Here is a 57,671-nt window from a genome sequence, read left to right as displayed (position 1 = left end):
AGAAAATCCTCGATCGCCTTGATGAGCGTGAAGGCCATGCCGTACTGCATCGAGACGAGGTAGCGAAACAGGTCGGTGCTCAGCTGGCGCGCCAACTGTCTACCGTCGAGGCCGCCGTGCAGTGCAGCGGTGATCATTCCGTTGCGGAGATTGAAGTAGCGATGCCACTCGTCCCAGTCCTTCCACGCGAAATCGGCGTGCCAGACCGCCGCGCCGGGAAGCGTCACCGTCGCGAAGCCGTTCGCGCGCGCACGGTAGCCGTACTCGATGTCGTCCCACTGGAAGAACAGCGGAAGCGGGTAACCGATCTGCGAGACGATCTCCGACGGGATCAGGCACGACCACCAGCCGTTGTATCCAGCGTCGACGCGGATGTCCTGCTTCTTCTTCAGTGCGCTCTTGTCCGAGATCGCGTTCTTGACGTGCAAGCCTGCTTCGAGCTTCTGCAGGTTGGCGACCTCGGCGCCGACGTGGACGCGGTCCGGATGCAGCAGGTAGAGCATCTGGGCGCCGATGATGGCCGGCTCGACGGTCTTGTTGGCGAATGCGTTCATCCGGACGATCGCCTCGGGCTCGCAGAGGACGTCGTCGTCCATGAACACGACGTTGGCTGGATCGCCGCCCTCGCCCTGAACCTCGTACAGGCCACGCGTGAAACCACCTGCGCCGCCGAGATTGGGCTGGGTGATGTAGACGAGCTTGTCACCGAGCTCGGCCGCGACACGCTGGAACAGCGGCCGCGTCTGCACCTGGTCGGTGCCCTGGTCGACGACATAGACGTTGTCGACACCGAGCAGAGCGATCGGATCGTCGGCCATGGCAGCGACGGTGTTGGCGCAGTCGTCGGCCCGATTGAACGTGCAGATGACGACCGAGGTGGGGCGTAGCTTCTCCGGAGCGTCGACCGACCAGTCGGCGTCCTCCACGGTCAGCTCACCGGACGAGGTGGTGAAGCGGACGAACAACGCGCCGCCGTCGAGGAACTGGGAGACCTTCGCCGAGATCACCAGGCGACTGCTCGCGCTTTCGGTCGCGACGGTCGTGCTCGCAACGGTTCGCTTACGGCCCTTGAAGTCGGTGGCGACGACGTCGACGCGTCCCGAACCGGTGACGGTCGCTGCGAATCGGACCTCGGTGACGTCGGTCCAGCGCTGCCAGTAACTGGCCGGAAAACGCCCGAAATAACTGTTGGTCTCGACGACGGAACGCTTGGCGAGCTTCGCCGAGTACCGTGAGCGCTCGGCGTTTCCCTTCGAAACCGAGGTATACATATCCGCGCTGACCAGCGGAGATGGGCCGTCGAAGAGGAGACGCTGTGCAACTACGGTCTTGTTGACGACCGACGTAGTCGATTCGGGCTTCTCCATACCAGCGATTACCTTTCCAAGCTGTCGTGGACCGGTCCTAGGACCGTTCACGCGGACGGTGTCCAGGCTATCAACGGGACAATGGCGTCCCTCACCGCGTAGCGAGGCTCACAGACCAGCGAGCGCTGCAGCTTTCAGTTCGTCCTTACGCCGGCGGAGGACAAGCAGTCCCCTGGCCATCGCCAGGACGTCCGCGACAGCCACGCGACTGGGTTGTTCTCGATGAGACTCGGACAACTTGACCGGCAGCTCCAGGGGTCGAATGCCTGCAAGTTCCGCCGCGTAGTCGAGCTCTGTGGTGAAGAGAAAACCGGGCTCGACGAGGCTCGCGCACAAGGACCGCAGAAAGCTGCCCTCGACCAGGAACGTCCCCTGTGGATCTCTGGTTCTCGTTCCGAGTACGAGCCCGCGGAGAGTAGTGAAACCGAACGTCATCACGCCGCGCAGGATTCCCCTGTCCACTTCCGACTGGGCGTGAGCCTTGGAACCGATCAACAAAACCGGCATCGAACCCGTTCGGTCCAATACCGCGTCGGCTCCGTCCAGATCGTCGAAGCCGAACGGCAGATCATCGGCTGTCAGCAACACGTATTCTCCGCGTGACTGCGCAACTCCTGCTTTGAGCGCGTTGCCCATTCCTTTACCGCTGGTGAGAACACGAAGCTCGACGGACGGGTCGTCCCAGTCTCGCTCGAGTCGCTTGCCGATCACCGCGGTGTCGTCGGTGGACCCGTTTTCCACGACGATGATCTCGGCGGCCCGACCGGCCAATCGTGTGGCGAAGGCGGCCACCGTGGTTTCGAGAACAAGACCCGAGTTGTGGGCCGGGATGACAACCGACAGTTCCACGGTGTCTCGACCCGACGACGGATGCGGCGACACCACGTATGGCACCCTTTCGGTCGTCTTACTCGATCACCTTTACGAGCGGATACTACGCTGCACTCGGTGACCCGATCGGCACCGACCGACTTCGACAAGGGCGTTTCGTGAAATCCTTTCAGCCCACGCTGACCCGTGTGCTTCCTGCACTCGTCCTCGCAGTAACCGTGGCAGTCACCGCTTCGATCCCTCTCGGAACGAATCGCTGGTTCTACTACTGGGACGACAGTGCGGCTGCGTTCGCACCCGCCTGGCGCGTCATCGGCGAGCGCATCCTCGCTGGGTCGTGGCCGACGATGATTCCCCAGATGTGGGCGGGCGGAAATATCACCGCGGAGGCTCTGTACGGCACCTACAACCCCCTGCTTCTCGCCAATTCGGTTCTCATGGCATCGGTTCCGAATCTGGCCATCGGGATCACCCTTGTCAAGGTCCAGTTCCTGGCGATCCTCGCTGTCGGCACGTATGTACTGGCCAGACAGTTCGGCGCCACCAAGCCGATGGCCTTCGTCGCCGGCTACGCCATGCCATTCGCCTCGTACACACTCTATTTCGACGCGTCGAGCTGGGCGTCCGGCTTGTTCGCATTCGCGTTCATTCCACACGTCTGGTGGTCGACGAGGGCAGCCTCGGCGGGCCGTGTGAACCCGCTGGTGTCGATCGTGTTCGCCGCGCTGACACTGACGACGGGAAATCCCTATGGAGCCGTCGCAGTCGGCGTCGTCTACCTGGCGGTACTCGCAGAGTGCTGTGCGCGAAAAGACTTCCGACGAATATCCGGGCTCGTGTGGAGTGGCAGTGCGGCACTTCTTCTTTCGCTGATCGTCTACCTTCCGCTGGCCTTCACCACAGGAGTGTCGGTACGCACGCAGTCCGGAGTATCCAACGACGGAACACTGAGACCGGGGCTCTCCGATATCCTCGACGTCAGCGGCCCGACTCGACTACCCATGATCGACTCGTTCGGCGCCGAGTTCATGACGGTGCCACTGGGTTATTTGGCATGGTTCATCGTTCCGCTGATTCCGTGGATCAAGTGGAGGTCCCTGAAGACGCTGGCGACCTCTTCTGTGTCACTTCTCGTCTTCGGCGGCATCTACCTCGTCCTCGTGCTCGGCCCGTCGAATCTCTGGCTGTTCCGTTGGCCGGTGCGGCTTCTCGAATACGCCCAGTTACCCGTCATCGTTGCGGTGGCCGTAGCGATGAGCGCCGGGATGTACCGAGATCGAATACGGTTGCGCGTCGGCATCACCGCGGCTCTCCTGGCGGTTCAGTTCTATTCCGCATGGTCGAGCGTACCCGAGGACGTAGGATTCCACGCTGCGGCGCTTGCGGTCTGCTCGATTCTCGCTGCTGTCTCGTTGACACTGTGGCACAGAAACTCTCGTGCCTTCGTTGTGTCGCTGTCGATCGGCGTCGCCGCAATCCTTGCGCTTCAGACCAACGTGTGGTTTCTCGGAAACTACAACGTCACTCCGTGGCAATTTCCGAGGCAGCACGCGTTCATGGAGGATCGTTTCGACGACAGGTACGTAGGCAACACGTTCGCCATCGCCCACCCGGGCAATGTCTCTCCGGATGATCAGACGTCCCAGTGGGGTGACGTCGTATTCGGAAACATGTGGCAAGCAACAGGTGTCGATGCCGTGAACAGCTACGCCGGGATCAGTTACGCCGACTTCGTCGAAGCACTGTGCCTCAACTACTACGGCGGTGTCACGTGCCCCGACGCCGTGTCCCGGCTCGAGTCGACTGCGCCCGGCACCGACGTCCCCTGGATGGACGCACTACGACTGGAGACGATCATCGTCCAGAACAGCGGCCCGTACGGGGGTCGCGGCGCATTCGACACTCTCCCCCGAGCGGAGTGGGACGTCACGACGTCCAAGTTGACCACTGTGGCCAGAAGGGTGTCGCCGCTTCCCTGGCCCGAGGGTCGTCTGTCGGCTGCTGGTCCTGGCCTCACGATCACCGGTGACGTGGCCGAGACCGACACCCGCGAGACGGTCACCTACGACGGATCCGGGACCGCGACGTTCGCGTTGCTCGCCTGGCCGGGTTGGACGGCTACCGTCGACGGTGAGCCGATTCCTGTCGATGCCACGAGCGGCGGACTCCTCCAGGTCTCGCTCCCCGCAGGCAGCACGTCGGTCACGATCGAATACTCGCCACCGGGTAGCAAGATCGGCTACGGGCTCGCCGCCCTCGGACTCGCTCTTGCGTTGGCGCAGGGATCGATCGTCGCTATCGGTAAGCGGCGCTCCTCAAGGAAGACCGACGCCCACTGACTCCGCAGCTTGGCTGGCCTCGTGGACCACACGGTGCGCGGGCAGAATCGATCGGCGTTCGGCATCGAGATCCGCAGTGCCAGCCAACAGATCGAGGTACCGATCGAGTTGAGCTGCGAGCGGCTCTTCGCTGTAGCGGATCGTCGGAATCTCGATGATCGTCTGCTGCTGGTAACCATCTCGGTCGTTGGGGACCGAATCGGCGATATGTCGGTAGACAGTGATGTCACGACGAAGGAGATCGATCTCGATCAATCTCTCCGCCTCGAGCAAAGACAGCTGCCGAATCTTGCGTTGACTGACCCTGCTGGCGGAGATGTTCGCTACCGCCCCCGAATCGAATCGGAGCACCGCATCCGCCGAATCCTCGGCCGAATTGGATCGTGAACTGTCGTGAAAATAGCCGAATTGCCCAGTCACACTGGACAATTCCTGCCCCACGAAACCGATCGCCAAGTCCACGTCATGGATGAGGAGATCGGTTGCGACGCCGGTCGCAATTCTGGACACGAAAGGCGAGTGCCGTATTCCGGTCACCTGCCACACGTCACCGATGAACTCCCGCGCGGTCCTGACCGCGGGATTGAAACGCTCCAGCAATCCACACATCAACGGAATTCCCGATGCCTCGGCCGTTCGGACGAGATCGACGCTCTGCTCATAGGTTGCAGCCAATGGCTTTTCGACCAGAACGGCCTTACCGAGCGCCAATACGCGTGAGGCGATGGCGTAGTGCACTTGAGTAGCGGCCGCGATCACGACCGCATCGATGCCGGACAAGTCGTCGAAATCGGCGGCCCACTCACAGCCGAAGCGCTCCGCCACGGCTCTGCCCTGCTCTTCGCGAGGCTCGATCAGCAATGCCAACTCACACCGGGCGGACTGCGAGATCACACGCGCATGAATCGAACCCATCTGACCCGAACCGATAAGAGCGACTCTGGGAACTGCACTGTTCACTGCCCCATCACCTTTCGGACCGAGGAGACAATGGTATCGACGTCTTCGACCGAAAGACGCGCGTGCACAGGGATACTGAGGCATCGACTCGCGACGGACGTGGCCACCGGGGTCTCCTCGACGACCACCCGCGGATGATCCCTGTAGCAGTCGTAGTCGTACGCCGTTCGGGGGTAGTAGATTCCCGATCCGACCCCTTCCGCGGTCAACCTCGATGCCAACTCGTCGCGGCCGAACGGCGCATCCTCGTCCAGGAGAACCGTGAACTGATGCCACACGTGGCCGCGACCGGACAACTGCTGAGGCAACACAAGACCCGTCACGTCCTTCAGACCGGTGAGCAGCATGTCGGCGTTGCGCCGTCGCTGCTCGACCTGCTGCAGATAAGTATTCAGCTGAGGAAGACCCAGGCTCGCTTGAAGATCGGTCATTCGGTAATTGCGGCCCACCATCTCGTACTCGTACCGCGCGCGCATTCCCTGGTTGCGCAGAACTCGTAACTTGTCGGCCTTGTTCGCGTCAGATGTGGTGATCATGCCGCCTTCGGCGGTGGTCAGGTTCTTCGTCGCATAGAACGAGAAGCATCCCGTACCGAAAGTTCCCGCGCCCCTGCCGTCGAACGTCGCCCCGTGAGCCTGTGCAGCATCCTCGACGACCGCAAGGTCGTGTCGTTGGGCAATGGGAACGAGAGCGCCCATGTCTGCCGTCTGACCGTAGAGGTGGACGGGCAGAAGCACCCTCGTCCGGGAACCGATCCGCGACTCGACCGAGTTCGGGTCGAGATTGAAGTCGCTCTCGGAGATGTCACCGAAACGGACAGTTGCACCGGCGTCGAGAATGGCGTTGAGTGTGGCGACAAACGTGAAAGGACTGGTCAGAACCTCGTCGCCCGGCTCGAGGTCCTGGATCTCCAATGCGGCGACCAACGCCGTGGTCCCGTTGTTCACCGCTACCGCATGGGAAGCACCGACGAGCTCGGCGAACCGTTCCTCGAAGCGTTTCACCTTGGGACCCTGCGCGACTATCCCCGAACGAAGAGTATCGAGCACCTCTCGTTCTACGTCCGCACCGAACTCGACGCTGGATATAGCTATCACTGCAGATCCCCTCGGCCAACCTGTTCACGACACGACACAATCCCGGCGTCGTAGTTCAATGAACGACCATATCGCCCCGAACCGGGCCGCCTGCGCAAACCGGGCCGCCGGTACCGTAGTTTTTCACACCCCACAGTCGCCTGACTATCCCAGGAGCCATGATCGCGTGCCTGACACCTACTCGTCCGGACAGCACTGCACCGTGCACCCCAGCGCCGTCATCGGCCCACACGTCACCCTCGGTGACAACGTGACCGTAGGGCCCTTCGCCGTGATAACGGGATCCACAGAGGTCGGCGACGACTGCTGGATCGGCCCTCACACCGTCATCGGAACTCCACCGGAAATTCTCGGGGTAGAGCACTTTCGCGAGTACGACACCCCTGGCGGCGAGTTCGGCGTATCCATCGGCAGAGGCACGACCCTGCGGGAGTACACCACGGTGCATGCGGGCAGCGAGCGGACCACGACCATCGGTGCCGACTGCTTCATCATGAACAGGACATCCGTAGAGCACGACTGCCAACTGGGTGACGGGACGATCACCGCTGCGGGGACAGTCCTCGCGGGTCACGTATCCGTCGGCCCAGGATGCAATTTCGGCGTCGGGAGCGCTGTCCATCAACGACGGGTCGTCGGGGCCGGTGCGATGGTCGGCATGGGCGCCGTCGTGACGAAGGATGTGCCGCCGTTTTCCACAGTCGTGGGCAATCCTGCACATCTACATGGTGCCAACTCGGTGGGAATGGGACGAAAGGGATACTCGGAATTCGACATCCAGTACGTTTCCGCAGCGTACGCAGCTCACGAACTACCTGCCGCCGACGGTGTGAGTGTCGATGCATCGGCGGCGTTCGACTGGTGGAAAACCCTGGCGCAGAAACCATTGCTTCGATGAAACGCGTGCTGATGGCGGGTGAGGGCCTCACAAGTTGATACCGTCGACATGCCATGTCTGACCTCGAGAACCCCTCCGAAGAGATCGCCGATCGCCCGTCGACCGGTCGCCGAGTCCTCGGTTCGGTCGTACGAGTCGGCGTCGCTGTCGCCATCGGAGTTGCGATCGTGGTCGCCGTCAGATCCCAATGGTCCGAGGTCTCTGGGACCCTGAGCAGCCTCAGCGTGTGGTCGCTCGTTCTCTCCGGAGTATTCGTTTTCCTCGGTATGGGTGCTGCAGTGCGAGCATGGCAGCATGCGCTCGGTTCGCTGCACTATCCGATTCCGGCGTTCGACGCAGCCCGCGCATACCTCGTTGGACAACTGGGAAAATATCTCCCGGGAAGCGTGTGGGCCTTCATTCTCCAAGCGGAATTGGTCCGACGCGCGGGCGTCTCCCGGGCTGCGGCATTCACAGCCGTCCTCGTGACGGTCGGGCTGAGCACGACGTCTGCTCTGGTGGTCGGCCTGCTGGGGCTGCCGGCTTTGTTCGACATCAGCACGGCAGCGGCAGTGATCGTCATTGCACTGGTACCGATTGCACTCGTGTGCGCCTACCCGCCGGTGCTGACAAAACTGGTGAACATCGCCTTGAAGGTGTTGCGGAGAGCCCCACTGAAGGTTCCACTGACGTCACGCAAGATCGGGCTCGCCCTGTGCTGGTGCGGTCTCAGTTGGGTGCTGTACGGCATCCACCTGTGGATTCTCGCCTCGAGTTCGATCGGTTTTCACATCGGCGGCCTGGCGCAGTACATCGGCGCCATGGCTCTCGGGATGTTCGCGAGCGTCCTCGTTGTCGTCGCCCCGTCCGGTATCGGAGTCAGGGAAGCAGTGGTCGTTGCGGCACTGTCGCCGTTCATGGATACCGGCGTCGCACTCGGTCTCGCACTCGCATCCCGCCTGATATTCACCCTGTGCGAAGTATTCGCCGGCATCGTCGCGGCGGCTGCCGGATCACGAGTACTGCGAAACACATTGGTCCACGAACACTCCCGCGTCGACGCACGGACCTGACTGCACCAGGCAGTTGCCACACGACCTCACCGGCCCAACCAGTTCTGTCCCGGTGACGTGCTAGCGTTCCGTCGACTTCGGGGGGAGCATCGATGGAAATGCGTACACGGCTCATGGTGCTGGCAGCCAGTCTCGTGGCCTTCAACGCGGCGCTGTGGTCGATACCCAAAATCGCGCCCGAGGCGCCCGGCAGGTGGGAGGGCGTGCAGCCGGCGGCGCCACCCACCGCGTCGGCGTCCACCACGCCACCACCGCCCCTGCCCGCGGACTTCCCGTCGATGGAACGGCCGCCGCCCACAATCGCCGTTCCCGAAGGGCAGCCTCAACCGATCGCGACGAAATTCGGCCTGACGTACGACATACCGGCAGACTGGGAGAATTGGTACGACGGCGTAGCAGGGTGGAATTTGACCGACGGTTCATCGGTCACCTACGGAGCTATCGGGTACTACGACCGCACCGAGTGCCACGACGGCGAGTACTCGGCACTCGCCATGACGGGAATGAGCGGGCGCCGAACCGGTGATCTCGACGTGATTGCCCGAGCGGAAGTCGAGAAGACCGCGTCGATCTATTCGCACGACACAGGATCGGAAAGGCCTTCTGTGACCATCGATGGGCCGATCGCATTCTCGATCGAGGGCCGTCCGGCCGTCCGCTATCGCGCGATCATCGAAGACATTCCATTGGACGAAGAGTCGTGCACCCCGCCGGAGGCGACGTTCGATGTCGTGACCACTCCGGGATACGCAACGGCAGAGGTCGCGCTCTTTGCAATTCGCGCTGATCGTGGTGTGGACAACGCACTGCCCGACGCCGAAATCGATGGCGTCATCTCGTCGATCAGAAGGAGTTGACGTGCAAGAACAATTCTGTGGTCGACCCTCTGAAATTGTCGGACTGGATGTACTCGCCGATCGAATCGATCAGGCCACGGTCTCGCGCTCGCATCCCGCCTGATATTCACCCTGTGCGAAGTATTCGCCGGCATCGTCGCGGCGGCTGCCGGATCACGAGTACTGCGAAACACATTGGTCCACGAACACTCCCGCGTCGACGCACGGACCTGACTGCACCAGGCAGTTGCCACACGACCTCACCGGCCCAACCAGTTCTGTCCCGGTGACGTGCTAGCGTTCCGTCGACTTCGGGGGGAGCATCGATGGAAATGCGTACACGGCTCATGGTGCTGGCAGCCAGTCTCGTGGCCTTCAACGCGGCACTGTGGTCGATACCCAAAATCGCGCCCGAGGCGCCCGGCAGGTGGGAGGGCGTGCAGCCGGCGGCGCCACCCACAGCCTCAGCGTCCACCACGCCTCCACCGCCCCTGCCCGCGGACTTCCCGTCGATGGAACGGCCGCCCAAGATCTCGGTCGCGGATGGCGAGCCACAGCCGATCGCGACCAAGTACGGATTGACGTACGAGATCCCTCCCGGGTGGCAGAATCGAGATTCTGCAGTGGCGGGCTGGGATAGCAACGGCGAAACACTGGCGATCTACGGTTCGCTGGGCTACTACGGCAGAACCGATTGCGCCGAAAACGGTGAGCACACCGAGCTTGCATGGACGGGCGTGACCGGCCGCCGAGACACAGACCTCGATGCCTCCGCGCTCGAAGAAATCGAGAAAGCTCGCCGAATCTATTCGAACGCCGATGAGTCGGCCAGCCCGACGGTGACCATCAGCGGCCCCAAGCAGATCACCATCGACGACCGCCCGGCAGTTCGGTACACAGCCGTTGTGGAGCAAATACCTGACGCCGAGAAGGAGTGCGTTTCCAGCACTGCAACCATGGATGTCGTCACCACCCCTGGTTACGCGTCGGCAGAAACTGCATTGTTCGTCGTATTCGCCGACCGCGGCAAGGAGAATGCGCTGACCGACTCGGACATCGACCAAATCCTCTCCACGATCCGAAAGAGCTGACGCGATCGAAGGATTCCCTCTCCAAGCGGAACCTGTTCCGACGCACGGGTGTCTCCCGGGCCGCGGAATTCACAGATGTTCTCGCCGGCATCGTCGCGGCGACTACCGGATCACGGGTGCTGCTAAACACAGTGGTCCACGAACATTCGCGTATCGAAGCCGGGCGTGACTGCAGTACGTCAAGCGACGACGGATTCCGTACGCGCATAGGTGCTTTCAGTGGCATCCTTCTGCGGACGCCACCACTGCTCGTTCTCGCGGTACCAATCCACGGTGGCTTTCAGTCCGCTACCGAAGTCCTGGTAGGTCGGTGCCCAGCCGAGTTCGGTGCGAAGTTTGGTGGAGTCGATTGCGTAGCGCAGGTCGTGGCCGGGGCGGTCGGTGACGAAGTCGAAGGCGTCGGGCGCCTGGCCGGTCTCCTGCAGGATCGTCTCGAGGACCTCGCGGTTGTTCTTCTCACCGTCGGCACCGATGAGGTAGGTCTCGCCGAGTGCGCCCTTGTCGATGATGGTCCAGACCGCGCTGTTGTGGTCATCGACGTGAATCCAGTCGCGGACGTTCTGGCCCGCTCCGTAGAGCTTCGGGCGCAGCCCGCTCAGAACGTTGGTGATCTGCCGCGGAATGAACTTCTCCACGTGTTGGTACGGACCGTAGTTGTTGGAGCAGTTCGAGATCGTGGCGCGGACGCCGAAGCTGCGTGCCCATGCGCGAACCAACAGATCGCTCGACGCCTTGGTCGAGGAATACGGGCTCGACGGATTGTAGGGGGTGTTCTCGGTGAACCTGGCCGGGTCGTCGAGTTCGAGATCGCCGTAAACCTCGTCGGTGGAGATGTGGTGATAGCGCACGTCGTGCTCGCGGACCGCCTGGAGCAGTGTGGTGGTGCCGATGACATTGGTGTGCACGAACGGCCAGGGGTCGGCGAGGCTGTTGTCGTTGTGCGACTCGGCGGCGAAATGGACGACGAGATCCGACTGTGCGACGAGTGAATCGACGAGGTCCTTGTCGGCGACGTCGCCTTCGACGAAGTCGATCTTGTCCGCTACCGGACCGAGGGACGCCTTGTTGCCCGCGTAGGTCAACTTGTCCAGGACAGTGACCTCCACGTCGGGCCGCTGCGCCACGGTCAAATGGACGAAATTCGCACCGATGAATCCGGCGCCCCCGGTCACGAGCAGTTTCATGGGAACGACCTTACCGGCCCGACCAGTTCTGTCCGGGTGACGTGTTAGCGTTCCGTCGACTTCGGGGGGAGTGTCGATGGAAATGCGTAAACGGCTCTTGGTGCTGGCAGCCAGCCTTGTGGCCTTCAACGCGGCGCTGTGGTTGATACCCAAGATCGCGCCCGAGGCGCCCGGCAGGTGGGAGGGTGTGCAGCCGGCGGCGCCCCCCACTGCCTCGGCGTCCACCACGCCTCCCCCGCCCTTGCCCGCGGACTTTCCGTCGATGGAACGGCCTCCGCCCACAATCGACGTTCCAGAGGGGCAGCCTCAGCCGATTGCAACCAAATTCGGCCTGACCTACGACATACCGGCGGACTGGGTAAACGCGTCCACCGGGTTCGGCGGCTGGGAGGACGAAAGCGGGTGGTCCGTCGTCTACGGGGCAATCGGTCGATATGGATACGAAGTATGCAGCGCGAAGGACGGGTCCACACTCGGCCTCAGCGGCGCGACCGGGTCCGCGGATCTCGACCTGGCGCACGTGGCGACAGAACATGCGCAGAATGCGCCGCGAATCTTCGGAGCGCCCGTCGACGACCCAGGGCCTACTGTCACCTACTCCGAGCCCCAAAAGATATCTGCGGCGGGGTCGCCCGCAGTACGCGTCACCGCAACGGTCCGAGACATCACTCGTGAATCACCCTGCGATCCCCCCTCTGCAACATTCGACATACTGACCACGACCAGTCACGCGACCGCACCGACCGCCGTATTCATGGTTCAACTGGATGCCGGAGTCGATGGAGCGGCTGATCATTCGATAGCCGATGAGATCTTCTCGACGATCAGGAGAAGTGAGTGACGAGCGAAGACCTGTTCACCGACAGCGCCGAAATAGCCGGACTGGGTGTACTCGCCGATCGAATCGGCCAGGCCACACTCACGAGCCATCGGTACATCAACGACCACGCTGGTTTCAGCGACGCCATCGCTGGCCAAATCTTGCAGCGCCTCGCGCCTTTCATCGCCCGCTACCAGGAATACACCCGTGCCCGCCACGTCCATCTGTCCGCGAACTGCATTCACATCGGTGAAGAACTGAACAAGGCTGCGTGGTTGTACGAGGAGCAGGAGAAGAAGAACTACGAGGTGCTCAACGCGCACACCGACCTACTCCCGATTCCACTCATCCAACCCGGAACTCCCGAGACCGCGGCGGTGGGCAACGTCGACCAGTACGATTCCGCAGCCGACTACGGTTCACCCATCGGAATCGACTATCCTGCACCGAATCCCGCAATCGATGACATACGAGAAGCCGTCGACGAAGCAGCCGGATGGCTCGGCGAAGTCGATCGGACGATCTTCGAACTGACCGAATGGAGTCCGCTGAACGAAGTAGTCGCTCCACTGAGCGGCAACTGGAACGAAGTCCGGCGCCTCGGCGAGGCCTTCGACATCGCGGGCACCGCAATGGAAGCTGCCGCCGAATCTCTCGAGCAAGGTGTTCGGCGCGTCGACGACTACTGGAATGGCCTGGCCGCACAATCATTCTCGGAATACTCCGCACGGCAGATCGCCGCAATGTACTGGGAAGGACCATGCGGACGGACCGTTCACACGGTATCCGAGATAATCGCGGACAAGATTCGCGAGGGTGTGCGGATGGCAGTTCGCACATTCGTCGAGATGCTCGAGGCCGAGGTCGACCTCAGCACCGGAACGAGCGCAATGAAAGTAGCGCTGAAGAAGATCCCAGGCCTCGGGACAGCCTGGCAGATCGAACGCATCGTAGAAATTCTCTGGGAAACGATGAAAGTCACCATGGATCTGGTGCACAAGATCGAAGAGGTCGTCGACGCTTTCGGACAGTTCCTCGACGCGATCACCGATCCAGAGGGCCAGATCAACCGCACGATCGACCGATATCTCGCACCGTTCAACGACTACGTCGACAAAGGAAAGACAATCGCAGACACCGCCAAGACTGCAGACATCACACCCGTCATCTTCACACCAGACGAAAAATTCTCCGTCGGCGAAGGTACCGCTCCCTGGCAGGACGCATGACCGACAGCAACGCCTACAACAAAGTTCTCGACGCAATCGGACGACTCGAAGACGCGTGCCGCCGAGCCGAGAACGTCGTCATCGGTGGACCACGCGAAAGAACGGCCGTCACCGAAGCACTCCTGGCGCGCCTGGCCCGCTCACGCGTCGCATCGCAGGAGCTACAGGCCTACGCGGCGTCGGTGGCGTCGGGCATCACGACGTGGGATCGGATCGAAGCGGACGCGAGACCGGTGCCACCGGAAATCGTCGAGCTTCGCTCCGACCCGTCGGTGGACTGGCCCCTGAATTGGCCGACCGAACCAGACGACCAGCCGTACCGCATCCCCTGGCAGTGAATGCGGTACGGCTCGCGAGTTGGGACCTCAGGCTCCGAAGTTTCCGTCCGAGATCGTGTCCCCGTAGCTCCCGGCTTCGGCGAGTGAGCCTCCGGCCAGCAGCATGCCCTCGGCCGTGAGCATCCCCAGACCGACGGTGTTGAGATCCTGCTGTACGTACTGGTTCAGCCACTTCTTCGACATCTTCAAGGCGAACGTGTCGTACGACTCGAGCTTCTCGACGAGAGCATCGACCTCGGCGTCGAGCTGATCGACAGGAACGAACGCAGGACAGTGACAGCGAGCGCGCGCCTGCCAGCGTGATCTGGGAGGATGCAGGGCATGCGGGGAATCATCTTGGCGGGCGGCACAGGTTCGCGTCTACATCCGATCACGATGGGCGTCAGCAAGCAGCTGGTGCCTGTCTACGACAAGCCGATGATCTACTACCCGCTCTCGACGCTGATCCTGGCGAACATCCGCGACATCTTGATCATCACCACACCCCAGGATTCGGAGCAGTTCCAGCGGCTGCTCGGCGACGGCTCCCAGTTCGGGATCAACCTGACCTACAAGGTTCAGCACGAGCCGAACGGGCTTGCGCAGGCGTTCGTCCTGGGCGCGGACCACATCGGTGACGACAGCGCCGCGCTGGTGCTCGGTGACAACATCTTCTACGGCCCCGGCCTCGGCTCACAGCTGGGACGGTTCGATCACATAGACGGCGGCGCGGTGTTCGCCTACGAGGTCAAAGATCCCACCGCGTACGGCGTCATCGAATTCGACGCCGCCGGCAAAGCCATCTCGTTGGAGGAGAAGCCGAAGGTCCCCAAGTCGAACTTCTCGGTTCCCGGCCTGTACTTCTACGACAACGACGTCATCGCCATCTCCCGCGACCTGGCGCCCTCCGAGCGCGGCGAATACGAGATCACCGACGTCAACCGGCACTACCTCGACGCCGGGAAACTCGCCGTCGAGGTACTGCCCCGCGGCACCGCCTGGCTCGACACCGGCACTTTCGATTCACTGCTCGATGCCTCGAACTACGTCCGCACCATCGAACAGCGTCAAGGACTCAAGATCGGGGCGCCGGAAGAGGTGTCCTGGCGTCGCGGGTTCATCACCGACGACGAACTGCGTGAACGCGCCGAGAAGCTCGTCAAATCCGGATACGGGCAATACCTGCTCGATCTACTCGATCGAAGTAAGTGAGCTATGACATTTCGTGAATTGAAGATCGCCGGGGCCTACGAGTTCACCCCGCGCCAGTTCGGTGACGATCGTGGTGTGTTCTTCGAATGGTTCAAATCGTCCGCGTTCGAGGCGGAGGTAGGTCGGCCGCTGGAATTGGCGCAGGCGAACTGTTCGGTCTCCGCCGCCGGGGTGTTGCGCGGGATCCACTTCACCGACACCCCGCCCGGGCAGGCGAAGTACGTCACGTGCGTCAAGGGTGCATTCTTGGATGTGATCGTCGACCTGCGGGTCGGGTCGCCGACGTTCGGGCAGTGGGACAGTGTGCTGATCGACGACGTCGACCGGCGGGCGGTGTATCTGTCCGAGGGGCTCGGACATGCGATCTTGTCCCTCGAAGACGGCTCGACAGTGATGTACCTGTGTTCGCTCGAGTACACCCCGTCACTGGACCGCGACCTGAACCCGTTGGATGCGGACCTGGGGATCGAGTGGCCCACCCTCGCTCGCGACGGGTCACCACTCGAGTACCAACTCTCCGACAAGGATCGCGCTGCGCCGTCCCTCGCCGAATCCATCCAGGCCGGGTATCTCCCCAAATACGACGGCTGATCGCTGCCCCTTTCACGCAAACGCACACGCATTTGCGTGAAAGACGGGGCACCACCAGCAAGTCCACCCCCACCCCACGCAAACGCACACGCATTTGCGGGACGACGGGGCACCACCAGCAAGTCCACCCCCCACCCACCCCCTTCCTACGCAAACGCACGTGCATTTGCGTAGGAAGAGTCGGGGCAGGGGTGGGGGCGCTGGGGTGGGTGGGAGGGAGGGTCAGCGGATCTTGAAGATCACGGCCCGCTGGACGACGAAGTTGATGACTGTCGCGGTGCCCTGGGCGACGACGAAGGCAAGGTTTGCGTACCAGAAACCGTCGGGAAAGACCTGGTAGAGCCACGTGTAGATGCCGACCTGAACGGCGAAGGTCACGGCGTAGAGCGCAACCACAGCGATGAACCGGGCGCGTGACGGCGCGGCGTTGAAGGTCCAGCGCCGATTGATCAGATACGCCGTCGTGGTGCCGAGCACGAAGCCGATTGCCTTGGCCAGCGTCACGCCGACACCGAAGACGAAATGCAGGAGCAGGTTGACGCCCTGGTCGACGATGGCCGACAGCACACCCGTCGCCAGGAATCGAATGATCTGAGTCTTGAGGTCGAGGGCCTCGTCGGCGATATTCTCCGTCAGCGGCAGCTCGACGGGCAGCGGAACGTGATGCTGGAGCTCTTCGTCCTCTGCGGACCAGTCGTCGTTCGGTGGAGCATCGGAGGTGGGCACGATCATCGAGACTAGCTGTCCTAGGTACCGGGTACCCTCTACATCGATGTCCACGACAGCCGACGACGCCCTCTTCCCCCTGGAACCACAGGCCGGGAACACTGCGCCGCTACCCACGCAGACCCGCACGCTCACCGGTTGGGGGCGCACTGCGCCGTCCACGGGTGAGGTGCTCTCCACCTCGGACCCCGAGCTCATCGCGAACGCGGTCAAGCAGGTTGCAGAGCAGAACGACTCCAAGCCGTCTCACCTTCGACGCGGCGTCATCGCACGCGGCCTCGGCAGGTCCTACGGCGACAATGCCCAGAACTCCGGTGGTCTCGTCGTCGACATGACGGCGCTCAACGGCATCCACAGCATCGATGCGGGCACTCGGATCGTCGATCTCGACGGCGGCGTCAGCCTCGATTCGCTGATGCGTGCAGCACTGCCCTTCGGCTTGTGGGTTCCGGTTCTGCCCGGTACACGTCAGGTCACGATCGGCGGCGCGATCGGCTGCGACATCCACGGCAAGAATCACCACAGCGCGGGTAGCTTCGGCAACCACGTCCGGTCGATGGAATTGCTGACCGCTGACGGCCAGATCCGTCACCTGACGCCGTCGGGCAAGAACGCGAAGCTGTTCTGGGCGACTGTCGGAGGCAACGGTCTGACCGGCATCATCCTCCGGGCGACGATCGAGATGACGCCGACGGAGTCGGCCTACTTCATCAACGACGGCATTCGCACCGAGACGCTCGACGAAACCGTCGCAGCGCATCAGGACGGCACCGAGGACAACTACACGTACTCGAGCGCGTGGTTCGACGTGATCAGCGGGCCGCCGAAGCTCGGCCGTGCCACGATCACTCGTGGTTCGCTCGCCAAGTTCGACGAACTGCCGAAGAAGCTGCAGAAGGATCCGTTGAAGTTCGACGCCCCTCAGCTGCTGACGGTTCCGGACATCTTCCCGATCAGCGCAATGAACAAGTTGTCGCTCAGCGCAATCGGTGAGGCGTACTACCGCATGGGTGGGACCTACCAGGGCAAGGTTCAGAACCTGACGCAGTTCTACCACCCTCTGGATTTGATCGGCGAGTGGAACCGCGGCTACGGCCCCAAGGGATTCCTGCAGTACCAGTTCCTGGTACCCACCGAGGCGCTCGAAGAGTTCAAGGACATCATTCGGTTCATCCAGCGCTCGGGCCACTACTCGGCGCTCAACGTCTTCAAGTTGTTCGGCCCGGGAAACAAAGCGCCACTGAGCTTTCCGATGGCCGGATGGAACGTCGCGATGGACTTTCCCATCAAGGCAGGCTTGAACGAATTCGTTCAGGAACTCGACAAGCGCGTCCTCGAGTTCGGCGGACGCCTCTACACGGCGAAGGATTCGCGGACCACCGCGGAGACCTTCCATGCGATGTACCCACGGATCGACGAGTGGATCAAGGTCCGCCGATCCGTCGACCCCACAGGCGTTTTCGCCTCCGATATGGCCAGAAGGTTGGAACTGCTGTGACGATAGACGCCGTCGGTAACCCCCAGACGATTCTCGTATTGGGAGGCACCAGCGAGATCGGTCTCGCGATCACCGAGGAGTACCTGTCGAAGTCGCCTGCCCGCGTCGTCCTCGCAGCGTTGCCGAACGATCCCCTGCGCGACGCATCCGTCGCACAGCTGAAAGCCAAGGGCGCAAAGTCCGTCGACGTCATCGACTTCGATGCACTCGACACCGAATCACACCCGAAGGTCATCGACGAAGCGTGGTCCAAGGGTGACGTCGACGTCGCCATTGTTGCCTTCGCCGTCGACTTCGACGCCGAAGAGCTGTGGCAGGACCAGCGCAAAGCCGTCCTGACGGCCAACATCAACTACACGGCGTCCGTATCCGTCGGTGTGCTGTTGGGCGCGAAGTTCAAGGCACAGGCATCGGGGCGCATCATCGTCATGTCCTCGGTAGCAGGCGAGCGCGTGCGTCGTTCCAACTTCGTCTACGGATCGACCAAAGCAGGTCTCGACGGCTTCTACCTGGGTCTCGGCGAGGCGCTGCGCGAGTTCGGTCCGCGCGTCACGGTGATCCGTCCGGGCATGGTGCGCACCAAGTTCAGCGCGCACGTCAAGGAAGCCCCGCTGACGGTCGACAAGGAGGACATCGCCAAGCTGGCGGTCTCCGCCTCGCAGAAGGGCAAGGATCTGGTCTGGGCTCCGGGACCGTTCCGCTTCGTGATGATTGCACTGCGGCACGTCCCGCGGCCGATCTTCCGCAAGCTTCCCATCTAGATGAAACGAGCGCTCGGGACAGCCGTCGACGGCCTACTGGCCGCTCTCGTCGCGGCACTGGTGGCGTCGGTCGGGTTGTTCGCGTTTTCACTGGTCGACTGGCCTGCGTTCAACTCGTCCAACGTCACTCGCGCACTCACGACGCTCGGACAGGTCGTGTGCGCTGCCGTATTCACTGCGGCGATCGTCCTGTACCGCCGCGGCACCCTCGAGTGGCTCGCGAAAGTACTGACGTGGGCTGGACTTTCGGGATTCGTGACGGTCACACTCGGAATGCCTTTGGCCGCAACGAAGCTCTATCTGTTCGGCATCTCCGTCGACCAGGAGTTCCGTACCGAGTACCTGACGCGTCTCACCGACTCGGCTGCGTTGCGGGACATGACGTATCCCGACATCCCGCCGTTCTATCCGGCCGGCTGGTTCTGGCTGGGCGGACGCGTCGGGAATCTGCTCGGCATGGACGGCTGGGAAGTGTTCAAGCCGTTCGCAATCGGATCCATCGCCGTCACCGCCGTGCTTGCCTTCACACTGTGGAAGCAACTCGTGCGAACCGATCTGGCCGTCGCGGTCAGCGCGGTGACCACCGCACTCGTCGTCGCCTACGCATCCCCCGAGGCGTACAGCGCCGTCATCGCGCTTCTCGTCGCACCGGCATTCCTGCTCGCCTGGGGTGCGCTGAATCGGCCGACTCCCGCCGGCTTGAATGAACCCTTCAAGCCATCTGACCGTATGAATGAACCATCCAAGCGATCAGGGGGTGCGGCCGAACCCGACCACTCCGCCTCCGACGACCACATGAATGGCGCACCCAAGCCATCTGACCGTATGAATGAACCATTCAAGCGATCAGGGGGTGCGGCCGAACGATCAGGGGGTGCGGCCGAACGATCAGCACACTGGGGCTGGGGCGCAGTTGTCGGGACCGGGCTGTTTCTCGGTCTCGCTGCGACGTTCTACACCCTCTACTTGGGCCTCGCGGCGTTTGCGGTCACCCTGATGGCCGTGGTGTCGGCGTTCCTGAGCATCCGCGCTCACCGGACCTGGCGCGCCGCGATTCCCGTTGCCCTCAGGCTGGCCGCGATTGCTGTCATCTCGGGCATCGTAGCGCTGACGGTGTGGCTGCCGTACCTGATCGACGCCATCGAAGGCACGCCGTCCACCTCCGGAACCGCACTGCATTATCTCCCCGAATCCGGTGCGACGCTTCCGTTCCCGATGTTCGAGTTCTCACTCGTCGGCGCGCTGACGCTGGTGGGAACACTCTGGCTCGCCGTAAGAACCGCCACGTCGCGGCGCGCTCAGGCCTTGACCATCGGCGTCGTCTCCATTTATCTGTGGACTCTGCTGTCGATGGCGGCGACCGTCGCCGGCACCACGCTGCTATCGTTCCGGCTCGAAGCCGTTCTGATCGTGCTGCTCGGCGCTGCGGGTGTCTTCGGGTTCCTGGAAGGGTCGAAGGCGATCTATCAGGCCATCAACGAACCTGCCCGGTTCAGGATTGCGGCGGTCGTCGTCGCCGCGATCGGCGCACTCGCGTTCGCGCAGAACATTCCCCAGGTGCTGCAGTCGGAAATCACCGTTGCGTACTCGGACACCGATGGCGACGGGGTGCGCGCCGACATGCGGCCCCCGAGCGCGGTCGCCCACTACGGCGACATCGACGCTGCGATCACCGAACAACTGGGCAGGCCTCGCGACGAGACCGTCGTGCTGACCGCGGACACATCGTTTCTCAGCTACTACCCGTACTTCGGATTCCAGGGCTTGACGTCGCACTACGCCAATCCCCTCGCGCAGTTCGACAAGCGTGCGGCAGCGATCGAGGACTGGTCGACGCTCGGCACTCCCGACGAGTTGATCGCGGCACTGGACGGCAGCGAATGGCAGGCTCCCGACGCGTTCCTGTTCCGCCGCGGCGCCGACGGCTACACGCTCAGGCTCGCCGAGGACGTGTATCCGAACGATCCGAACGTACGCCGTTACACCGTCACCTTCGACGAGGCACTGTTCGAGGACCCCCGTTTCGAAGTGACAGATATCGGGCCGTTTGCGCTGGTCACACGCGTCGGATAGTCAAAGCACATAACGTTCACGTAACGTTCACGGCGATGACAAACACCGACGAGACTGTTCTCGAGCAGCCGCGGACGGCCCCGTCGTCGAGAATCGGGGCACTGTCGAGCCGCATTCGGCGATGGGACCGCGTCGACGCGACGGTCGCGTCCCTGTTCACCGTTACTGCCGTGCTCGTTCTGCAGGGGCAATGGCGCAACATCGGTAGCGGCTACCTGTACAACAGCGGCCAGGACCAAGCCATGTGGGAGTGGTTCTTCGCCGTCGCCGCTCATGCCGTCGCGCATCTCGACAATCCGATGTCGAGCGATCTGCAGAACTACCCGCTCGGTGTGAATCTGATGGCGAACACCGCCATGTTCGGACTCTCCATACCGCTGGCTCCCGTCACCCTGATCTTCGGCCCGACCGTGACGTGGGCGATTTCGCTCACCATCGGTCTCGCAGGCACCGCTTACGCCTGGTACTGGCTGTTCACCCGGCGCGTCGGTGCATCGAAGCCCGCGTCCGCGATCGGCGGCGCGCTGTGCGGTTTCGCGCCGGGGATGGTCTCGCACGCCAACGGTCACCCCAACTTCGTCGTCCTGTTCCTTCTGCCGGTGATCGCATCGCTCGTCATCGGCATCGCGCAGAACGGGGCGACCAAGAAGAACACGATCGCGCTGGGCCTCGTCGTCGCACTGCAGATCATGCTGGGCGAAGAACCGCTGTTGATCTTCGCGATGTCGTTCGGCGTCTTCGCCGTCGCCTACTACCTCGGCCGACCACGCAGCATCGCGGCGGCGCTGAAGAACGCGTCGAAGGGCCTCCCCCTCGCCGCCGTCCTCGCGCTGGCGCTCGTCGCATTCCCCCTCTATTGGCAGTTCCTCGGGCCGCAGAGCTATTCGTTCCTCGAACACGGAAACATGGGTAACGACGCCAAGGCCTTGTTCCAGTTTCCGACGCAGTCCATCGGCGGCATCGCGACTCCGGGGCAGAACGTGCGTATCAACGCCACCGAGGAGAACGCGTACCTCGGGTGGCCGGTGCTCGTACTGTGCCTGATCGCGACGGGCTGGATGTGGCGCGAGGCCCGTGTTCGCGCTGCCGCCGTCACCGTCGTCGTCATGAGCGTTCTGTCTCTCGGATCCGAGTTGTACATCGGCAAGAGGGACACCGGGATCGAACTGCCGTGGAAGTGGTTCTCGGAACTGCCGCTCGTCGAGTCCGTCCTCGAGACCAGATTCGTGCTCGGCGCCGTCCCTGCCGTGGCGCTGCTCGTCGTCCTCGCCACGGACAAGGCGTTCAGTCGCGGATTGCGCCCGATACCCGCGATGTGGTCGATCGCCCTCGCGCTTGCGCTGATCCCGCTCGTCCCGACACCACTGCAGACCGTCGTCCGCTCACCGACACCCCAGTTCTTCGCCGGCGACGAGTGGAAGGACTACGTGTCAGGAGGCTCGGTCGTCACCGTGCCGCTGCCTCGTCCCGAGGATGCCCGTCCCCTGCACTGGCAGATCGACGCCGACATGGGCTTCCCGCTTGCTGCGGGTTACTTCGTCGGTCCGAGTGACCATGCGGACAAGAAGGCCAAGTACGGCGCCGTGGACAGGCCGACCGCGCTGCTGCTCGGGTCTGTTCAGGACTCGGGAACCGTCCCGGACATCACCGCAGAGCAGAGGGCGCAAGCCGTCGAGGATCTGAAGTTCTGGAACGCCGATGTGGTGGTGCTGCCGCGCGGGAAGAACAATTCGGTTCTGCGCGCGACCGTCGACTCGCTCCTCGGCTCCGAGGCCGAGTTCCACGGCGGAGTCTGGATCTGGGACGTACGTCCGTTGACGTGACGGCACCGGGGCTGTGACCTGCACGAAACCGGTACCGAAGTGGGTGTGCCCTAGCATCGACAATCGTGTCCACTGCCGCAGCCACCGCACCTGAATCGACTTCTCGGCCCCCGTCGTCGCGCATCTCCGCGGGAGTGGTCGCTGTCGTGTCCGGCGTCATCGCCGTACTCGCTGCGGTCCTGACGCCGCTGCTGCCCGTCACGCAGGATTCGGCGTCGATCAGCTGGCCTCAGAACGGAACGGTGAATTCCGTGGAGGCACCGCTGGTGTCCTACGCACCGCTCTCGCTCGACGCCTCGATCCCGTGCGCGGTGATCGAGGGCACGGCCCCCGGCACGCTCGTCCTCTCCACCACCGCACCGGGAGCGCCCGACGCGCAAGGCGTCGGTCTCGTCGTCACGCGTACCGAGGACGGTCTGCAGGCCGTGCTGCGCGAACGTGTGTTGCTCTCACTCTCCGACTCGGAGCTGGCGGCATGCTCGTCCGTCGTCATCTCCTCGACCGCCACGGGCTCGACCGCGTCGGCGGAGGGCACCGACGCGACCGGCAGCATCGACGGCGACACGCGCCCCCAGACCGTCGGCGTGTTCACCGAGCTTCAGGGCGCGGCGCCCGCAGGCCTGAGCGTCGACATCCAGGTCGACTCTCGGTTCTCCTCTACCCCGACACTGCTCAAGAAGCTCGCGATGGCCGCAGCGGTGATCTTCACGATCATCTCCTTGATCGCACTGCATCGGCTGGACTTGGGCGACGGCAGGCGCGGTCGCCGCTTCTTCCCGTCGCACTGGCTGCGAGTCACCGTCGTGGATTCCGTCGTCGTCGGTGTTCTGGTGGTGTGGCACTTCATCGGCGCCAACACCTCCGACGACGGGTACCTCCTGACCATGGCTCGGGTATCCGAGCACGCCGGCTACATGGCCAACTACTACCGCTGGTTCGGTGTCCCCGAGGCGCCGTTCGGCATGCCGTACTACGACATGCTCGCCGCCTTCGCGAAGGTCTCGACAGCCAGCCCGTGGATGCGACTGCCTGCGCTCATCGCCGGTGTCCTGTGCTGGGCGGTGATCAGTCGTGAGGTGATTCCGCGACTCGGCCGTGCGGTGCGCTCGGACAAGGTTGCCATCTGGACTGCCGGGCTGGTCTTCCTCGCGTTCTGGCTGCCGTTCGACAACGGTCTGCGCCCCGAGCCCGTCATCGCTCTCGGCGCCCTGCTGACGTGGTGCTCGATCGAACGCGCCATCGCGACGGGCAGGCTGCTGCCCGCCGCGGTCGCCGTACTCATCGCCGCATTCTCGCTCGCCGCAGGCCCGACCGGACTCATCTGCGTCGCCGCCCTTCTCGCCGGCGGACGCCCTCTCGTTCGCGTCGTGATCGCACGGGCTCGCGCCGTCGGATACGCGGCCGCGCTCGCGCCGATCCTCGCGTCGGGTTTCGTGATCATCGCAGCCGTCTTCGCCGATCAGACCCTCACCACAGTTCTCGAGGCCACGCGTGCACGTGCCGCCGTCGGCCCGAACGTCCCGTGGTTCGACGAGCGCACCCGCTGGGATTCGCTCATGGAGATCACGCCCGACGGCTCCCTTGCACGACGCTTCGCTGTATTCGCGATGGTGCTGTGCGTCGTCACCGTCGTCGTCGTGATGTTGCGGCGCAACGGCCGCATCCCCGGTGTGGCTCTCGGCCCGTCCAGACGCATCGTCGGCATCGTGATCGGCGCACTCGCCCTGATGATGTTCACCCCCACCAAGTGGACACACCACTTCGGTGTCTACGCAGGCCTGGCCGGGTCGCTCGCCGCTGTCGCCGCCATCGCCGTCGCGTCGGCCACACGGGACAACGCCCGTAACCGCACGCTGTTCACAGCCGCGGTGCTGTTCCTCACCGCGCTCGCGTTCACGGGCTCCAACGGCTGGTGGTACGTCTCGAGCTACGGCATCCCGTGGTTCGACAAGCCTCCGATGATCCTCGGCAAGGGCTTCTCCACGATCTTCCTCGGGCTCACGGTCCTCGCGCTGGTGTACGCCGGGTGGCAACACCTCCGAGCGCCCTATCGCGCGACGAGTCGGTCCGCACGTTTCGGGGTGTCGGCGCTGACGATCATGTCTGCGTTCGTCGTGCTGTTCGAACTTCTCTCGTTCGCCAAGGGCGTGGTGGCGCAGTACCCGGCGTACTCGGTGGCACGCTCGAATATCGACGCTCTTGCCGGCAATTCGTGCTCGCTCGCGAACGACGTTCTGGTGGAACAAGATCCGAACGCATCGATGCTCACCCCGATCGGCTCGTCGATAGCGGATTCCCTGGCAGGGCCCGGCACCACCGGGTTCACCCCCGAGGGTGTACCGACCGATCTGACCGCCGACGCGGAGGACGTCTCGCAGGAGAGCACCCGCGGGTTCGGCGACGACACCGACACCGACACGCAGACACCGAGGTCCTCGGGCTCGTCCGGCACCGAGGGCGGCACGACCGCGGCCAACGGCGTCAACGGAAGTTCCGTCGCCTTGCCGTTCGGTCTCGACCCGTCGAGCACACCGGTCCTCGGCAGCTACGGCGCCGACTCGGCGGAACCGGCGACACTCACCACCGAGTGGTTCTCGCTCCCCGCAGACCCGGACGGCGACTTCCTGTCCATCAGCGCAGCCGGTCGTATCCGGTCCGTCGACTCCGACGGAATCGTCGCCTCCGGCCAACCTCTCGAGGTGGAATACGCGTCGGGCGATCAGGTTCTGGGGCGTATCACCCCGATCGACATCGGCCCTCAGCCGTCGTGGCGCAATCTCCGAGTGCCGCTGGCCGACATACCGAGCAACGTCGACCGCGTCCGACTGGTCGCGACCGACTCCGACATCTCGCCCGACCAGTGGCTCGCGGTGACGCCGCCGCGTATCCCGCGCACGGTCCCACTCGTCGACGTCATCGGACCCGACGTCCCGGTGATGCTCGACTGGACCGTCGCACTCGGCTTCCCGTGCCAACGTCCGTTCGATCACAAGGACGGCGTCGCAGAACTGCCCGAGTACCGGATCCTGCCCGACCGAAGCGGCGCCGCCGCGCACAGTCCGGTGATGGACGCATTCGGCGGCGGCCCGCTCGGCTGGCAGCAACTGGTCCTCTCGGCCCAGGTGGTGCCGACGTACCTGCGCGACGACCTGGATCGCGACTGGGGCTCGCTCGAACGCTTCAGCCCGATCGATCCCTCCGCGACGCCCGCCGAACTCACCGTCGGCACCGTCACACGGAGCGGCTGGGAGACGGAGGGCCCGATCAGAGTCGGCTGAAACCGGATATTTCCCGGTTTCTTCACGATGCGGATGCGGTGAACCGATCACGTTCGCATAACATCGACAACCGTGCCCGACGCCGTGACAGATTCTTCCGCTGTGCCCTCTGTTCCATCGAAAAGGGGCTCCGCGGTCGATCTGCGTGCCCAGGTGCGTACGACGCGCCTGGTGGCCATCGTCACCGGAGTGCTGGGCGCAATCCTGGCGATCCTGACCCCGTTCCTGCCCGTCGTTCAGACGACGTCGACCATTCAGTGGCCGGATGCAGGCACGATCCAGGACGTCGACGCCCCGCTGGTCTCGCAGGCGCCGATCGACTTCAGCGCGACGATTCCGTGCTCGGCCGTCGCTCAACTGCCGCCGCAGGGTGGTCTGCTGCTCGCCACCGCCCCGTCACAGGGTGAAGGCGCCGCGCTGAACAGCCTGTTCGTGCGCGTGAGCGAGGGCTCGGTCGACGTACTCGACCGCAACGTCGTCGTCGCGTCGGCACCACGCGAGGACGTTGCGAGCGCGCGTTGCGGGTCCATCGAGATCTTCTCGAACATCGACTACACCTCCGCCGAGTTCACCGGCCTGTCCGACGACCGGGGCAACCCCCGCACCGGCCGTCTCGACGGTGACCTACGGCCGCAGGTCGCCGGTGTGTTCACCGACCTCGAAGGCGCGGCACCGGCCGGGCTGTCGGTCACCATCGACGTCGACTCGCGGTTCTCCTCCACCCCGACGATCCTGAAACTGCTCGCCATGGTGCTGGCAGTGGTGTGCACGATCCTCGCGATGGGCGCACTCGGCCGGCTCGACGGCATCGACGGACGCGGCCACCGCAGGTTCTTCCCCTCGCACTGGTGGAAGTTCACCGGAGTGGACGTCACCGTCGTCGGAGTTCTCGTCGGCTGGCACTTCGTCGGCGCGAACACCTCCGACGACGGTTATCTGTTGACGATGGCGAGGGCCGCCGAGAAGTCCGGCTACATGGCCAACTACTTCCGCTGGTTCGGCGTCCCCGAGGCCCCGTTCGGCTGGTACTACGACGTCCTCGCGGTGTTCGCGAAGATATCCACCGCGAGCCCGTGGATGAGACTTCCGGCGTTGATCGCCGGGGTGCTGTGTTGGATGGTCATCAGCCGCGAGGTCGTCCCCCGCCTCGGGCGGGCCGTGCGCAAATCCAATGTCGCACTGTGGACCGGCGGCTTGGTGTTCCTCGCGTTCTGGCTGCCGTACAACAACGGTCTTCGCCCCGAGCCGATCGTCGCGCTCGGCGCCCTGCTCACGTGGTGCTCGATCGAACGAGCCATCGCCACCGGACGCCTGCTCCCGGCCGCGACGGCCCTCCTGATCGGAGCGTTCACCCTTGCCGCCGCACCGACCGGATTGATGTGTGTGGCCGCGCTACTCGCAGGCGCCAGGCCGATGGCGCGCATCGTCGTACGACGCCATCGCCAGGTCGGAACTCTGGCACTCCTCGCGCCTCTCGCAGCCGCAGGATTCCTCGTTCTCGTCGTCGTCTTCGCCGATCAGACTTTCGCCACGGTCATGGAATCCACTCGCGTCCGAACGGCCATCGGACCGAACGAGCAGTGGTACCAGGACTTCCTGCGCTACTACTACCTGTTCGTCCAAACGGTCGACGGTTCGGTGGCTCGTCGGTTCGCATTCCTGGTGATGCTGCTCTGCCTCTTCACGACACTCTTCGTCCTGTTGCGCCGCAGGCGAATTCCGGGAATTTCGAACGGGCCCGCGTGGCGTCTCGTCGGCGTCGTGTTCGGAACGATCTTCTTCATGATGTTCAACCCGACCAAGTGGACCCACCACTTCGGGTCGTACGCCGGCATCGCGGGCAGCCTCGCCGCGCTCACGGCCGTGGCGATCTCGGCGAGCGCACTGAGATCTCGGCGCAACCGCACGATATTCATCGCCGGCCTGATGTTCGTTCTGGCACTGGCATTCTCGGGAATCAACGGCTACTGGTACGTCTCCAGCTACGGCGTGCCGTGGTTCGACAAGACGGTCTCGCTCAGCGGAAACCAGTCCAACACACTGTTCCTCGTGCTCTTCGGCCTCGTATTGGCACTCGCCGCCTGGCAGTACCTGCGTGAAGGGTACGCACCGCCTCAGCCGCGTCCCGGCTCCGAACGCGGCAGACGGATCAAGAAGTTCGCCGCCGCACCGCTCACCGTCGTCGCCGGACTCATGGTGCTGTTCGAGGTCCTCTCGCTCGTCAAGGGCGCCGTGTCCCAGTACCCCGCATACTCGTTGGCGCGGTCCAACATTCAATCGCTCGTCGGCAACACCTGCGGGCTCGCCAACGACGTACTCGTCGAATCGAACCCCAACGCAGGCGTTCTCGACCCGATCCCCGCCGACTTCGATCCCGAAACCGGCCCACTCGGCGGCGAGAGCCCATCCAACTTCACCCCCAACGGCATCCCGACCGACCTCAGCGCCGACGCAGTGGAAGTCAAACCAGGACAAGGCAATACCGATCAGCAGAGCGTCGGACCAGCCTTCGAGGAAGGCCAGAGCTCCGGCACCGGCGGCGGCATCGGCGACCGCGGCGTCAACGGATCCACCGCCGCACTACCCTTCGGACTCGACCCCGCCACCACCCCGGTCCTCGGCTCCTACCAGCCGGGCGTCCAGGAACCGGCGTCGGCGACATCGAGCTGGTACGCACTGCCCGAACGCTCGGATGCCGCACCCCTCATCGTCGTCTCCGCGGCAGGCCGAATCCTGTCCTACGACGACACCGGCGCCATGACCTACGGCCAGTCGCTGCTCGTCGAGTACGGAACCCGCCAGCCCGACGGCACAGTCGACGTCAAGGGCACCTACCTGCCCCGCGACATCGGCCCCGCGCCGTCGTGGCGGAACCTGCGCATCCCGATCGCCGATCTCCCCGGCGACGCCGACGCCGTACGCATCGTCGCCAACGACCCCAACCTCACCGGCGACCAATGGTTCGCGTTCACCCCGCCCCGCGTCCCGCAGCTCGAGACACTCGACTCCGCCATCGGCAGTGAGCAACCCGTACTGCTGGACTGGGCTGTCGGCCTCCAATTCCCGTGCCAGCGACCCTTCGACCACCAGTACGGTGTCGCCGAAGTTCCCGGCTACCGCATCCTCCCCGACCGTCCCCTGGCCGTCAGTTCCACCGACACCTGGCAGTCCGGCGACAACGGCGGCCCCCTCGGCTGGAGCGAACTCCTCGCCAAGCCGGTGACCGTCCCGACCTACCTCGACCGCGACTGGGCCCGCGACTGGGGCTCCCTCGAACGCTACGACCCGTACTACCCCCAGGCCGTCCCCGCGACCATCGAGACCTCGGAGGTCACGCGCTCGGGCTTCTGGACCCCCGGAAACCTGCGCGTGTTCGACAAGTAGGCCCCTGCCTCCCCACCCCGTGTCCCCCGCCCGCCCCGTATCCCCCGCCCGCCCCGTATCCCCCGCCCGCCCCGTGTCCCCCGCCCGCCCTGTGATCGCTTGAATGGTCCATTCATACGATCAGATGGCTTGAAGGCGACATTCAAGCAGCAGTCCTAGCGGGCAGCGCGGGGCTGACACGCCTAGCAGATTCCTACGACAACGCCCGGCTCGTCGACCCCGAATCCATAGCGTTGTCCACAGCCTCGACATCCATGCACAGGGAAGAACGTTCGCGCTGGTCGCACGATCGGCCGACGGCGTCGCGGATGCAATTCTGCCGTCATGAAACGTGGACTCTGGGCGACGGAACGGCAGATACTCGATGGGGCATCACTGAACGGGGTCATCACCCGTCAGGCGCTGAGGGAATGTGGTGTGTCCGACGGGTCGATCACCGCCCGAACAGGACCGGACGGCAAATGGCGTTCGATACTTCCGGCGGTCGTTCTCCTTCAGAACGGTAATCCCTCTCTTCTGCAACAACTTTCGGCAGCGCAACTGTACGGAGGCGAGAACAGCGTGCTGACCGGAGGCGCCGCACTGACCAAGCACGGATTCGATCGGGTCGGCAGCGACGTGCACATTCTCGTTCCGGCCACGATGCGTCGGGCATCGACGTCCTTCGTACGGGTCGAACGGACCACGCGGCTTCCGGAGCCGGAACTACGCGGCCGCTTGTCGGTCGCGCCCATTCCACGAGCGCTCGTCGACGCGGCCCGCGCGACACGCAGCGTCGACACCAATCTTCGAATGTTCGCGGAGGCGATTCAGCGCGGCTCGACAGATCTGGACGGAATCGTCCGTGAACTCACCGACGGACCCCGCCGTCACGGCGCCGCCGCGTGGGCTGCCGCACGGCAACTCGCCGACGACGCACATTCCGTCGCCGAGGCACGGGCGCAGAGGCTGTACGCGAGTTCGAAACTACCGAAGATGGTTCACAACCGAGACATCTTCGGGCCCGACGGCACGTTCCTGGGCCGACCCGACGGTTGGATCGACGCCGTCGCACTCGGCTGGCAAATCGATTCGTTCGCCTATCACCTGAGCCCGGCCGACCACGCCAAGACCATGGCGCGTCGAGCAGAGATGGAACGTGCAGGTGTCATCATCGTCGCGCATCTGCCGCAGCAGATCAGAGACGATTCGTCCCGCGTGCTGGCCGACCTGCATGCCGGATACCAACGCGCCCTTGCCCGTCCGCGCCCGAACTTGCACCTCGGCCCTGCTTGAATGGCGCGCTCAAGCTATCTGATCGTATGAATGGACCATTCAAGCGATCACGGGGCGGGCGTCGGGGCGGTGGGTGGGGGCGGGACGGCTAGATCGGAAACAGGTGGTGCTTGCGGGGATTCTTGAAGACCTCTTTGTCCTTCAGGATCTTCAGGGCCTTACGGAGTTCCAAGCGTGTGCTCGACGGCTCGATGACGGCGTCGATGTAGCCTCGCTCGGCCGCGACCCAGGGGGTGGCCACGTGCTCGTTGTAGAAGTTGATGAGCTGCTGACGGACCGCGGGAGCATTCTCGCCTGCGGCGGCGAGTTGCTTACGGCCGATGATGTTGACGGCACCCTCGGCGCCCATGACGGCGATGCGAGCCGTCGGCCAGGCAAGGTTGATGTCGGCTCCGAGCTGCTTGCAACCCATGACCGCGTACCCGCCGCCGTATGCCTTGCGGACCACGACGGTGACCTTGGGGACGGACGCTTCGATGTAGGAGAACAGGAATCGGCCGCCGCGTTTGATGACGCCGACTTTCTCCTGATCGACGCCGGGAAGAAAGCCTGGAGTGTCGACGAGAAACACGAGCGGAATGTTGTACGCGTCGCAGATGCGCACGAAACGTGCTGCCTTGTCGGCGCTGTCGGCGTCGAGTGCACCCGAAAGATACATCGGCTGATTGGCGACGACACCCACCGATCTGCCGTCGACGCGAGTCAATCCGGTGATGACATTCGGCGCGATCTCCGAGGACAGTTCGTGGAATTCGCCGTCGTCGAACAGACGCAGAATGATGTCGTGCATGTCGTAACCGGCATTGTCGGCGTCGGGCATGATCTTGTCCAACAACAGATCCGAGTCGGTGACCTCGGGTTCGAGCCCTGGGTTCACGACCGGCGGATCTTCCTGACAGCTCGACGGCATGTAGCTGAGGTAGTTGCGTACCCACTCGAATGCAGATTTCTCGTCTGCTGCGACGTGGTGAACGTTGCCGTACTGGGCTTGCTTGCGTGCGCTGCCGAGCTCGTCGAGGCTGACGTCCTCGCCGGTGACCGACTTGATGATGTCCGGGCCGGTGACGAACATGTACGCCTCTTCGGTGGCGACCACGATGTCGGTGTTGATCGGCGCGTAGACGGCACCGCCTGCACACTTGCCGAGGATCACCGAAATCTGCGGACACAGACCGGACAGCGGTTCGTGGCGACGGCCGAGTTCGGCGTACCAGGCAAGCGAGGTCACGGCGTCCTGCACGCGAGCGCCGCCGGAGTCGTTGATGCCGATGACCGGGCAGCCGACCTTGATGGCGAAGTCCATCAACCCGGCGACCTTGCGGCCGAACATCTCGCCGACGGTGCCGCCGAACACGGTCTGGTCGTGTGAGAACACTGCGACCGGACGGCCGTCGACGGTGCCGTGGCCGGTGACCACGCCATCGCTGTACAGGGCCGATGGGTCGTTCGGAGCCTTGACCAGTGCGCCGATCTCGACGAAGCTGCCTGAATCGAGCAGCATGTCGATACGTTCGCGGGCACTGGGAATGCCCTTCTTCGCCCGCTTGGCGATACCGATCTCACCTGCCGGTTCCTTGGCAAGTTCGAGGTTGGCGCGCAGCTCGGCCAACTTTTCCGCGGTGGTACCAGTCAAGATTCAGGCTCCGGTTCTCAGCGAATCGATCTCAGCGAGCTTCTTCGTCATATGTGCCGCAATTCGTCCAATGTACGGCTCGTCGACGACGGCGAGATGGTCGCCTCCGATCTGCACGATCTCCAGATCTTTCACCACGGGCGCCCAGCCGCCGTGCGGCTCACGGGTGGCGTATGCAGGTTCGAGTGCGATCGCGTCGTCGTGATACTTGTCGGCGAGGTACAGCGTCACGTGACCGCCGTACGGCTTCAGCTCCGCAGTCTGGATGGCCCGATTGTCGAGCCACGACGTGCGCTGATGCTCGATGATGCCGCCTGGGATCTTGGCGCCGCTCAACTTGACGAGGTCGGTGATGATACGAATCTGCCCGTCGTCGTCGGCGTCCACGAGCTTGTCGTAAGGGATCGGGTAGTCGACGTCGTATGTCTTCTTCGCGAACGCCGCGTACCGCTCCCAACGCCGACGGACCTCGTCCTTGGTGTCCGGTATCTCGCGCCCGGGCATCACCGTGTCGAGAAGGCCGACGTACGCGACCTCGATGCCCTGCTCTTCCAGCTGCCGCGCGACCTCGTACGCCAGGATCCCGCCGAGCGACCAGCCGACGAAGACATACGGTCCCTCGGGCTGAATCGCCTTGATCAACGGCACGTACTCGGCTGCGCGAACGGAAATCGGACCCTCGACGCGCTCGAGCCCGTACATCGGTGTGCCCGCGGGCAGCTTCCGCAGAAGCGGCTCGTACGCAACCGTCGAACTTCCGGCCGAGTGGAACGCGAATACCGGTGTGGCAGAAGAGCCCTCGGGGCGGGGACGCAGATTGCGAACCACTCCGTCGATTTCACCGTCCTCGAGGTGCGGACGGACCTTCTCGGCGAGTTGCTCGATGGTCTCCGAATCCAGCACGTCGTCGAAGGTGATCTCGCCGCCCGCACGCTCGGTCAACCGTGCCGCCAGCTTCTCGGCAGTCTCGTCGTCGAGAATCGGCAGGGTGTTGAAGATGCCCTTGGCCGATTCCTTCGTCACGACTGCCCATGTGGCGAACGTCAGCCGCTCGGCATTGTCGCGCGGTGGAACATCCGACCCTGCCGCCTCTGCGAACGCTTCGCGGTTGTCCACCGCAGGCGCGGCGGTCGCGGGTGCCGGCTGCGACTCGGCGCTCGGCGCAGCGACAACAGCCTGCTCGACGGCAGCAGCCTCCACAGCAGGCGCGGACTCCGAAGCAACACCCTCGGCAGCAGCCTCGGCGGCCTGCTCTGCTTCCTTCTCGGCCGCCTGCTTGTCCGCGAGTGCCTGCACCTCGTCGCGGTTCTCCAGGGCGTAGCGGAGATACTTCTCCACCTCGAGCAAGCTCGCATCGCGCACTGCCTGCAATTGCACTGTCGGGATGTCGAATTCGTATTCGACCCGATTCTTGATCCGCACGGCGCTCAGCGAATCCAGACCGAGCTCGATCAGCGGAATCTCGGGAGGCAGATCCTCCGGTGCGTAGCCCATGGACTCGGCGACGATGATCGCCAGGCGATCCTCCAGCTTCTGAGTGCCTTCGGGATCCCACCGGTCACCGAACGTCTCGACTACCTCCGGCAACTCTTCCGAACCTATCCGGTCACCCGTCATGCTCCGCAGGCTCCGCTCCTGCGACGGCGACTCCGCAGCGACAACCGGCTCCGGCAACGCCTCCCCGGAAGTGACGACTGCCTCGTGCACCAACGTGAACGTCGATCCGGAGTGCGAATGAACCTGAACCGACGCGCCGCCGAGGTGCGAGGTCAGCGTCGTCACCAACGTGCCGGCAGTGGGAACTGCAACGTGAGTCACCGATGCGCCGATCTCGACGCCGGAGAAGACCTGCGCTGCAGCAGCTTTGACAAGAGCTTCGAGAGAGTCCACGGCCGAGGCCTGTACCTCCCAGACATGCCGACCGTCCGGCAATGCAACACGCGAACCGGGGATCCGCCCACCGCCGCTGGAGTTGACCCGCGTATCGAGCCAGAACTTCTTGCGCAGGTAAGCCGTTCGAGGAATTGCCGCGTAGCCGCCCTCACCGAACAGAGTGGTGAGATCGAGGGCATGCCCGTGGACGTACAGTTGCGCGAGCGCAGCCAGGAACGTCTCCGACTCGTCTTCCTTGCGCTTGAGCGTCGGGATCAGCGTCGAATCAGCAACTCCGGCAGCCCATGCCGTCGCGGCGACGGACATGAGAGCGACGGGGTTGGGCGCGAGTTCGACGAACGTGGTGTAGCCGTCTCCGACCGCCACGTTGACGGCCTGGGTGAAGTACACCGGGTGGCGCATGCCCTTGGTCCAGTAGTCGACGCCGTGAATCGGGGCGTGACCTGCGCGGTAGTGCGCCTGCAGATCCACCGACGAGTACACGCCCGCCGTGAGCTTGCCCGGTTCGATACCGGCCAACTCGGCGGCCAGTTCACCGAGCAGAGGATCGACCGCTGCGGTGTGGCCTGCGCCCTTCACGTCGAGGATTCGCGCCATCTTCTCTGCGGCCTCGGCCAATTTCACGAGTTCTTCGACCTGCGCACGCGGGCCGCCCACGGTGGTGTGGGTGGGTGCGGCGTACACGCACGGCTCGACGTCGGGGAATTGGTCGGTGAGAGCGGTGACCTCTTCCGGGGTGTACTCGACGAGCGCCATCGCGCCCTGCGACGCGGCACCGAGGCCGTCCTGACCCTCGGCGAGCAGCCGCGAGCGTGCGTAGATGATGCGTACTGCGTCTTCGAGGTTCAGGCCACCCGCAACGTATGCCGCGGCGACCTCGCCCATCGAATGTCCGATGACGGCGCTGGGCTCGGCGCCGTGCGCGCGCAACGTTGCCGCCAAGGCGACCTGGATGACGAAGATCGCGACCTGCGAATTCTCGAACTCGTATGTCTGCGAATCGTCGAGCACGATCTCCTTGATGGAGTACCCGGCCTCGTCGACGAGCAGTTCGTCGACCTCGTCGAGCGCCGCAGCGAAGACCGTGTTGGTGCGGTACAGCGTCGCTGCCATCTTGCGATGCTGCGAACCGAACCCGGAGAACACCCACACCGCGCCGTTCGACGCGGGCGAATCCGCCGAGAACACACCGGCTCCCGGCTTGCCCGCGGCGATGGCACGCAGTCCGGTGATCGCTTCGGCGGTCGTGGCCGCGAGAACCACTGCGCGCGAACGGCCATGGTTGCGCTTGGCCAGCGCACGACCGACATCTGCGATGGGTGTGTTGCTGCCCACCTCGGTCTCGAGCCAGTCGGCAAGATCCGAGGCCGCACGCTTGCGCCTCGACGGAAGCGCCGCCGACACCGCCAGCACAACGGTCTGCGGCTCGGCATCCTCGGACGCCGGAACGACCGGCACCTCCTCGGGCGCCGAAACAATCACAGTCTGGGGCGCGTCCGGCTCTACTACCTCCGAAACGCCCTCCACGAGAACGGCTTCCGGATCGACCGACTGCGCGTCGAAGCCTTCGACGGGTTCGTTCGCGATGTACTCGCGGACGACGACGTGCGCGTTGGTGCCGCCGAAGCCGAACCCGGAGACACCCGCGATGGCCTTGCCCGTGTAGCGCGGCCATTCGGCGCCCTCGGGGATGACCTTCAGATGTGCCTTGTCGAAGTCGATGTACGGGTTGGGTCCGACGTAGTTCAACGACGCAGGCAGACGATTCTGCTGCATCGCGAGGACGATCTTGATCAAACCTGCTGCGCCGGCTGCAGATTCGAGGTGACCGAAGTTGGTCTTGGCCGATCCCAGGAGTGCGGGCTTGTCGTCGTCGCGCCCGCGGCCGACGACGCGTCCCAGTGCGTCGGCCTCGATGGGATCGCCGAGGATGGTACCCGTGCCGTGCGCTTCGATGTAATCGACACCGGACGGTGCGATACCCGCGTCGCGGTATGCGGACCGCAGGGCCTCGGCCTGCGCGTCCGGGTTGGGCGCGAGCAGCCCGTTGGACCGTCCGTCCTGATTGACGGCCGATCCGGCGACGACGGCCAGGATGTCGTCGCCGTCACGTTCGGCGTCCTCCAGCCGCTTGAGCACGACGAGACCGCCGCCCTCGGAGCGGATCATGCCGTTCGCGTCGGACGAGAACGCCTTGATCTTGCCGTCGGGCGCGAGAACACCCGTCTGACCGAAGCCGACGGTGATCGGCGGCGCGAGCAGCATGTTGACGCCACCTGCGACCGCGAGATCGGTCTCGCCGGAACGCAGGCTGCGCACCGCCTGGTGTACCGCGACCAGCGATGACGAGCACGCCGTGTCGACGGCGATGGACGGGCCTCGGAAGTCGTAGAAGTACGAGACACGGTTGGCGACGATGGCCGTCGACGTTCCGGTCAGTGCGTAGGGATGCGCGTTCGGGTCGCTGACCGCGAGCAGCTGGTAATCGTTGGACGAGCTGCCGATGAAGACGCCCACCTGCGAGCCCTTGACCGAGCTGGCCGGAATCCGGGCGTGCTCCAGAGCCTCCCAGGTCAGTTCCAGTGCCAACCGCTGCTGCGGATCGACATTGACGACCTCGTTGGGCGACATGGCGAAGAACTCGGCATCGAAGGTCTTGACGTCGTCCAGGTAGCCGCCCTTGGTGACGGTCGCATCGACGGCGGCCTTGATGGCGGGATCGGAGGTGAACTCCTCCCAGCGCCCCTCGGGTAGGTCGGTGATGCCGTCGCGTCCCTCGCTCAGCAGCGCCCACATCTGCTCCGGCGTCGTGCCTGCGCCGGGGAAACGCGTCGAGACTCCGACGATGGCGATGTCGTGCGACTCGCCGGCCTGGAGACCACGGGTGTAGAAGGAGTCGTCGACCGAGTCCTCGGTCTCGGGTTCGCCCTCGATGATGATGGTCGCCAGCGACGCGATGGTCGGGTGCTGGTAGACGACCGTAGCTGTCAGAGTCACTCCGACCAGCTCTTCGATCTCTCCGCTCAACGCCACAGCGTCGCGAGAGGACAGCCCGAACTCCTCCATCGGCCGGTCGTCGGAGATCAGATCGACCGACTGCCCGGTCGCGTCGGCAACCCAGTTGCGGAGCCACTCGCGAAGCTGAGCAACCGTCATCTCGCCACCGTCGGTCGAGGTCACTGTCGCCTTTTCGGCATCGATCTCATGGTCTGCCATCAACTCACCAAGGTACCTGTCGATAGAGGAATGGAACGGGGCTTGCCGGTGTCAGTCCGGAAGTTCCGCGTCGGGGAATGCTTGCTGCTGGTAGCCGCCACGCAGGGTGCCCTCGATGTACGCCGCCTTGCATGCGCGGCGCGCGATCTTGCCGCTCGAGGTGCGTGGGATCGAACCTGCAGGAACCAACAGGACGTCGCGAACCGTCACGCCGTGACGAGCGGAGATGGCGGCGCGGACATCGTCGGCGATGGGCTGTGGTTCGGCTTTGCCTGCACCGGGCGCCCGTTCGGCGACGATGACGAGCTGCTCGGACGAGTCGCCCGGGTCCTTCGTCAGTGCCGATCCGGAGAAGTCGAACACCACGTCGGGGAGCTGATTGAGTGGGACCGAGAACGCAGCCACGAAACCGGGACGAAGCGCCTTGCTCGACTCCTGTGCCGAGAATTCGAGGTCCTGCGGGTAGTGGTTCCGGCCGTCGACGATCACGAGGTCCTTGACTCGCCCGGTGATGTACAGCTCGCCGTCGTGGTAGACGCCGTAGTCGCCGGTGCGCATCCAGTTGCCGGTCTCGGGAGCGCCGTCGGCGTGCGATCCGCTGGGGATGCGCGCGACGAGCTTGTTGTGGAAGGTTTCGCTCGTCTCCTGCTCGCGGCCCCAGTAGCCCTGGCCGATGTTCTCCCCGAGCAGCCAGATCTCGCCGACACGGTCATCGGCCACCTCCGACGCGGAGTCGACGTCGACAATTGCCGCCCACTGACTACGCGCGACCTCTCCCGTCGACACCTGCGGGATGGCACCCTCGGAATCCTGATCGACGACGACGAAATTGCCTGCGTTGAGTTCGACCCGGTCGACGTAGACGACCTTGGCCTCGTCGACGTGCTTGGTGGTCGAGACGAACAACGTGGCCTCGGCCATGCCGTACGACGGCTTGATGGCCGTCTTCGGGAGCCCGTACGGCCCGAAGGCGTCGTTGAACTTCTTCATCGACGTCGTCGTGACCGGCTCGCTGCCGTTGATCAGGCCGATGACGTTGGACAGATCCAACGACTCACCGTTCTTCGGCAGGCCGCGCTGCGCGGCGTGTTCGAAAGCGAAGTTCGGTGCCGCAGCGAACGTTCCTGCGCCGTCGGACACCGCCGCGAGTTCCTTGATCCAGCGCCACGGACGCTGAACGAACGCGCGCGGGCTCATGATGGTGATGTACTTGCCGCCGAGCGCGGGCAGGATGACCGTCAGCAGTCCCATGTCGTGGAACATCGGCAGCCAGGTGACCCCGCGCGAGTCCTCGGTGATCTCCATGCTGTCGACCATCTGCAGAGCGTTGACGCCTACCGCGCGGTGGGTGATCTCCACTCCGGCCGGGGTGCGCGTCGAACCGGAGGTGTACTGCAGGTACGCGATGTCGTCGAGCTTGGCCTCGGACTCGACCCACGTCTCGCCGACGCTGTCGGGGATGGCGTCCACGGCGATGATGCGCGGCCGCTGCGCCGCCGGGAGTGCACGGAAGAACGCACGAACTCCTGCAGCGGAATTGGTTCCGGTAAGAATGGCCGTCGGCGCACAGTCACCGAGCACGGCGTGCAAGCGGTCCGTGTGGCCCGGCTCGTCGGGGTCGAACAGCGGGACCGCGATGGTGCCTGCATAGATGGCACCGAAGAAAGCGACCACGTAGTCCAGACCCTGCGGGGCCAGGATCGCAACCCGGTCGCCGGGTGAGGTCACCTGCTGGAGACGAGCAGCCACGGCACGAAGCCGAAGACCGAACTGTGCCCATGTCAGTTCATGCGCTTCCCCGTCGCGCTCGCGCGAGTAGTCGATGAACCGGTACGCCAGTGTGTCTGCGTTCTCGGCGACGTTCACCTCTACGTGGCGGACGAGAGTCTTGCCCTCGGCGATGGTGATGTGGCCGTTCTCATCGAGGTAGTCGTCGAATGTGTGGCTCATGCTGTTTCAATCTCCTCCACGGGAATCCGCTGCGGTTGCTGCGCCTGACGGCAACGGCCCGCGTCCCGACTTGTCCTCGAATCACGCAGACGCCATACAGCGTTATATTACTAGCTGGTAGCTATCTCCAGGCCCAAACCTGTGCCGACCGTTCGGCCAGGCGCACGGCTGAAGAGCATCCGCGAATCACTCGCCTTTCAACAGGTCGACAACCGGCGCAAATGCTTCCATCTGGGTAGGGAAAACCCCGACATAGGACATCGTCGTTTTCGCACGAACGTTACGGATCTGATCTGCGATCTCGTCGTATGTCCCGAATGCCAGGTATGGGGACGACAAGATGTCCTCCACACTGAGCTTCACATCGACGTCGACGTTCGGCGGATAACCGTTGTCCAGCGCCGCCAATGCCATCTCCGCCATCGCCTCACGATCGTCGGTGACGACGATCGTGGTGATGGCCCAGTTGAGCTCGATCTGGTCGAACCGATCGCCTGCAGCCTTACGAATCAGTTCGACGCGCTCGAGCGTCTTGTCCAGCGTCATGCCGGACAGCTGGAGCTTGCCGTCCTTGGTCGTGCTCGGTACCACCGAGATGATGTCCGCGTACTTCGCGGCGAGCGCCAGCATCCTCGGTCCGCCGCCACCGACACAGATCGGCGGACGCGGGCCCTGACGCGGACGAGGACTGCCCTTCAGGCCGGTGATGGTGAAGTGCTTGCCCTGAAAGTTGCATTCCTTGCCACGCAGGAGCGTGTCGAGGATTTCCAGGCTCTCTTCGAGTTTCTCGATTCGAATTCCCGGACGGTCGTACTCGATCCCTGCCTTGTCGTACTCCTCGCGCATCCATCCGGCGCCGAGCCCGAGCTCGAGCCGCCCACCCGAGAGCACATCGATCGTCGCAGCGTCCTTGGCCAGTACCGCGGGATGACGGAAGCCGTTGGCGAGTACCGCCGTGCCGAGGCGAATCTTGTCGGTCGCCACGGCAAGCGCACCGAGAGCAGCAATCGGTCCGACCTGGTTGCCCAGGTGATCCGGGATCATGAAGCTGTCGTAGCCCAGTTCCTCGGCCTGTTGCGCCAGCTTGATGAATTTGCGCGCCCCGCCCTCTTCTGCGTTGCCCTCTCCGCCTGCGGCGAAGCGAAACTTGCGCAGTTCCGTGATCTGCCCCTCAGCGGGCTGATCCGGGGCCTGGGCAGAACACATGTATGGGTCTCCTCGGTGCGGGTTTCTTCCGTCGACATCACGGCCGATCTCGGCTGGTCCAAGGCGCCACTCTAGCTGCTTGCCACGTGGGAATACACCTGGCGGGGTCACCTACGACCAGCTTTGTGCCTATTCATCGGATGTCACGAGCAGACGTTGTGAGAACTCCCCTGCACCGCGCGGCGCAATCTACGAATGCGGAATCTCCGGTGCCGACGCGATCAGATCGGCCGCCCAGGCCGCCGTCCACTGCGTCGAGGTGGTACCTGCATCGTCGACGACGAAGCTGTTGTACGACGCGTGCACCGGGTTGCCCGCGGCACCCACCAGGATTCCGATGCTCTGCGGAATGTTGCGCAGCGACAAGCCTTCCGAGGGCGCGGCGCAGATCAGATCGCCCGCCGCGCAGATCGAGAAGACCTTCTCGTCCAGCGTGCCGAAACCGCCCGCTCTGGGTCCCGTCATGGTGATGCCGGGAAGATCGAGTCCGCCGAGTGCCACCTCTGCGCCGACGCCGTCGACAGCCGGTCCGATGTCGGTTCCCGACGTCCCGTCGCGCCTGCCGTCGGCGATCAACGTCACTCCGAGAACGCGGTCGGCGGCGACCGGTCCGTTGCCCGCGCCGATGTCCGCGGCGATGTCGCCTGCGATCACGGCACCCTGGGAGAACCCGGCGAGCACGTAGTCGGTGAGTGGGCAGTGCTCGCTGTACCGGACAAGTTCGGCGCGCGCCGCGGCCGCACCGGCAGTGCGGCTGTTGTTGTACGACTGCTGGCCGTCGGGCGGGAATGCAATCGGGTTCGAGAACTGAGCGACGTACGGGACCGTGTAGACCACGGCGCGGCTCGGATCGAACTGCCCTTGTAGCGGGCGCGTCACGTTCAGCATCAACGATGCGGGGTTGGCAGTCGGGTCGTACGGGTCGTCGTTCGCCGAGGACTCCCACGTGCCGGGTATCGCAATGACTTCGACGTCGGCGCAATCGGCCGGCTGCGACGTCGGCGGTGTCGGCCCCGGCCCGGGGATCGGCGACGGAATCTCCTTCGGGAGCCGTCCCGCGAGCAGGTACCACGCAGCGACGATGACGATCCCGAGAACGACCACCACCGCGAGGAGTTTCGGTAGCAGTCTTCTCTTACGCTTCGTACGATTCGCCATCGGCTGAGTCGACTAGGACTTGCAGTAGGTGTTCTGCGCGGCGGTGATGTACACCTGGGCGTTCTCGCCTGCCTGCTCGGCGGTCATCTGCGTACCCGAGGCACTCGCCTCGACTCCCACGTTGGCAGTCACGAATGTCGAGATCTCGTCCGCTGCGACCCCCTGCGACTGCGCCGAGCAGATGTAGTTTGCGGTCGAGATGGCGATCTCACCGTTTCCTGCCGGTGTGATGCCGCCCTTCTCCAGCTCGGCGAGGAACGCCTGGCCCCGCGCATCGACCGGAGTCTCGGTGGTCCCCGGGAAATCCTCGGGCACAGGCTGAGGCTGCTCGGGAGGTGCCGTTGCAGCCTCACCCGGACTGGTCGTCGGCGCCGCCGTGGTGGGCTCCGCCGATTCCGATTCCGACGCCGACGCCGTCGGCTCTGCGGACGTCGACTCTGCTGCGGCCGTCGTCGTCGTGGACGGCGTTCCGGTTGCAGTGGAATCGTCGCTGCCGCAGGCCACGAGAAAACCGCCCGTGGCCACGACAAGCGCTGCCATCGTCAGTGTCCGGGCCAGCGTCTTTTCCATCATCAATCCAGTCCTATGGTCGTCGAGGTTCAACGCGTCACGCTACAGAGAACCACTGAGAGAATTCTGAGTGGACCCTGTGGCTTTTCGTCACGGTGCGATGGTGACTTTGCCGTCCTTGACCGTGATGATGCCGAACTGGAAGTTCTGCTGGACTCCGCCGCCGTTCATGTCGAACTGATCGCTCGTGATGTACCCGAGCCTGCCGCCTTCGTAGCCCACGCTCTTCCACGCGTCGAAGATCTCGCCGTTGCGGATGGCCCATGCGCCGGTGACCGGGCTCCAGTAGATGTTGCCGCCCTCGAACTCGTTGAAGCGGCCGCCATCCTTGATCGGGCCGAGCTCACTGGACTTCGGGAAGCCGAGCGAGCCGTTCTCCCACCCGAGCTGGCCGTACTTGCCCAGGATCATGCCTTGGACGGAGTGCGTTCCGAGGTCCGGGCTGAAGTACATCGCGCCGATCTCGAATCCCTGAACAGCACCCGGCTTCGACGGTGTGGCGACCTCGTCGAGGACGGGGTAGCCGAGCGGGCCGTTCTCGTATCCCTGGCGTGCCCACTCGTCGAGGATCGCGCCGCGGAGTGCGTGTGCTCCGGTCTGAGGCGTGAAGTAGACCATGCCGTTCTGGAAGGCATTGGCACGTCCACGGCCGTCCGGAGTACCGAATTCGCCGGTCTTCGGGAAGCCGAGCGGGCCTGCCGGTCCACCCGAACCCTGGTAGTTTCCGCCGATGGCACCCGCGACGACCTGGGCGCCGGTGTCCGGTGAGAAGAACACGCGTCCGAAACGGAAGTCCTGAGCACGCCCGCCTGCGACGTTGTACTCCGGCGTCAAGCAGTCACCGAGCCAGGAGTTGGCACCGGAGGCGTTGCCGATCGCGCCGGTCGCGCTGCACGCGGGCTTGTCCGCCTCGACACCGAGCGCGTTGGCCAGTTGCGGCCACAGCTGATGCAGCTCGAACTGCCAGTACTCCCACGAGTGCGTGCCCGACGGCCGGTAGTTGACCTGCGCAGGAATGCCGAGCTTGTTGAGCTTGGTCGCGAAGGTCTGAGACGTCAGGCGAGAGAGAATTTCGAGGCCCATGCCTGCGTAGTTCGAACTGACCCCTGGGATTCCCGACGGCGCGTCGTACGGGCCGGCAGCGCCGTTTCCGCTCGAGACGTACAGGCTGACGCCCTCGAGCTGGTCGGCAAGGAGGTACGGGTCGTGTTGCGCCCAGAGATCGTTGGTGGGCGCGCCCCACATGGCCTTGGAGTCGAAACCGCCCGCGTCCGCCATCGCGTACTGAATGGCCTGTGGCATGCCGAGCGTCGTCGTCGTCAACATGCCCGACAGCGAGCCGGCGAACTTGAAGAAGCCCTGGTTGCGTGCCGCGAGGAACATGGCGGCGGTGCCACCCATCGAGAGGCCGACGACGCCACGCGTCTGGTTGGTACGCCAGCTGCTCTCGAGAATCGGGGGAAGCTCCTTGGTCAGGAACGTCTCCCACTGGTAGTTCTTGCCGTTGTCCTGATCCACCCAGTCGGAGTAGAAGCTGGACTGTCCACCGACCGGGAGTACGACGTTGACGTTCTTGTCGGCGAAATAGGACTCGGCGTCGGTCTCGGCCGTCCAACCGCTCTCCATGTCCGTCGCGCGCAGTCCGTCGAGCATCCAGACGGACGGGAAGGTTTCCTGCGGGTTGAGGTTCCAGTCACGCGCAAGCAGCAGCTGCACCTGAATCGGGGTGCCCATCGACGGGGATTCGATCCACAGCGCGACGCGTCGATCCGACAGCCAGTCGACCGAGGTGACGGTCGCGCCGGACGCGGCCTGCGTCGGCGCCGGCAGCGACACGGCCGCGGGCGTTGCCTGCGCGATCCCGACGGCACCGAACGGCGACGCCAGTGCGACGGTGACGGCCGCCGCGATCGCAGCACGACGAGCCTGGATTCCGGCCTTGTGTCCTCGACCGAACCGAGCAAGCCCTGTGCGCATGATGGTGACTCTCTTTCTGCAGGTGGTGCGTACGAAGTCACGATCCGCGAGCGAAAGACGCAGACTTCTGTAGATGTCTTTGTACACGCGAGCGACGCCGAAACGAACGAGGCTCGCTGTGACTGGTGATGCAATTGTGAATGAACTTCGATCCGTTACGACGAATGCCGCCCTGCGTGTTCTGCAGGACGGCATTCGTTGGAGCAGAGCGTGTACGACCTTCGATCAGGCGTTCAGTGCCTCGAGGATCTGGCCGCGAGCCTTGAACAGCTCGGCGGACCAGTACGGCCACGAGTGAATGCCGTTGGCCGGGAAGTCGAACGTCGCCGGGATTCCGAGCGTTGCCAGGCGGACCTGGAATGCACGGCTGTTGGCCAGCGCGAGAGCTTCGAGTGCCATGCCGTTCGCGGTGTTGTAGAAGTCGATCGGCGCGCGCGGCTTGTCGAATTCACCGGGCAGTCCGCTTGCTGCCGAGATGTACATCGACAGGCCCTTGAGCTGCGGTGCGAAAACGAACGGGTCGTTGCGCAGCCATGCCGGGCTCCACGGGGGTCCCCACATGGAATCGACGTTGAACCAGGACTGCGACAGCATCGCGACACGGATGGCCTCACGCATGCCGGGAGCCGAGATGTTGAGGTAACCGGAGAACGAGCCGGCGAACTTGAACTGGTCGCGGTGGTACGCAGCCAGCGTCAGAGCAGCCGAGCCACCCATCGAGATACCGAGTACGGCGTTGTTGGTGCGCGAGACGCCGTAGCCCTCGAGGAACGCGGGCAGATCCTCGGTCAGGAAGGTCTCCCACTTGTAGGTGACTTCCTGGCCGTTCAGGTTCGATGCCGCGTACCAGTCGCTGTAGAAGCTGGCCTGTCCGCCGACCGGCATCACGAGCGTGACGTCGTCGTTCGCGAACTGATCCTGAGCGTTGGTCTCGAACGACCAAGCGTTGCGGTCGTTACGAGCGCGCAGACCGTCGAGCAGGTAGAGAGCAGAGCTGCCGCCGCGTGCTGCCCACTGAACCTGGACCTTGATCGGACCCATCTCGGACGGAACCCAGAGGTCCTCGCGTCCACCGGCAGGCGCTGTGTGCGCAATGGCGCCCGGTGCTGCGAGAGCGGTTGCACCGCCGACGACTCCGGCAGCGATCGGCAGAACGAGTGCTGCTGCACCGATTCCCATGAGCCGCTGACGCCATCGCTGGGACAGTCTCGGTCTGGTGCTGAGGCCAGCAAATCGCATGAAATCGTGCTCTCTCTCGTCTTCTGCGGTTTCCGCGATGTGTGCGGCCCCCGGCATTCCAACAGGGCTGTTCTTCGGCCCTGTCGGGCCGCAGTACGGGTTGTTCAGTTGAAAGTATGGGTTGTTCAGGTATTCGTGCCCGTCGCCGACCGCGAAGGTCGAATACGGGCGCGCAGGATGGAGGCTATTCCACCCTCGAGTCCCGATGCAAAACCGTGATCTACATCTCAGGTCTGCTTCGGAGCCGATATCAGACTGTGACACTATCCTGCGAAGCCCCCACACAACAGCCCGTCAAATCAGTGAAATCTCACAGAACGCGTTGAGATTTTACCGATCGGGTTGCCGAGCAGGGGCTCTGCAGCCGGGAATGTCAGCCGATGTTGGCACTCAGATCGGGGGCCATGATGTGCGCCTGCTCCTGCCAGTAGCCCCACTGATGGGTGCCGACCGACGGGAACGCGTACGTCACGTTGTTGGCCCCGATGCTCGCCATGCGAATCTGGAACGCGCGACTGTTGGCGAGAGCGATCGCCTCGAGTCCCATCGCGTTTCCGGTGTTGTAGTAGTCGATGAAGCTGCGCGGCTGGTCCAGACCACCCGGCAGACCGCTACCGGCGAAGACCCACACGCGTGTGCCGTTGTCACGAAGCCTCGGCGCGAAGACGAACGGATCGTTGCGCAGCCACGCCGAGTTCCACGGCGGACCCCACATCGCGTCGATGTTGTACCGGCCCGAATCGAGCAGCGCCAGACGCATGGCCTCGCGCATACCGGGTGCGGAGATGTTCAGGTAACCGGACAGCGATCCCGCGTAGGAGAACTGGTCGGGGTGATACGCAGCAAGCGTCAGCGCAGCGCTACCGCCCATGGAGATGCCGACGACGCCGTTGCGGTTGCGGTTGAAACCGAGCTGATTGGCGAGGTTGTCTCGCAGGTTCTGAGTGAGGAACGTTTCCCACTTGTACGTCGTCTGCTGACCGTTGAAGTTCGACGGTGCGTACCAGTCCGAGTAGAAGCTGGACATTCCGCCGACGGGCTCGACGACGTTGATGTTCCAGGATGCGAGGTACGCGCCCGCGTCGGTCTCGTGCTCCCAACCGGAAATGTCGTTGGTGGCGCGAAGCCCGTCGAGCAGGTAGACGACGCGGTCGGTGTTACCGTCCGCTGCTCGCCAGATGCGGCTCTTGATGGGGCCCATGGACGAATCCGTCCAGAAGTCCTGTGCACCCGGGTCGAACGCCGCATTGGCCGTTGCACCCGTACCGACCACTGCCAGACCGAGCGGCAGTGCCACAGCCATCACCAGAGACGTCAATATCCGGCGTGTGCGCCCCCCGGCACCCTTCTTCGTTCCAAACAGCATGCAATCGACCTCTCAGCAGTGTTGGTGGGCCGTATTGCTACGACTCGCCCGTTCAGCGGGGTGAATCCGGTCCTTTCGGCCCATCAGTCACACACATCTTTCGCATACATCGGCCGAAACTCGACCTCCGTTACGAAAACGAGATATCCCATCTTGGCGACGACTCTATATCGCCGAGACTAATTTCCGTCCTTCGGAATCGGTTCTTCCAAACCACACCTTTGTATTTCGTATTTCGGCACACGGTCGAATCGATAGCCCGAATAGAACAGCGAACGCTTGAAGTTCCTGATGAACAGGTCCGTCGTCAGCGGTGCCCGGTACGACGCGACGAGTTCCTGCGTATCGGGGCACGACAGCGCGACCCGAGCCTCGGTGACCCAGTCCTCGTCCATGTACCACGGCAGGAAGGGATGTTCGCCGACCAGGCCGAGGTCCGCGACGACCCAGTCCGGATACAGGTTCTTGTCGTGACCGATGCGACCGTTCTCCAACCGCTCGGTGTGCGAGGCGAGCGGGTAGGCAAGACCCATCTGGTCGATCACACGGACGTCGAGGCCGACGTTCATGCTCGTCATGCCGAGGTTCAGGAAGTAGACCGTGTGTCCGGCCCCGCCCGGCGGAATCGGCAACGGCGGCGGCACCACGTCCCAGTAGGTGAACTGCGCCGACGGCAGCAGCAACCCGCCGTCCGGGGTGTTCTCGATCGCCTCGACCATCGGGCGCATACGGGGATAGTCGAGATAGTCGGTGGCGAGAATCGGATGCGCATGCCCGGTGTTGAGTGCGTAGAACGCCCGCTCGTCGACGATGCCCGAGCGCCCCACGATCGAACCCTCCGGCATCCCGGTGGTGTTCGCGGCGAAGAAAGCCCACACCACGGTCACGATCCAGACGAAAGCGCCTACCCCGAACACCACGACTGCGCGTGTGTCCGACCTGCGCGACGGAATCGTCAGCCGTATCACCGAGATCGGGAGCAACAGCGTGAACAACGCAGGCAGCAGCGTGCGGCCGTGCATGAAATCGCCGCCGACCCGCACCGCGTACACCGCGGACAGAAGACCGCCGAGCAGGACGAACACCACGACGGCCGTCGGCGAGCGCAGCGCGTTCTGCGCCTCACGCACTGTCCTGGGGGCGCGAATTCTTCCCGGACGGGTGGCCGTCGCGACGGCGCCGACGAGCAGAAGCACCAGCGGCAGCCACAGCATGTACGGTCCGAGCAGATTCCACAGGTAGTCGAAACCCTGCGCCCACTTGGCACCGCCTGCGTCCTTCGACACCGCGGTGTTCGGGTACGGCAAGCCGTAGTAGCCCATTCGCCAGATCTGGTATCCCACCGGAACGACACCTGCGAACGCGAACACCAGAACCCGGCTCACCCACGTCTGCGGAGCCAGGAAGACCATCACCAGCGCGAGCCCGGACAATATGACGAGCTCCGGTCGCACGAGCGGCCCCAAACCCGCCCAGAAAGACAGGAACAGGATCGCCGGCTTGCCGACGTCCCTGGTCGCCCACCGGACCATCAGCAGCCACAGCACGGCGATCCAGAAGATGACCAGGCAGGTCTCGAGCCCCGACGTCGCGAAATCACGGGCAGGGGGAACCGCGATGTAGACCAGCACCCCAGCCGGCAAGAATGCAGCCACGCCGGCAACTCTGGGTCGTTCCGCAGGCTCCACTCCGGCAACTCTGGGTCGTTCCGCAGGCTCCACTCCGGCAACTCTGGGTCGTTCCGCTGCTGTTACTTCTCGCTCACGGGCCCGAAGGGCATACGTCCCGAACATCGCCACCGCGATCGCGGCCGTGGACAGAACCAGGGCGATCGTCAGCACGACGTATTCGAGACGGATCTCGCTCAACCAGCTACCCGCGTAGACCAGGTAGGTCCAGATCGTGCTGGTGTTGGTCTCGACCCGTTCGCCCGCGTTGAACACCGGGCCGTTGCCCGCCAGCAGGTTGCGGACAGTACGCAGAACGATCAGACCGTCGTCGGCGATCCACCGCCGCTCCCAAGCACCGACGAGGAACAGCAGGCTGGAGACGGCAACGCCGATACCGAAGATCGCGCGCGAAAGACCGGAACCCGAACGAGCGTCGGTCAGTTCCTCACGCGAGGTAGACAGCGACACCCACTACTCCGATCCAGGCAAGGGCGAGCACCTGCAATACCCGGTCCCCCAGCGCGATTTCCTCGGGTTCACCTGCTTCGCCGCCGTCGACATCCACTGCGTATCGCAGGATTGCGATGGTGAACGGAATCATCGAGATCGCGAACCAGTTGGTGCTCGTCTCGGCGTCTTGTTCGAAAGCCCACAGTCCATAGCAAATCACGACAGCCGTGGCCGACAGCGTCCAGACGAAGCGAAGGTACGTGGTCGTGTAGTTCTCGAGCGACTTACGAATCTTCGCGCCGGTACGTTCGGCCAGCTGAAGCTCCGCATAGCGCTTGCCTGCGGCCATGAACAACGATCCGAACGCCATGATCAGCAAGAACCACTGGGACAGCGGGATCGACGCCGCGACACCACCGGCGATCGCACGAAGCAGGAAGCCCGAGGACACGATGCAGATGTCCAGCACGGCCTGATGCTTGAGGCCGAAGCAGTACGCAAGCTGGATCGCGATGTAGACACCGATGACCAGCGCAAGTTTCCAGTTCGCGAAGAACGACAGGCCGATGGCGAGCCCGATGCACACCACAGCCATGCCGTATGCCAGGTTCACCGGCAGTACACCTGCGGCGATCGGCCGGAAACGCTTGGTCGGGTGCGCGCGATCGGCCTCGACGTCCATCGCGTCGTTGACGAGGTAGACGCCGGAAGCAGCGAGGCAGAAGACGACGAACGCGAGCCCGACCGGCAGCAGCACGTCGGCGTGCGTCACCGAACCGGCCGCCAGCGGTGCCGCCAGCACCAGCACGTTCTTGACCCACTGCCGCGGACGGAGTGCCTTGATCACGCCGTCGAGCAGGTTCTTGGGTGGTGCTCCGACCGGGGAGGCTTCCTCGCTCATTTGTCTCCTTCGTACTTCAGGACTGCAGCTGCCGAAATCGCGCCGAGCGCAGATCCTGCAAGCACATCTGTCGGATAGTGGACGCCCAGAACCAGCCGCGACAGCAGCATCGGGGGCACCAGCACCGCAGCCAACGGTAACCCGGTCAACCGACCGAGCAGAACGGCGGCCGCCGTCGTCGATGTCGCGTGCGAGGACGGAAAACTCAGCTTGCTCGGCGTGGAGACGTTGACGCGCACGGACGGATCGTTGGGCCGCGGCCGACGCACGACACGCTTGATCACGATCGATGCGGCATGCGAACCGACCGCACCGACGGCGACGCCTGCCCACTGCCTGCGCCGCGTCGGATCCACGGCGGCGCCGATTCCGGCGATGGCAACCCAGCCGAGCGCGTGCTCACCGAAGTGCGACATACCTCGCGCGACGGCGATCGCACCCGGCTGGGCACCGACCGTCGCCTGCACCTTCTCGAGAATGCGAACCTCGGTGGGGGCGTCGGTCTGGTTCTTACGCCTCGTAACGAAAGACACGTTCCCACGTTTCCTTACTCGTCAGGTGCGGGACGGCGTCGCGATAGCGTCCCTTGAGATCGGGGAAGCGGCGCGAGAGCTCGGTGCGCAGCGCCATCGCTTCCTTGAACAGGGCCGCGGCCTTCTCACGGTCACGCTGCCGGTACACGACGCCTCGGCCGTCGGCGGTGGTGACGGTGACTCCGTCGACCTGCGAGAGCAGGAACCAGCGAGCGTCGAGCGTCGGCACGTTGAGCTGAGGTCGCTCGTGATGACGGGTATGCGCGGGCTTGACGTTGTGAATCAGACCCTTGGCGAGGCGGCCGATCTTCGACAGCGGATTCGTCGGCAGTCCGACGGCCCCTACCTCCTCACCCGATGCGAGCGGCAATTCCGTCGAAGATCCGACGACGACGGCATCCGGGTACGTCTTGCGCAGTGCGTGTACGTCGCCGAGCGATGTCGGCAGGATCTCGAGGATGTGTTCAGGACCTGCGAGGAAGTCGCGGATCGCCTGGTTCTGGATCGCAACGGTCGAGTACTCGAGGCACAGCAGGTGCTTGACGGTGGCCTTGACGGTGTCGAGCACCAGGCCGCGTCCGTTGCCCGGCATGTGCAATGCGGCCACGACCAACCGGTTGCGGAGGTGGAAGTACGCCTGCCAGTCGATGGCGTCGTCCTTGTCGCTCCATGCCATGTGCCAGATCGCGGCACCCGGGAGCGTTACCGTCGGGTAGCCGGCTTCCCGTGCGCGCAAACCGTATTCGGCGTCGTCCCACTTGATGAACAGCGGGAGCGGCTGTCCGAGCTCCTCGGCGACGACGCGCGGGATCATGCACATCCACCAGCCGTTGTAGTCGACGTCGATGCGCCGATGCAGCAGCTTGCTCGAGCGAAGGGGGTACTTGCTGAAATCGTGGTCGTATTCGACGTTCTGCGCGCCGGTCCACATGAAGTTTCCGCGGTTGATCACTTCACCCATGACGTGAAGATGGCTGCGCGCCTGCAGGTTCAGCATCTGGCCGCCGACGAGCGTTGGCACCTTGGCGAACCGAGACATCGCGAGCGCACGAAGAATCGAATCGGGCTCGATCTCGATGTCGTCGTCCATGAACAGGATGTGTTGGCACTCGGTGTTGTTCAGCGCCTCGTACATGATGCGGCTGTAACCACCCGACCCACCGAGGTTGGCCTGGTCGTGGATCGCCAGCCTACCGCCGAGCGCTTCTTCGGCGGCAGCGAATCCGGGCTCGTCCTTGGCTTTTCGCGTGCCCTGGTCCGGCATGATGACGGCTTTGATCACGTCCAGCACCAGCGGATCCGACCCGAGCGCCTCCAGGGCTTTCACGGCGTCGGTCGGGCGGTTGAACGTCGGGATGCCGACGGCGACGGTCGCCTCACCCGGCGCGTCGATCGGCGCATACCAACCGGCACTCTCGAGCACTACCTCGGAGTCGGACGTGATGTCGAACCAGATCCACCCGCCGTCCTCGAACGGGCCGAGGTCGACCAGGAACTCTTGCACTGCATCACTGTCGACGACTTCGCGGCCCTCGACGTGGATGCGCGAGCTGTCGGCCTTGGATCGGTAGACGTCGATGCGGCAGTGTCCGGAGACCTCGACGCGCAACACCACGGACTTCAGGATGCTGTAACGACGCCAGTAGCTCGCCGGGAACGCGTTGAAGTACGTCGCGAACGACACCTCCGACTCGGAACCGATGGTGACCGACGTACGCGAGAGCGAGTGTGCCCGTCGGGCATTCGTTGTCGCTTCTTCCAAGTACAGCGTGCGTACGTCGAGCGGTTCACCGGAGCGCGGAAGGAGAATGCGCTGCAGCAGGGACTTTCCGAGCACGGGCGACACGTCGGCAACCCCGTCGTCGAGTAGATGTTTTGCTGTCATTTCTCCCCCGCAAGCGAAGCGCCGGTCTCGAAGTGTGGAGCCAGCGTGTTGTCGTACAGGTTGAGCGCGCTGGCGATGGCCATGTGCATGTCCAGGTACTGGTAGGTGCCCAGACGGCCACCGAACAGCACGTTGTTGGAGGCGGTCTCGGCCTTCGCGCGATCGCGGTATGCCTCGAGCTTGCTCCGATCGTCGGGGGTGTTGATCGGGTAGTACGGCTCGTCGCCGCTTTCGGCGAACCGCGAGAACTCGCGCATGATGACCGTCTTGTCGGTCGGGTACTTCCGCTCGGGGTGGAAGTGCCGGAACTCGTGGATGCGGGTGTAGCCGACATCACCGTCGTTGTAGTTCATCACCGGCGTGCCCTGGAAATCACCAGTCGGGAGCACCTCGGTCTCGAAATCGAGTGTGCGCCAACCCAGTTCACCCTCCGAGTAGTCGAAGTACGCGTCCAGTGGTCCGGTGTAGACGATGGGAGCGCCCGGACTTTCCTTCGTCAGTTCTTCTCGAACCTCGAACCAGTCGGTGTTCAGACGCACCTCGATGAGATCGCTCGATGCCATGTTCTCGAGCCACGCGGTGTAGCCGTCGACCGGCAGGCCCTCGTAGTCGTCGTTGAAGTAGCGATTGTCGAAGGTGTAGCGCACCGGCAGCCGCGTGATGTTGCCCGCGGGCAGATTCTTCGGATCGGTCTGCCACTGCTTGGCGGTGTAATCGCGGATGAACGCCTCGTACAGCGGGCGGCCGATCAGCGAGATCGCCTTCTCCTCCAGGTTCTGCGCATCCTTGGAGTCGAACTCGCTCGACTGCTCCTCGATGAGCGCGCGCGCTTCGGCCGGCGAGTAGTACTTGCCGAAGAACTGCGAGATCAGGCCGAGCCCCATGGGGAACTGGTACGACTGGCCCTTGTGCATCGCATAGACGCGATGTTGGTAGCTGGTGAAGTCGGTGAACTGGTTGACGTAATCCCAGACACGCTTGTTCGACGTGTGGAACAGGTGGGCGCCGTACTTGTGGATCTCGATGCCGGTCTCCGGCTCGGCCTCCGAGTACGCGTTGCCGCCCAGGTGGTGGCGCCGATCGATCACGAGGACACGCTTGCCCAACTGGGACGCCGAGCGCTCCGCCACGGTCAGGCCGAAGAACCCGGATCCGACGACGATGAGGTCGTATCGGCCGGTCACGGAAGCATCGGAAGAGGTCGGCTCAGGGCTTACAGCAGTCACGGGCAACCAGGGTATCCGACCTCGGCTGCCACGCCGCCCATGCATGCGGCTTCGCCGTCCGTGCGTGGGCACTTACCGCTCGACGTCACTCCTCACACACGGGTACGAAGTACATAGGTATCCATCACCCAGCCGTGCTCGGCCTTCACGTCCGCACGCGCGCGCTCGATCTCCCCGATGCACGCGTCGAGCGGCCCCGACACCAACCTTTCATCGTCCGTTCCCAGGTTGGCACCCCAATGGATGTCCCACGTACCGGTTCCGACCAGCTCGCGGCACGTCAACTTGCCGTCGAGCATCACCACGATGTTGTCGGCGCCCGCGCCGATGTCGTGCAACAGCGCCCGACCGGTCGTGATCACGATCGGACCGCCGATGCGATTGAGCACCAGCCGGTGAGCGGCTGCGAGCATCGACACACTGCTGATGCCAGGAGTGACGTCGAAATCGATGTCCACGGTCCCGAAATCTCGGACCCGTTCGACGACGCGGATGGTGCTGTCGTACAACGCCGGGTCGCCCCACACCAGAAATCCGACGACAACGTCCGGATCCAGATCCAGCAGCACCTTCTCGTAGGCACGTGCCCTGGCGTCGTGCCAGTCCACTACGGCGGTCCCGTAGTCGCTGGGCCTGCGGTCGCGCTCGGGATCGGGCACCTGGATCACCCTGGGACTGCCGGGCACATGACGCCTCAGGATCTCCGCCCGCGCCTCAGCGAGGTCGCCGACGCTCGAACCCTTGTCGGCGACGAGGAAGACATCGACTTCACGAAGCCGGGCGACGGCCTGAACCGTGATCTGGTCGGGATGTCCGCCACCGACTCCGACGAGATGGATCTTCACGCTCTGTCCCGGCACGCGTCGTACAGATGGGATTCCGCGCCGGGAGTCCGTCCCACCGCGGGTCCGACGAGGATGACGGCGGCTTGCTTCAGTCCCGCGGCCTCGACCTGCTCGGCGATGTCGCCGAGAGTGCCCGTCAGCACGAGCTGATCCGGCTTGCTGGCATGGAAGACGACGGCGACGGGACACTCGCTGCCGTAGTACCCGGTCAACTCCTCGGCGAGCAGCCTCGTTCGGGTGATCGCCAGATGCAGCACGAGCGTCGAGCCCGTCGCGGCGAAAGCCGACAATCGCTCGCCGTCCGGCATCGCCGTCGACCTCGCCTGCGCGCGCGTCAGGACGACGGACTGCGCGAGCTCGGGAACGGTGAGTTCTACGCGCAGCGTGGCAGCTGCGGCGGCGTACGCGGGCACGCCTGGAGTGACGTCCCAGGCAATGCCTTCGGCGTCGAGCCGCGCCGACTGCTCCGCGAGCGCCGAATAGAGAGATGGATCACCCGAACACAGTCGCGCAACGTCCTCGCCGCGTGTGTCCGCGGCGACGAGCTCGGCGATGATCGCGTCGAGATCCATCGAAGCGGTGTCGACCATGCGGGTGCCGGCCGAACAATGGGCCAGGATCGCGTCGTCGATGTAGGTGCCCGCGTAGACGCAGACCGGGCTTGCACGGAGATGGTCGACGGCGCGCAACGTCAGCAGATCGGCAGCGCCGGGGCCTGCACCGATGAAGTGGACTGTCACGAAGTAAAAGCGTAGGCGCTTCGGACGACGCGCCGCACCATCGGTGAAATCCCCGGGGTGGCTAACTCTCAAGCTAAGGTTTAGCCTTGTGTCGTATGAGGTTGTTGTTACTCATGTGGTTGAAGTCCAGTCACATCAGTCACTGGAGTAACAGCAGCATCACAACTTACAGACAATTGGATCTGAACGGAAGCAATTCGCGTCGAACAGTCGCAGGATGCTTCGCGGACGAGTCACGCACAACCGACCCGGGCCGCACCTACAACCAGGGAGTACCGCCTTGCACCGTCGAACGAAGCCGTCGATCGTTCTCGGCGCTGTCGCCTTGCTTGCCGTCGCGAGTCCAGTCGCGGTCTACAGCATCTCCGGCGAGAATGCGTCCACCGATATTCGATCGGCCAACGAGACAACCCCTGTCACAGTCCCCACCAAGATCGTCGAAACGGCACTGACCGCGGCACCGGACATCGTCATTCCACTCCAGGAACTGACGGGCCTTCCGCTGCCCGACCTCCGCCTGTCCGATCTGAAATACCTGCCCCTACCGGACAGCATCACGATCCCGCCGCTCCAGATCCCCGAGATCCCCGGCCTGACGGTCCCGTCCCAAACGAGCCCGTCCGCCCAGGCTCCGATCCCCGAACTCGGCCGTACCGACGCGTCGGCGCCGGTCACTCCGCAGGCTCCGCTCCCGGCCGATGGGGTCACTCCGCAGGCTCCGCTCCCGGCCGACGGGGTCACTCCGCAGGCTCCGCTCCCGGCAGGCGACGACCCGGGCGCGCCGCTCGGCGCCGTCGTCAAGGAACTGCGCCAGGACGAGAATTTCAGCATGGTCGCGTTGACCTCCACCGCTCTCGACGGGGCCGTCGCGCAGGTACGACGCCAGCTCGACGACGGTTCGTGGGGGCCCTGGCTCGCAACCGAGCCCATCGACACCGCGGCCAGTGATTCCGCACCGACCCCGGACAAGAAGGGGACCGAGCCGATCTTCGTCGGTGCCACCAAGGCCGTGCAGTTGCTGATGACTCCGCGGCCCGTGGCTGCGCCTGCCCCGGTTCCAGCTCCCGAGGTCGCACCAGTTCCCGAGGTCGCACCAGTTCCCGAGGTCGCACCGGCTCCCGAGGTTGCGCCGGCTCCCGAGCAGGAGCTCGGTTACACACCCGCCTCGGTGTCGAAGCCGTTGCGCCAGCAGGAAACACCCGTCGCAGACGCTCTGGCCGATGTCAGCGCAGTGCTGATCCAGCCGGGCACCTCCCCTGCCGATTCCGCACTCGCCGACATCGCGACTCCCGTCGCGGGCGATGCCGGACCGAAGGTGATCTCGAGGGCACAGTGGGGCGCCGACGAGTCGATCCGCTGCGCGAACCCGACGTACGACGACTTCCTCGGCGGCGCAACGGTGCACCACACCGCGGGAAGCAACGACTACTCCAAGACCGAATCCGCCGAGATCGTCCGAGCCATCTACGCGTACCACGCGCAGACTCTCGGGTGGTGCGACGTCGGATACAACGTGCTCGTCGACAAGTACGGTCAGATCTTCGAAGGCCGTGCAGGTGGTTTGGACAAGCCGGTTCAGGGTGCACACGCCGGTGGGTTCAACGAGAACACCATGGGCATCGCCATGATGGGCGACTACTCCTCGGAGTCACCATCGCAGGAGACCCTCGATTCGGTCGGCAAGTTCCTCGGATGGCGTTTGGGCAAAGCAGGTCTCGACCCGCACGGCGAGACGACGATGACGAGCGAGGGGACCAACTACACCTTCGTCGGCCAGGGTCAGAGCGTCGACCTGCCGGTCATCTTCGCCCACCGCGACGTCGGCAACACAGCATGCCCCGGCGACGGCGCATACGCCAAGATGGACGAGATCCGCGATATCGCGGCGGCATCTCTCGGTGGCGGCGACGTAGCTCCTGCCCCGGCTCCGACAGAGGACTCGACCGATACCGCAACTCCGTCGTCACCCGGTACGAACGCGAGCAGCACTCTCGGAGAGAACATTCCGGGATTGGTCGACGAACTGGTTCGACTCGCGAGCACGAACCCGATCGCGCAGAAGTGGATCGCGTCGGGGGGCGAGACCGGCAGCCTCGGCACTCCGGTCAGCGGTCTCGTCCAGGTCAAGGGCGGCGGCGAGGCAGCTCAGTTCACCAACGGATCGATCTTCACTTCGCTTGCAGGACAAGCTGTTGCGGTGATCGGGAAGATCTTCGAACAGTTCCTGGCACTCGGCGGCGAGAACGGTGAACTCGGCCTCCCAACGACCGACGAATACCGCGTACCCGAGGGCCTGCGAACCGATTTCGAGAACGGCTCGCTGATCTTCAACGAACTCACCGGCATCGTCACCACGGTCATCAAGACCTACAACGACACCTACGAGCAGGAAATGCAGAACGCCCCGGCTCCGTAACAGCCGACGCATCGAATGCCCCCACACAACGGAGTGTGGGGGCATTCGGCATCTCTCCCCCCAGCCACGCAAACGCACGTGCATTTGCGGAGAGGGACGGGACCAACCAGGGAATACACCACCCCAGCCACGCAAACGCACGTGCATTTGCGGAG

At 64.2% G+C, this 57,671-nt stretch carries 41 protein-coding genes (1 of these 41 running past the window's edge); 18 read left to right on the top strand and 23 right to left on the bottom strand.

The features are described from left to right. Positions 1–1,367, bottom strand: the 5' portion of a protein-coding gene (locus tag RY1_RS21285; RefSeq protein ID WP_072806049.1) for a glycosyltransferase. The gene continues 481 nt to the left of window position 1, outside the view; only the first 1,367 of its 1,848 coding nucleotides appear in the window; the start codon lies at positions 1,365–1,367; its stop codon lies off the left edge, out of view. A 108-nt stretch (positions 1,368–1,475) separates the two neighbouring features. Then, on the bottom strand, positions 1,476–2,252 hold the full coding sequence (locus tag RY1_RS21280; RefSeq protein WP_245819833.1) for a glycosyltransferase family 2 protein: 777 nt from the start codon (positions 2,250–2,252) through the stop codon (positions 1,476–1,478). A 104-nt stretch (positions 2,253–2,356) separates the two neighbouring features. Between RY1_RS21280 and RY1_RS21275 the strand changes: the two genes are divergently transcribed. Then, the gene (locus tag RY1_RS21275; RefSeq protein WP_072806141.1) at positions 2,357–4,537 is read left to right on the top strand and encodes a YfhO family protein; all 2,181 of its coding nucleotides are present in this window, start codon (positions 2,357–2,359) and stop codon (positions 4,535–4,537) included. On the opposite strand, the gene RY1_RS21270 is transcribed toward RY1_RS21275, so the two are convergent. Continuing rightward, positions 4,514–5,497: a Gfo/Idh/MocA family protein gene (locus RY1_RS21270; RefSeq protein WP_072806047.1), complete on the bottom strand. Its 984-nt coding sequence runs from the start codon at positions 5,495–5,497 to the stop codon at positions 4,514–4,516. The two genes, RY1_RS21275 and RY1_RS21270, sit on opposite strands and share 24 nt — an antisense overlap. Next, the gene (locus RY1_RS21265; protein ID WP_072806046.1) at positions 5,494–6,594 is read right to left on the bottom strand and encodes a DegT/DnrJ/EryC1/StrS family aminotransferase; all 1,101 of its coding nucleotides are present in this window, start codon (positions 6,592–6,594) and stop codon (positions 5,494–5,496) included. Before RY1_RS21265 ends, RY1_RS21270 begins: the two co-directional genes overlap by 4 nt. A 166-nt stretch (positions 6,595–6,760) precedes the next feature. Here RY1_RS21265 and RY1_RS30880 point away from each other — a divergent pair, with 166 nt between their 5' ends. From RY1_RS30880 to RY1_RS21245, 4 genes are all read left to right on the top strand, one after another. After that, positions 6,761–7,492, top strand: a complete 732-nt coding sequence (locus tag RY1_RS30880) for an acyl-ACP--UDP-N- acetylglucosamine O-acyltransferase (protein WP_072806045.1) — start codon at positions 6,761–6,763, stop codon at positions 7,490–7,492. A 53-nt stretch (positions 7,493–7,545) separates the two neighbouring features. Continuing rightward, a complete protein-coding gene (locus RY1_RS21255) occupies positions 7,546–8,544 on the top strand; it encodes a lysylphosphatidylglycerol synthase transmembrane domain-containing protein (protein ID WP_072806044.1) in 999 nt (332 codons plus the stop codon). Between the two features lie 92 nt (positions 8,545–8,636). After that, positions 8,637–9,401, top strand: coding sequence for a DUF8017 domain-containing protein (locus RY1_RS21250; RefSeq protein WP_174565444.1), 765 nt, complete (start codon positions 8,637–8,639; stop codon positions 9,399–9,401). Between the two features lie 305 nt (positions 9,402–9,706). Continuing rightward, complete coding sequence (locus RY1_RS21245) at positions 9,707–10,471, top strand: DUF8017 domain-containing protein (protein ID WP_174565443.1); 765 nt, start codon at positions 9,707–9,709, stop codon at positions 10,469–10,471. Between the two features lie 179 nt (positions 10,472–10,650). Here RY1_RS21245 and rfbB read toward each other — a convergent pair whose 3' ends face one another. After that, positions 10,651–11,655, bottom strand: coding sequence for a dTDP-glucose 4,6-dehydratase (gene rfbB, locus RY1_RS21240; protein ID WP_072806043.1), 1,005 nt, complete (start codon positions 11,653–11,655; stop codon positions 10,651–10,653). Between the two features lie 82 nt (positions 11,656–11,737). Between rfbB and RY1_RS21235 the strand changes: the two genes are divergently transcribed. Genes RY1_RS21235 through RY1_RS21225 form a run of 3 tightly spaced genes read left to right on the top strand, consistent with a single transcriptional unit; the run spans position 11,738 to position 14,042 of the window. Continuing rightward, on the top strand, positions 11,738–12,496 hold the full coding sequence (locus tag RY1_RS21235) for a DUF8017 domain-containing protein (protein WP_245819831.1): 759 nt from the start codon (positions 11,738–11,740) through the stop codon (positions 12,494–12,496). Then, entirely contained in the window at positions 12,493–13,704 is a 1,212-nt protein-coding gene (locus tag RY1_RS21230) for a hypothetical protein (protein ID WP_072806042.1), read from the top strand. Before RY1_RS21235 ends, RY1_RS21230 begins: the two co-directional genes overlap by 4 nt. Continuing rightward, a complete protein-coding gene (locus RY1_RS21225) occupies positions 13,701–14,042 on the top strand; it encodes a hypothetical protein (RefSeq protein WP_072806041.1) in 342 nt (113 codons plus the stop codon). Before RY1_RS21230 ends, RY1_RS21225 begins: the two co-directional genes overlap by 4 nt. Before the next feature lie 27 nt (positions 14,043–14,069). Here the strand turns inward: RY1_RS21225 and RY1_RS30010 are convergent, their stop codons facing one another. Then, the gene (locus tag RY1_RS30010) at positions 14,070–14,225 is read right to left on the bottom strand and encodes a hypothetical protein (RefSeq protein ID WP_156376400.1); all 156 of its coding nucleotides are present in this window, start codon (positions 14,223–14,225) and stop codon (positions 14,070–14,072) included. A 138-nt stretch (positions 14,226–14,363) separates the two neighbouring features. On the opposite strand from RY1_RS30010, the gene rfbA reads away from it, so the two are divergent. Beyond that, a complete protein-coding gene (gene rfbA / locus RY1_RS21220; RefSeq protein WP_072806137.1) occupies positions 14,364–15,233 on the top strand; it encodes a glucose-1-phosphate thymidylyltransferase RfbA in 870 nt (289 codons plus the stop codon). A 3-nt stretch (positions 15,234–15,236) separates the two neighbouring features. Beyond that, entirely contained in the window at positions 15,237–15,824 is a 588-nt protein-coding gene (locus RY1_RS21215) for a dTDP-4-dehydrorhamnose 3,5-epimerase family protein (RefSeq protein WP_072806040.1), read from the top strand. 222 nt (positions 15,825–16,046) lie between these two features. On the opposite strand, the gene RY1_RS21210 is transcribed toward RY1_RS21215, so the two are convergent. Next, positions 16,047–16,550: a GtrA family protein gene (locus RY1_RS21210; RefSeq protein WP_371829495.1), complete on the bottom strand. Its 504-nt coding sequence runs from the start codon at positions 16,548–16,550 to the stop codon at positions 16,047–16,049. A gap of 46 nt (positions 16,551–16,596) precedes the next feature. Between RY1_RS21210 and dprE1 the strand changes: the two genes are divergently transcribed. The 7 genes from dprE1 to RY1_RS21175 all read left to right on the top strand — a co-directional run bounded on the left by dprE1 (position 16,597) and on the right by RY1_RS21175 (position 30,642). Further along, positions 16,597–18,048 (top strand): decaprenylphosphoryl-beta-D-ribose oxidase, encoded by a 1,452-nt coding sequence (gene dprE1, locus RY1_RS21205; RefSeq protein WP_072806039.1) that lies wholly within the window; start codon positions 16,597–16,599, stop codon positions 18,046–18,048. Next, entirely contained in the window at positions 18,045–18,809 is a 765-nt protein-coding gene (dprE2, locus tag RY1_RS21200) for a decaprenylphospho-beta-D-erythro-pentofuranosid-2-ulose 2-reductase (RefSeq protein WP_072806038.1), read from the top strand. Before dprE1 ends, dprE2 begins: the two co-directional genes overlap by 4 nt. Further along, positions 18,810–20,882: a galactan 5-O-arabinofuranosyltransferase gene (locus RY1_RS21195; RefSeq protein ID WP_072806037.1), complete on the top strand. Its 2,073-nt coding sequence runs from the start codon at positions 18,810–18,812 to the stop codon at positions 20,880–20,882. 35 nt (positions 20,883–20,917) lie between these two features. Beyond that, positions 20,918–22,705, top strand: a complete 1,788-nt coding sequence (locus RY1_RS21190) for a glycosyl transferase (RefSeq protein WP_072806036.1) — start codon at positions 20,918–20,920, stop codon at positions 22,703–22,705. 65 nt (positions 22,706–22,770) lie between these two features. Continuing rightward, positions 22,771–25,983: an arabinosyltransferase domain-containing protein gene (locus RY1_RS21185; protein WP_072806035.1), complete on the top strand. Its 3,213-nt coding sequence runs from the start codon at positions 22,771–22,773 to the stop codon at positions 25,981–25,983. A 72-nt stretch (positions 25,984–26,055) separates the two neighbouring features. Then, a complete protein-coding gene (locus tag RY1_RS21180; RefSeq protein WP_072806034.1) occupies positions 26,056–29,367 on the top strand; it encodes an arabinosyltransferase domain-containing protein in 3,312 nt (1,103 codons plus the stop codon). Positions 29,368–29,691: 324 nt separating this feature from the next. Continuing rightward, positions 29,692–30,642: a hypothetical protein gene (locus RY1_RS21175; protein WP_072806033.1), complete on the top strand. Its 951-nt coding sequence runs from the start codon at positions 29,692–29,694 to the stop codon at positions 30,640–30,642. An 88-nt stretch (positions 30,643–30,730) separates the two neighbouring features. On the opposite strand, the gene RY1_RS21170 is transcribed toward RY1_RS21175, so the two are convergent. The 16 genes from RY1_RS21170 to RY1_RS21095 all read right to left on the bottom strand — a co-directional run bounded on the left by RY1_RS21170 (position 30,731) and on the right by RY1_RS21095 (position 55,100). Beyond that, on the bottom strand, positions 30,731–32,275 hold the full coding sequence (locus RY1_RS21170; protein ID WP_072806032.1) for an acyl-CoA carboxylase subunit beta: 1,545 nt from the start codon (positions 32,273–32,275) through the stop codon (positions 30,731–30,733). 3 nt (positions 32,276–32,278) lie between these two features. Beyond that, positions 32,279–37,324, bottom strand: coding sequence for a polyketide synthase Pks13 (gene pks13 / locus RY1_RS21165; protein WP_174565448.1), 5,046 nt, complete (start codon positions 37,322–37,324; stop codon positions 32,279–32,281). A 111-nt stretch (positions 37,325–37,435) separates the two neighbouring features. After that, positions 37,436–39,334, bottom strand: a complete 1,899-nt coding sequence (gene fadD32 / locus RY1_RS21160; protein ID WP_072806030.1) for a long-chain-fatty-acid--AMP ligase FadD32 — start codon at positions 39,332–39,334, stop codon at positions 37,436–37,438. Positions 39,335–39,520: 186 nt separating this feature from the next. After that, a complete protein-coding gene (locus tag RY1_RS21155; RefSeq protein ID WP_072806029.1) occupies positions 39,521–40,540 on the bottom strand; it encodes an LLM class F420-dependent oxidoreductase in 1,020 nt (339 codons plus the stop codon). Positions 40,541–40,729: 189 nt separating this feature from the next. After that, a complete protein-coding gene (locus RY1_RS21150; RefSeq protein WP_072806028.1) occupies positions 40,730–41,698 on the bottom strand; it encodes a cutinase family protein in 969 nt (322 codons plus the stop codon). A gap of 12 nt (positions 41,699–41,710) precedes the next feature. Beyond that, complete coding sequence (locus RY1_RS21145; RefSeq protein WP_072806027.1) at positions 41,711–42,268, bottom strand: DUF732 domain-containing protein; 558 nt, start codon at positions 42,266–42,268, stop codon at positions 41,711–41,713. Positions 42,269–42,358: 90 nt separating this feature from the next. Continuing rightward, positions 42,359–44,245: an alpha/beta hydrolase-fold protein gene (locus RY1_RS21140; RefSeq protein ID WP_174565442.1), complete on the bottom strand. Its 1,887-nt coding sequence runs from the start codon at positions 44,243–44,245 to the stop codon at positions 42,359–42,361. Between the two features lie 225 nt (positions 44,246–44,470). Then, on the bottom strand, positions 44,471–45,484 hold the full coding sequence (locus RY1_RS21135; protein WP_072806134.1) for an alpha/beta hydrolase: 1,014 nt from the start codon (positions 45,482–45,484) through the stop codon (positions 44,471–44,473). 373 nt (positions 45,485–45,857) lie between these two features. After that, positions 45,858–46,787 carry an alpha/beta hydrolase gene (locus tag RY1_RS21130; protein ID WP_072806133.1) on the bottom strand — a complete coding sequence of 310 codons (930 nt, stop codon included), beginning with the start codon at positions 46,785–46,787 and terminating at the stop codon, positions 45,858–45,860. Between the two features lie 242 nt (positions 46,788–47,029). Beyond that, on the bottom strand, positions 47,030–48,988 hold the full coding sequence (locus tag RY1_RS21125) for an arabinofuranosyltransferase AftB family protein (protein WP_072806026.1): 1,959 nt from the start codon (positions 48,986–48,988) through the stop codon (positions 47,030–47,032). Next, positions 48,966–49,871, bottom strand: coding sequence for a decaprenyl-phosphate phosphoribosyltransferase (locus RY1_RS21120; RefSeq protein ID WP_072806025.1), 906 nt, complete (start codon positions 49,869–49,871; stop codon positions 48,966–48,968). Before RY1_RS21120 ends, RY1_RS21125 begins: the two co-directional genes overlap by 23 nt. Then, entirely contained in the window at positions 49,868–50,404 is a 537-nt protein-coding gene (locus RY1_RS21115; RefSeq protein WP_072806024.1) for a phosphatase PAP2 family protein, read from the bottom strand. Before RY1_RS21115 ends, RY1_RS21120 begins: the two co-directional genes overlap by 4 nt. Beyond that, positions 50,382–52,289: a glycosyltransferase gene (locus tag RY1_RS21110; RefSeq protein ID WP_072806023.1), complete on the bottom strand. Its 1,908-nt coding sequence runs from the start codon at positions 52,287–52,289 to the stop codon at positions 50,382–50,384. The genes RY1_RS21115 and RY1_RS21110 overlap by 23 nt, the downstream gene beginning before the upstream one ends. Then, positions 52,286–53,560: a UDP-galactopyranose mutase gene (glf, locus tag RY1_RS21105; protein WP_371829494.1), complete on the bottom strand. Its 1,275-nt coding sequence runs from the start codon at positions 53,558–53,560 to the stop codon at positions 52,286–52,288. Before glf ends, RY1_RS21110 begins: the two co-directional genes overlap by 4 nt. Before the next feature lie 47 nt (positions 53,561–53,607). Further along, entirely contained in the window at positions 53,608–54,360 is a 753-nt protein-coding gene (gene cobF / locus RY1_RS21100; protein WP_084727663.1) for a precorrin-6A synthase (deacetylating), read from the bottom strand. Then, positions 54,357–55,100 carry a cobalt-precorrin-4/precorrin-4 C(11)-methyltransferase gene (locus RY1_RS21095; RefSeq protein ID WP_072806020.1) on the bottom strand — a complete coding sequence of 248 codons (744 nt, stop codon included), beginning with the start codon at positions 55,098–55,100 and terminating at the stop codon, positions 54,357–54,359. Before RY1_RS21095 ends, cobF begins: the two co-directional genes overlap by 4 nt. Positions 55,101–55,380: 280 nt before the next feature. Between RY1_RS21095 and RY1_RS21090 the strand changes: the two genes are divergently transcribed. Then, positions 55,381–57,516 carry an N-acetylmuramoyl-L-alanine amidase gene (locus RY1_RS21090; RefSeq protein ID WP_072806019.1) on the top strand — a complete coding sequence of 712 codons (2,136 nt, stop codon included), beginning with the start codon at positions 55,381–55,383 and terminating at the stop codon, positions 57,514–57,516. Positions 57,517–57,671 lie beyond the last annotated feature (155 nt).

Origin of the sequence: Rhodococcus yunnanensis NBRC 103083 (assembly GCF_001895005.1) — a bacterium.
In the GTDB taxonomy this organism is placed as follows: Bacteria; Actinomycetota; Actinomycetes; order Mycobacteriales; family Mycobacteriaceae; genus Rhodococcoides; species Rhodococcoides yunnanense.
This window is presented reverse-complemented; position numbering and strand designations above follow the sequence as displayed.

Coding starts and splice junctions, on each gene's coding strand:
- RY1_RS21255 (WP_072806044.1), top strand. CDS start 7,546: ATGTCTGACCTCGAGAACCCCTCCGAAGAGATCGCCGATCGCCCGTCG.
- RY1_RS21250 (WP_174565444.1), top strand. CDS start 8,637: ATGGAAATGCGTACACGGCTCATGGTGCTGGCAGCCAGTCTCGTGGCC.
- RY1_RS21245 (WP_174565443.1), top strand. CDS start 9,707: ATGGAAATGCGTACACGGCTCATGGTGCTGGCAGCCAGTCTCGTGGCC.
- rfbB (WP_072806043.1), bottom strand. CDS start 11,655: ATGAAACTGCTCGTGACCGGGGGCGCCGGATTCATCGGTGCGAATTTC.
- RY1_RS21235 (WP_245819831.1), top strand. CDS start 11,738: ATGCGTAAACGGCTCTTGGTGCTGGCAGCCAGCCTTGTGGCCTTCAAC.
- RY1_RS21225 (WP_072806041.1), top strand. CDS start 13,701: ATGACCGACAGCAACGCCTACAACAAAGTTCTCGACGCAATCGGACGA.
- RY1_RS30010 (WP_156376400.1), bottom strand. CDS start 14,225: ATGTCGAAGAAGTGGCTGAACCAGTACGTACAGCAGGATCTCAACACC.
- rfbA (WP_072806137.1), top strand. CDS start 14,364: ATGCGGGGAATCATCTTGGCGGGCGGCACAGGTTCGCGTCTACATCCG.
- RY1_RS21215 (WP_072806040.1), top strand. CDS start 15,237: ATGACATTTCGTGAATTGAAGATCGCCGGGGCCTACGAGTTCACCCCG.
- dprE1 (WP_072806039.1), top strand. CDS start 16,597: ATGTCCACGACAGCCGACGACGCCCTCTTCCCCCTGGAACCACAGGCC.
- RY1_RS21195 (WP_072806037.1), top strand. CDS start 18,810: ATGAAACGAGCGCTCGGGACAGCCGTCGACGGCCTACTGGCCGCTCTC.
- RY1_RS21190 (WP_072806036.1), top strand. CDS start 20,918: ATGACAAACACCGACGAGACTGTTCTCGAGCAGCCGCGGACGGCCCCG.
- RY1_RS21175 (WP_072806033.1), top strand. CDS start 29,692: ATGAAACGTGGACTCTGGGCGACGGAACGGCAGATACTCGATGGGGCA.
- pks13 (WP_174565448.1), bottom strand. CDS start 37,324: ATGACGGTTGCTCAGCTTCGCGAGTGGCTCCGCAACTGGGTTGCCGAC.
- fadD32 (WP_072806030.1), bottom strand. CDS start 39,334: ATGAGCCACACATTCGACGACTACCTCGATGAGAACGGCCACATCACC.
- RY1_RS21155 (WP_072806029.1), bottom strand. CDS start 40,540: ATGTGTTCTGCCCAGGCCCCGGATCAGCCCGCTGAGGGGCAGATCACG.
- RY1_RS21150 (WP_072806028.1), bottom strand. CDS start 41,698: ATGGCGAATCGTACGAAGCGTAAGAGAAGACTGCTACCGAAACTCCTC.
- RY1_RS21145 (WP_072806027.1), bottom strand. CDS start 42,268: ATGGAAAAGACGCTGGCCCGGACACTGACGATGGCAGCGCTTGTCGTG.
- RY1_RS21140 (WP_174565442.1), bottom strand. CDS start 44,245: ATGCGCACAGGGCTTGCTCGGTTCGGTCGAGGACACAAGGCCGGAATC.
- RY1_RS21135 (WP_072806134.1), bottom strand. CDS start 45,484: ATGCGATTTGCTGGCCTCAGCACCAGACCGAGACTGTCCCAGCGATGG.
- RY1_RS21130 (WP_072806133.1), bottom strand. CDS start 46,787: ATGGCTGTGGCACTGCCGCTCGGTCTGGCAGTGGTCGGTACGGGTGCA.
- RY1_RS21120 (WP_072806025.1), bottom strand. CDS start 49,871: ATGAGCGAGGAAGCCTCCCCGGTCGGAGCACCACCCAAGAACCTGCTC.
- RY1_RS21110 (WP_072806023.1), bottom strand. CDS start 52,289: ATGACAGCAAAACATCTACTCGACGACGGGGTTGCCGACGTGTCGCCC.
- glf (WP_371829494.1), bottom strand. CDS start 53,560: ATGCATGGGCGGCGTGGCAGCCGAGGTCGGATACCCTGGTTGCCCGTG.